43 protein-coding genes and 1 pseudogene (1 of these 44 only partly in view) are annotated in these 42,914 nt (G+C 73.2%); 24 read left to right on the forward strand and 20 right to left on the reverse strand.

Annotation, left to right across the window (positions count from 1 at the left end; all coding sequences use genetic code 11):
- From ACZ6Y7_RS19910 to ACZ6Y7_RS19950, 9 genes are all read left to right on the forward strand, one after another.
- Positions 1 to 361, forward strand: the 3' end of a protein-coding gene (locus ACZ6Y7_RS19910) for an ABC transporter permease (protein ID WP_465759391.1). It extends 449 nt beyond the left edge of the window; the window shows 361 of its 810 coding nt (coding positions 450-810); its start codon lies off the left edge, out of view; its stop codon occupies positions 359 to 361.
- A 31-nt stretch (positions 362 to 392) separates the two neighbouring features.
- Positions 393 to 1,481, forward strand: a complete 1,089-nt coding sequence (locus tag ACZ6Y7_RS19915; RefSeq protein ID WP_465759217.1) for an ABC transporter ATP-binding protein — start codon at positions 393 to 395, stop codon at positions 1,479 to 1,481.
- Positions 1,482 to 1,542: 61 nt separating this feature from the next.
- The gene (locus ACZ6Y7_RS19920) at positions 1,543 to 2,301 is read left to right on the forward strand and encodes an HAD family hydrolase (RefSeq protein WP_465759218.1); all 759 of its coding nucleotides are present in this window, start codon (positions 1,543 to 1,545) and stop codon (positions 2,299 to 2,301) included.
- Positions 2,302 to 2,308: 7 nt separating this feature from the next.
- Positions 2,309 to 2,629 (forward strand): DMT family transporter, encoded by a 321-nt coding sequence (locus tag ACZ6Y7_RS19925; protein ID WP_402218686.1) that lies wholly within the window; start codon positions 2,309 to 2,311, stop codon positions 2,627 to 2,629.
- Between the two features lie 113 nt (positions 2,630 to 2,742).
- Positions 2,743 to 3,234, forward strand: a complete 492-nt coding sequence (locus ACZ6Y7_RS19930; RefSeq protein ID WP_465759219.1) for a hypothetical protein — start codon at positions 2,743 to 2,745, stop codon at positions 3,232 to 3,234.
- Between the two features lie 222 nt (positions 3,235 to 3,456).
- The gene (locus tag ACZ6Y7_RS19935; RefSeq protein ID WP_465759220.1) at positions 3,457 to 3,756 is read left to right on the forward strand and encodes a hypothetical protein; all 300 of its coding nucleotides are present in this window, start codon (positions 3,457 to 3,459) and stop codon (positions 3,754 to 3,756) included.
- Positions 3,753 to 5,075, forward strand: coding sequence for a putative T7SS-secreted protein (locus ACZ6Y7_RS19940; RefSeq protein ID WP_465759221.1), 1,323 nt, complete (start codon positions 3,753 to 3,755; stop codon positions 5,073 to 5,075). Before ACZ6Y7_RS19935 ends, ACZ6Y7_RS19940 begins: the two co-directional genes overlap by 4 nt.
- Positions 5,065 to 5,739 carry a hypothetical protein gene (locus ACZ6Y7_RS19945; protein WP_465759222.1) on the forward strand — a complete coding sequence of 225 codons (675 nt, stop codon included), beginning with the start codon at positions 5,065 to 5,067 and terminating at the stop codon, positions 5,737 to 5,739. The genes ACZ6Y7_RS19940 and ACZ6Y7_RS19945 overlap by 11 nt, the downstream gene beginning before the upstream one ends.
- On the forward strand, positions 5,736 to 6,635 hold the full coding sequence (locus ACZ6Y7_RS19950; RefSeq protein WP_465759223.1) for a hypothetical protein: 900 nt from the start codon (positions 5,736 to 5,738) through the stop codon (positions 6,633 to 6,635). Before ACZ6Y7_RS19945 ends, ACZ6Y7_RS19950 begins: the two co-directional genes overlap by 4 nt.
- Positions 6,636 to 6,698: 63 nt before the next feature.
- Here the strand turns inward: ACZ6Y7_RS19950 and ACZ6Y7_RS19955 are convergent, their stop codons facing one another.
- On the reverse strand, positions 6,699 to 7,214 hold the full coding sequence (locus tag ACZ6Y7_RS19955; RefSeq protein WP_465759224.1) for a pyridoxamine 5'-phosphate oxidase family protein: 516 nt from the start codon (positions 7,212 to 7,214) through the stop codon (positions 6,699 to 6,701).
- Between the two features lie 160 nt (positions 7,215 to 7,374).
- Positions 7,375 to 8,043 (reverse strand): phosphatase PAP2 family protein, encoded by a 669-nt coding sequence (locus ACZ6Y7_RS19960; RefSeq protein ID WP_465759225.1) that lies wholly within the window; start codon positions 8,041 to 8,043, stop codon positions 7,375 to 7,377.
- 318 nt (positions 8,044 to 8,361) lie between these two features.
- Here ACZ6Y7_RS19960 and ACZ6Y7_RS19965 point away from each other — a divergent pair, with 318 nt between their 5' ends.
- From ACZ6Y7_RS19965 to ACZ6Y7_RS19975, 3 genes are all read left to right on the forward strand, one after another.
- Positions 8,362 to 8,823, forward strand: coding sequence for a BlaI/MecI/CopY family transcriptional regulator (locus tag ACZ6Y7_RS19965; protein ID WP_465759226.1), 462 nt, complete (start codon positions 8,362 to 8,364; stop codon positions 8,821 to 8,823).
- Positions 8,820 to 10,025, forward strand: coding sequence for a M56 family metallopeptidase (locus ACZ6Y7_RS19970; RefSeq protein WP_465759227.1), 1,206 nt, complete (start codon positions 8,820 to 8,822; stop codon positions 10,023 to 10,025). Before ACZ6Y7_RS19965 ends, ACZ6Y7_RS19970 begins: the two co-directional genes overlap by 4 nt.
- A 150-nt stretch (positions 10,026 to 10,175) precedes the next feature.
- Positions 10,176 to 11,612, forward strand: a complete 1,437-nt coding sequence (locus tag ACZ6Y7_RS19975) for a GAF domain-containing protein (protein ID WP_465759228.1) — start codon at positions 10,176 to 10,178, stop codon at positions 11,610 to 11,612.
- A gap of 79 nt (positions 11,613 to 11,691) precedes the next feature.
- Here ACZ6Y7_RS19975 and ACZ6Y7_RS19980 read toward each other — a convergent pair whose 3' ends face one another.
- Positions 11,692 to 12,189, reverse strand: a complete 498-nt coding sequence (locus tag ACZ6Y7_RS19980) for an SsgA family sporulation/cell division regulator (RefSeq protein WP_465759229.1) — start codon at positions 12,187 to 12,189, stop codon at positions 11,692 to 11,694.
- A 329-nt stretch (positions 12,190 to 12,518) separates the two neighbouring features.
- Between ACZ6Y7_RS19980 and ACZ6Y7_RS19985 the strand changes: the two genes are divergently transcribed.
- From ACZ6Y7_RS19985 to ACZ6Y7_RS20000, 4 genes are all read left to right on the forward strand, one after another.
- A complete protein-coding gene (locus ACZ6Y7_RS19985) occupies positions 12,519 to 13,709 on the forward strand; it encodes a hypothetical protein (RefSeq protein ID WP_465759230.1) in 1,191 nt (396 codons plus the stop codon).
- Positions 13,710 to 14,056: 347 nt separating this feature from the next.
- Positions 14,057 to 15,376: a TerD family protein gene (locus tag ACZ6Y7_RS19990; RefSeq protein WP_465759392.1), complete on the forward strand. Its 1,320-nt coding sequence runs from the start codon at positions 14,057 to 14,059 to the stop codon at positions 15,374 to 15,376.
- Positions 15,377 to 15,503: 127 nt separating this feature from the next.
- On the forward strand, positions 15,504 to 16,466 hold the full coding sequence (locus ACZ6Y7_RS19995; protein ID WP_465759231.1) for an SGNH/GDSL hydrolase family protein: 963 nt from the start codon (positions 15,504 to 15,506) through the stop codon (positions 16,464 to 16,466).
- Positions 16,467 to 16,512: 46 nt separating this feature from the next.
- Positions 16,513 to 17,001, forward strand: coding sequence for a GNAT family N-acetyltransferase (locus ACZ6Y7_RS20000; protein WP_465759232.1), 489 nt, complete (start codon positions 16,513 to 16,515; stop codon positions 16,999 to 17,001).
- Positions 17,002 to 17,014: 13 nt separating this feature from the next.
- Here the strand turns inward: ACZ6Y7_RS20000 and ACZ6Y7_RS20005 are convergent, their stop codons facing one another.
- The gene (locus ACZ6Y7_RS20005; RefSeq protein ID WP_465759233.1) at positions 17,015 to 17,707 is read right to left on the reverse strand and encodes an RraA family protein; all 693 of its coding nucleotides are present in this window, start codon (positions 17,705 to 17,707) and stop codon (positions 17,015 to 17,017) included.
- Positions 17,708 to 17,856: 149 nt separating this feature from the next.
- Between ACZ6Y7_RS20005 and ACZ6Y7_RS20010 the strand changes: the two genes are divergently transcribed.
- Positions 17,857 to 18,450, forward strand: a complete 594-nt coding sequence (locus tag ACZ6Y7_RS20010) for a Uma2 family endonuclease (protein WP_465759234.1) — start codon at positions 17,857 to 17,859, stop codon at positions 18,448 to 18,450.
- A 66-nt stretch (positions 18,451 to 18,516) separates the two neighbouring features.
- Here ACZ6Y7_RS20010 and ACZ6Y7_RS20015 read toward each other — a convergent pair whose 3' ends face one another.
- From ACZ6Y7_RS20015 to ACZ6Y7_RS20030, 4 genes are all read right to left on the reverse strand, one after another.
- On the reverse strand, positions 18,517 to 19,446 hold the full coding sequence (locus tag ACZ6Y7_RS20015; RefSeq protein WP_465759235.1) for a proline dehydrogenase family protein: 930 nt from the start codon (positions 19,444 to 19,446) through the stop codon (positions 18,517 to 18,519).
- Positions 19,447 to 19,606: 160 nt separating this feature from the next.
- The gene (gene pruA / locus ACZ6Y7_RS20020; RefSeq protein ID WP_465759236.1) at positions 19,607 to 21,235 is read right to left on the reverse strand and encodes an L-glutamate gamma-semialdehyde dehydrogenase; all 1,629 of its coding nucleotides are present in this window, start codon (positions 21,233 to 21,235) and stop codon (positions 19,607 to 19,609) included.
- Between the two features lie 314 nt (positions 21,236 to 21,549).
- Positions 21,550 to 22,815 carry an FAD-dependent oxidoreductase gene (locus ACZ6Y7_RS20025; protein ID WP_465759237.1) on the reverse strand — a complete coding sequence of 422 codons (1,266 nt, stop codon included), beginning with the start codon at positions 22,813 to 22,815 and terminating at the stop codon, positions 21,550 to 21,552.
- Positions 22,812 to 23,408 carry a PadR family transcriptional regulator gene (locus tag ACZ6Y7_RS20030; RefSeq protein WP_465759238.1) on the reverse strand — a complete coding sequence of 199 codons (597 nt, stop codon included), beginning with the start codon at positions 23,406 to 23,408 and terminating at the stop codon, positions 22,812 to 22,814. The genes ACZ6Y7_RS20025 and ACZ6Y7_RS20030 overlap by 4 nt, the downstream gene beginning before the upstream one ends.
- 154 nt (positions 23,409 to 23,562) lie before the next feature.
- Here ACZ6Y7_RS20030 and ACZ6Y7_RS20035 point away from each other — a divergent pair, with 154 nt between their 5' ends.
- Entirely contained in the window at positions 23,563 to 25,209 is a 1,647-nt protein-coding gene (locus tag ACZ6Y7_RS20035) for a PucR family transcriptional regulator (RefSeq protein ID WP_465759239.1), read from the forward strand.
- A 76-nt stretch (positions 25,210 to 25,285) separates the two neighbouring features.
- Here the strand turns inward: ACZ6Y7_RS20035 and ACZ6Y7_RS20040 are convergent, their stop codons facing one another.
- Positions 25,286 to 26,776: an alkaline phosphatase PhoX gene (locus ACZ6Y7_RS20040; protein ID WP_465759240.1), complete on the reverse strand. Its 1,491-nt coding sequence runs from the start codon at positions 26,774 to 26,776 to the stop codon at positions 25,286 to 25,288.
- Between the two features lie 212 nt (positions 26,777 to 26,988).
- Entirely contained in the window at positions 26,989 to 28,104 is a 1,116-nt protein-coding gene (locus tag ACZ6Y7_RS20045; protein ID WP_465759241.1) for a hypothetical protein, read from the reverse strand.
- Between the two features lie 376 nt (positions 28,105 to 28,480).
- Here ACZ6Y7_RS20045 and ACZ6Y7_RS20050 point away from each other — a divergent pair, with 376 nt between their 5' ends.
- A complete protein-coding gene (locus ACZ6Y7_RS20050; protein WP_465759242.1) occupies positions 28,481 to 28,954 on the forward strand; it encodes a VOC family protein in 474 nt (157 codons plus the stop codon).
- A gap of 27 nt (positions 28,955 to 28,981) precedes the next feature.
- Here the strand turns inward: ACZ6Y7_RS20050 and ACZ6Y7_RS20055 are convergent, their stop codons facing one another.
- The gene (locus ACZ6Y7_RS20055) at positions 28,982 to 30,595 is read right to left on the reverse strand and encodes a hypothetical protein (RefSeq protein WP_465759243.1); all 1,614 of its coding nucleotides are present in this window, start codon (positions 30,593 to 30,595) and stop codon (positions 28,982 to 28,984) included.
- A 330-nt stretch (positions 30,596 to 30,925) separates the two neighbouring features.
- Here ACZ6Y7_RS20055 and ACZ6Y7_RS20060 point away from each other — a divergent pair, with 330 nt between their 5' ends.
- Positions 30,926 to 32,260, forward strand: coding sequence for an MFS transporter (locus tag ACZ6Y7_RS20060; protein WP_465759244.1), 1,335 nt, complete (start codon positions 30,926 to 30,928; stop codon positions 32,258 to 32,260).
- 246 nt (positions 32,261 to 32,506) lie between these two features.
- Here the strand turns inward: ACZ6Y7_RS20060 and ACZ6Y7_RS20065 are convergent.
- The 9 genes and pseudogenes from ACZ6Y7_RS20065 to ACZ6Y7_RS20105 form a co-directional block, all read right to left on the reverse strand.
- Positions 32,507 to 32,914 (reverse strand): annotated as a pseudogene (locus ACZ6Y7_RS20065) (NUDIX hydrolase); the annotation flags it as partial.
- A gap of 50 nt (positions 32,915 to 32,964) precedes the next feature.
- On the reverse strand, positions 32,965 to 33,438 hold the full coding sequence (locus tag ACZ6Y7_RS20070; protein WP_465759245.1) for an NUDIX domain-containing protein: 474 nt from the start codon (positions 33,436 to 33,438) through the stop codon (positions 32,965 to 32,967).
- 388 nt (positions 33,439 to 33,826) lie between these two features.
- Positions 33,827 to 34,261 carry an NUDIX hydrolase gene (locus ACZ6Y7_RS20075; protein ID WP_465759246.1) on the reverse strand — a complete coding sequence of 145 codons (435 nt, stop codon included), beginning with the start codon at positions 34,259 to 34,261 and terminating at the stop codon, positions 33,827 to 33,829.
- 139 nt (positions 34,262 to 34,400) lie between these two features.
- A complete protein-coding gene (locus ACZ6Y7_RS20080; RefSeq protein WP_465759393.1) occupies positions 34,401 to 35,051 on the reverse strand; it encodes a GNAT family N-acetyltransferase in 651 nt (216 codons plus the stop codon).
- Positions 34,960 to 35,694 (reverse strand): lasso peptide biosynthesis B2 protein, encoded by a 735-nt coding sequence (locus ACZ6Y7_RS20085; protein WP_465759247.1) that lies wholly within the window; start codon positions 35,692 to 35,694, stop codon positions 34,960 to 34,962. Before ACZ6Y7_RS20085 ends, ACZ6Y7_RS20080 begins: the two co-directional genes overlap by 92 nt.
- Entirely contained in the window at positions 35,687 to 37,507 is a 1,821-nt protein-coding gene (locus ACZ6Y7_RS20090; RefSeq protein WP_465759248.1) for an albusnodin/ikarugamycin family macrolactam cyclase, read from the reverse strand. The genes ACZ6Y7_RS20085 and ACZ6Y7_RS20090 overlap by 8 nt, the downstream gene beginning before the upstream one ends.
- Positions 37,508 to 37,574: 67 nt before the next feature.
- Positions 37,575 to 37,712 carry an albusnodin family lasso peptide gene (locus tag ACZ6Y7_RS20095; RefSeq protein WP_465759249.1) on the reverse strand — a complete coding sequence of 46 codons (138 nt, stop codon included), beginning with the start codon at positions 37,710 to 37,712 and terminating at the stop codon, positions 37,575 to 37,577.
- A gap of 288 nt (positions 37,713 to 38,000) precedes the next feature.
- Positions 38,001 to 38,411: an ATP-binding protein gene (locus ACZ6Y7_RS20100; protein WP_465759250.1), complete on the reverse strand. Its 411-nt coding sequence runs from the start codon at positions 38,409 to 38,411 to the stop codon at positions 38,001 to 38,003.
- 154 nt (positions 38,412 to 38,565) lie between these two features.
- Entirely contained in the window at positions 38,566 to 38,982 is a 417-nt protein-coding gene (locus ACZ6Y7_RS20105; protein ID WP_465759251.1) for a hypothetical protein, read from the reverse strand.
- A gap of 189 nt (positions 38,983 to 39,171) precedes the next feature.
- Here ACZ6Y7_RS20105 and ACZ6Y7_RS20110 point away from each other — a divergent pair, with 189 nt between their 5' ends.
- From ACZ6Y7_RS20110 to ACZ6Y7_RS20125, 4 genes are all read left to right on the forward strand, one after another.
- Positions 39,172 to 40,266, forward strand: coding sequence for a helix-turn-helix domain-containing protein (locus ACZ6Y7_RS20110; protein WP_465759252.1), 1,095 nt, complete (start codon positions 39,172 to 39,174; stop codon positions 40,264 to 40,266).
- A gap of 9 nt (positions 40,267 to 40,275) precedes the next feature.
- The gene (locus ACZ6Y7_RS20115) at positions 40,276 to 40,950 is read left to right on the forward strand and encodes a YdcF family protein (RefSeq protein ID WP_465759253.1); all 675 of its coding nucleotides are present in this window, start codon (positions 40,276 to 40,278) and stop codon (positions 40,948 to 40,950) included.
- Positions 40,892 to 41,842 (forward strand): WbqC family protein, encoded by a 951-nt coding sequence (locus tag ACZ6Y7_RS20120; protein ID WP_465759254.1) that lies wholly within the window; start codon positions 40,892 to 40,894, stop codon positions 41,840 to 41,842. Before ACZ6Y7_RS20115 ends, ACZ6Y7_RS20120 begins: the two co-directional genes overlap by 59 nt.
- Positions 41,843 to 42,042: 200 nt before the next feature.
- A complete protein-coding gene (locus tag ACZ6Y7_RS20125) occupies positions 42,043 to 42,783 on the forward strand; it encodes a hypothetical protein (protein WP_465759255.1) in 741 nt (246 codons plus the stop codon).
- Positions 42,784 to 42,914 lie beyond the last annotated feature (131 nt).

Raw genomic sequence — 42,914 nt, forward strand, 5'->3', positions numbered from 1 at the left:
GGCGCTGCCCTTCGCCTACCGGGCGATCGACGCCGGCCTGCGCGGCGTGGACGTCGCCACCCTGGTCGAGGCCGCCCGCAACTGCGGCGCGGGCTGGCTGCGCGCGGTGTTCACCGTCGTCCTGCCCAACCTGCGCAGCGCGCTGCTGAACGCGGCCGTGCTCACCGTCGCCCTGGTGCTCGGCGAGTTCACCACCGCCTCCATCCTCGGCTTCGCCCCCTTCTCGGTGTGGATCAACTCCAACGGCAAGAGCGACGGCCAGATGTCCGTCGCGGTCTCCATGCTCAGCCTGTTGATCGTCTGGCTCGTCCTGCTGCTGATGTCCTCCGTCGGCCGCGGCCGCAAGGCCACCCGGTCCTGAACCACACCCCCGCTTCCAGGAGTCACCTGCCATGACCACGGTCCCCGCCCCCGTCACGGGAGTCGCGCTCGCCCCCGGCAGCGCCACCGTCGAGTTCCGCTCGCTGCGCCGCTCGTTCGGCGCCACCACCGCCCTCGACGGCCTGGACCTCACCGTCCACCCCGGCGAACTGCTCGCCCTGCTCGGCCCGTCCGGCTGCGGCAAGACCACCGCCCTGCGCATCCTGGCCGGCTTCGAGCAGCACGACTCCGGCGAGGTCCTGGTCGACGGCCGGGACATCACCGCGATCCCGGCGCACAAGCGCGACGCGGGCATGGTGTTCCAGTCGTACAGCCTCTTCCCGCACCTGACGGCGCTGGACAACGTCGCCTTCGGGCTGCGGATGCGCGGCACCGGCAAGGCCGACCGCCGCAAGCGCGCCCAGGAGCTGCTGGAGCTGGTCGGCCTGCCGCACCGCGCCGAGCACTACCCGCACCAGATGTCCGGCGGCCAGCAGCAGCGCATCGCGCTCGCCCGCGCGCTGGCCCTGCAGCCCCGCGTGCTGCTGCTGGACGAGCCGCTGTCCGCGCTGGACGCCAAGGTCCGCCTGCAGCTGCGCGAGGAGATCCGGCGCCTGCAGCAGGAGCTGGGCATCACCACTCTGTTCGTCACCCACGACCAGGAGGAGGCGCTGTCCATGGCCGACCGGGTCGCGGTGCTGCGCGCGGGCAGGCTGGAGCAGTGCGCCACCCCGTCCGAGCTGTACGGCCGGCCGGCCACCGCGTTCGTCGCCGAGTTCGTCGGCACCATGAGCCGCATCCCGTGCACCCGCACCGCGGAGGGCGTCGAGGTGCTCGGCCGCCGCCACGCGGTGGACGGTGCGGTCCCGGCCGACGGCGAGCTGCAGGTGCTGGTCCGCCCGGAGAACGTCACGCTCACGCCCGCCGAGGACGGCCCCGCGCTGGTGGTCAACGCGTCCTTCCTGGGCGCCGTCACCCGGCTCACCGTCCGTCTCGACGACGGCACCGAGGTCAAGGCCGACCTGCCCACCGAGGCCACCGCGGCGCTGCCGGCCGGTTCGCGCGCCGTGCTCACGCTGCCGCAGCGCCCGGTCCTGGTGGACCGCCGCCCGGCGGCCTGAGAGCCTCGTACCTCCCTGCACGTCCTGATGAAGCACCGAAGGTACCGCCATGCCTGAATCCATGCCTGAATCCGTCCTGCCCGAATCCCCCCTGCCCGGCGCGCTGCCGGACCCCTTGCCGGGCGACCCGCCCGGGGCCGTGGCACCGTCCGGGGCCGCCCTGCCCGCCGCCGTCCTCTTCGACATGGACGGCACCCTGGTCGACACCGAGCAGCTGTGGTGGCGGACCGCCGTCGAGATCGCCGAGGAGCTCGGGTACCCGCTCACCGAGCGGGACGCCCCCGAGGTGCTCGGCCAGGCCGTCGAGCACACCGCCGCCCACCTGCACCGGGCCGGCGGCGCCACCCTCGGCGAGGCCGAGCTCGCCGCCCGGCTGGGCGACTCCTTCGCCGCCAAGGTCGCCGCCGAGACGGTGCCGCGGCCCGGCGCGCTGGCCCTGCTGGCCTCGCTGCGGGACTCCCGGGTGCCCACCGCGCTGGTGTCCGCCTCCCCGCGCAAGGTGGTGGACCTGGTGCTGGCCGCCATCGGACGGGACTGGTTCGCCGTCACCCTGGCCGCCGAGGACACCGCGCGCACCAAGCCCGCCCCGGACCCGTACCTCGCCGCCGCCGAGCGGCTCGGCCTCGACCCGGCGGTCTGCCTCGCCGTCGAGGACACCCCGACCGGGGTCGCCTCCGCCACCGCGGCCGGCTGCGCCGTGCTCGCCGTGCCGTCGACCCCGACGCCGATGCCGGAGGGCGACCGGATCACCCTGCTCGCCAGCCTGGAGCAGGCCGATCTCGCGCTGCTCGGGAAGCTCGCCGCCGCCCCGGCGGTGTGACCCCGCCATGCCCTACGTCCTGCTCACCCTCGCCATCCTGAGCGAGGTCTGTGCCACCAGCTGCCTCAAACTCACCGAGGGGTTCACCCGCCTCTGGCCGAGCCTCGGGGTCGGCATCGGCTACGCGCTGTCCTTCTTCCTGCTCGGCAAGGCGCTCAAGCACATCCCGGTCTCCGTCGCCTACGCGGTCTGGTCCGGGGCCGGTACGGCGGCGGTCGCCGGGATCGGCGTGGTCGCCTTCGGCGAGTCGCTCGGGCGGCTGCAGTGGCTGGGACTCGCGCTGGTGATCGTCGGGGTCGTCGTGCTCAACCTCAAGGGCAGCCACTGACACCCGCGTCCTGACGGTACGCCACCCCACGCAACCGCTGCTCAACTCACCTACCGGAGCGGGAAGTCGGACGGGCCGACTTCCCGCTCCCGGGCGTTCGCTACGGTGTTCCCATGACGGACCCCCGGCCCCACCACTACCGCTTCGTCCACCGCGAGCTCGCCCGCCAGGTCCTGGAGTTCGGACCGCGGGTGGCCTCCCCGGCCCCGGACGGCGGCAGCCTGCTGCCCGTCGTCACGCAGATCTGGGACGACCTCGGCCGGACCCTCCCGCCCGAGGAGCGCCTGCCCGCCCACGGCCTCGACTGCCGCCACCTGTCGGTCGACGGCCACCACCTGCTGCTGGTCACCCTGCCCACCCCGGTCGGCGCCACCGAGGCCCACTTCGTCGCCGCCGTCCACCCCCGCGGCGGCAAGGACGTGCGCTACGTGACCCTGGAGCACGCGTTCAGCCCCTTCGACGGCAGCCCGGGCACCGTCCTCGGCGAGTGGACCGCCGAGAGCCACCTCAACCACGGGCCCGGCCCCTCCCCCGTCGCCGAGCTCTTCGTCGCGTCGGTCGTCGGGCTCGTCACCCCGAAGAAGCGCGGCTTCTGGCGTCGTTGACCCCTTCTCGCTCCGCCGGCGGGTGTCGGCGGCCCCGATCGGGCGGGTGTGCAAGGCGACGCCAAGGCGACGTCAAGACGATGCCAAGGCGGCGTCAGGGCGGCGTCGACGGTCCGTCAAGGTCTCGTGATGAAGGCCCCCGCCGTGACGGAACGGATCACCGCCGGCCGTACGGGGGCTATGCTCGCCCGGTCCGACGAATCAGCGCATCGGGGGGCAAAAGTGGCCGACTTCACGGTCAGCACCGAATTCCTCGCCAAGTTGGCCCAGGACCTCAAAGGCTGCGGCGACGAACTCGACCAGGGGCTCAAGGCCTTGCAGGAGGCCAGCCGCACCGGAACGGGCTTCGACTTCCTGGACGAGGCCTGCGAGCACTTCCACAGCAGGTGGGAGTACGGCCTGAAGAAGGTCCGCGAGTGCGTCAAGGTCCTCGACGAGGGCCTGAGCAAGGTGCAGCAGAGCTACGACGGCACCGAGCAGAGCATCACCAAGGCCCTCACCCCGGCGGGAGGCCAGTCGTGACCGCCCCCGCCCCGCCGGACTGGTCCGGCCTCGGCTTCAACCCCGCCCCCGGGGACTCCGGCGCCGTCTCCGGCCTCAGCGGGAGCCTGCGCCGGGTGGGCCAGCACCTGACCGACGTCCACACCACCCTCGCCCAGATCGCCGCCGACCAGGGCCAGTGGACCGGCGACGCGGCCAAGGCCTTCGCCGCCCAGTTCGGCAAGCTCCCCGGCTACCTCCAGGACGCCGCCGACTCCATCACCGCCGCGTACCAGGCCCTGGACGTCTGGTACCGGGCACTGACCGAACACCAGCCCAAGGCCGCCGAGTTGGCGCGTGCCGCGGTCACCGCCCAGCGGAACAAGGAGAAGGCCGAGCAGGCCCACGCGGCCGCCGCCGCGGCACCCGACCTCGAACTGGCCGGCCGGACCTTCCCCGACGACGCCTCCCTCGCCGCCGCCGAACAGCGCTACACCAAGGCGAAGGCCCACCTGGACGCGGCCGCCGCGCTGGTCACCAGCGCCTCCACCGAACTCGCCGGCCTGCGGAGCCGGGCCCACGAACTCGCCGGGACCCACACGTCGGACGCCCGCAAGACCGCCGACGCCATCCGCAAGGCCGCCGACAGCAAGGCCCCGCCCGAGCCCGGCTGGCTCAGCAAGGTCGGCGACTGGCTGAAGAACCACGGCGCGGACCTGCTGACGGTGGCCTCGGCTGCTTTCGGGATCGCGGCCGTCTTCTTCCCCGCCTTCGCCCTGCCCGCCATCCTGCTGAGTGTCGCGGCCGCCGGTACGCACGCGGCCAAGTACGGCATCAGCGGCCTGATCCCGACCAGCATGGCGAACTTGGGCAACGACCTGACAGTGGCCGGCGACCTCCTGGGGGCCCTGCCGGGCGGGGCCGTCCTCAAGGGCGGGTTCACCGCGATCAAGGGTGCCCGGGCCACCGGCGTCGGTGTCAGGGCCTCGGTAGGCGTCGGCGCCACCGAGATCCGTACCGCGGCGAGGGCCATCGACCCGGCCAATCCACTCTTCGTGGCAGCCGTGGAGAAGCCCGCCATCAAGCTCGGGCTCTCGAAGGCCACCGCCATGAACGTCTCCGACGGTGTACAGGCTGCGAGCGGCGTGGCGCTGACCGCGCCCACGGCCGCCAGCCTCTTCACCGACAACCCGAGTCCGGGCTTGACCGCGGCGGTGAACTACACCACCGGTGGCGGGAACGTGATCAACGGTGCCGGAGCAACGGTCGGCGGCACCGGAAAGACCCGGATCGTCGCCGGCCTGCTCGGCGCCGGAAGCGCGATCACCACTGGCATCTGGGGAGCAGGACATGATCGCTGAGCCGACCGTCCCACCCCTGTGGATCTCCCTGCCCGACGGCTTCACCGGCATCGACCTGGACGAGGACCCGGGTGAACGGATGACCCGGATCGTGGACGGCCTCGCCGAACTCGACGTTCTCGGTCCGGAAAGGAAGCTCGGCATCGCCGTCGCCGCCGAGGTCAACCTCCAGGCACAGCTGCGTGAGGGCGCGGTGCACGTCGCCAACTGTCTGGTGCAGACCGGGGAGGAGACGGTCGTCCAGGGCATGCTCAGCATCTTCGTCAGGGAACAGGAGTCCGGCCCGCCCGGAACCTACCCCGAGCGCGTAGCCCAACAACTCGCCGATGCCTGGCCGGACGCCGACGTCGAGGTCCTCGACTTCCCGCTCGGCCGCGCCGCCGTCGTCGCCCGTGACCTGAGGGTACCCGTCGCCGGAGTGGTCTACGGTCTCGCCGGTTCGGGCGTCGCCACGGTTCGCCAGCTCGAGGCTCTTTTCCTGCACCCGTGGAGCCCACACGTGGTGGCGATCGTCTTCACGACCCAGCACCTCGACCACTGGGACGGGTGGCTGACGCTGATCGGCGACGCGATCAGCGGCATCTCCTTCTACCCGCCGCGCGACGAGTCCTCGGACGCCCTGCCGCCGGAGCAGTGGGACAAGGTCCGGAAGGCCTTCGGGTGACGCTCGCCCGCTCCGGAGGGGCCACGGGCACCAACCGCCTGTGGCCCCTGCGGGCCGCCGTCCTCATCGCCGTCCTGACCGGCCTGTTCGTCGGCATCGTCCTGGCATACGTGTACGTCGGCACCCTGTTCGCGCTCGGGCTCGGCTGCCTGTACGTCGCCACGGCGGGCGCCGGACTCGCCAAGTCCGCCCGCCCCGGGAGCGATCTCGACCTCAAGGACGTCAGCGCCGCGCTGCTCCTGATCCTTTTCGTGCTCCTCATGGCGTGCGGCGCGGGCGTCGATGCCTGGCACAACCACGTTCTGGCCTCGGGGCGGACCGTCGACGCCGTGGTGGTGAGCGAGCACGTGGAGACCTCACTCCGTGGCGCCACCAAACGGACCTACGCGCTGGTGTCCACGGGGGAAGGCGCCGTCCCCGGCGGACCGCTGGAACCGGATTCCCGCCGGTTCCAGCCCGGCGACGCCGTGACCGTTCGCATGGACCCGGCGGGCCGGATCGCCCCCAAGCTTCCCGGGGAGGCCGACTCGCCGGCGTCCCTGTCGGCCGCGATCGGGCTCAACGCCGCCATCGCGCTGGTGGTCCTGTGGTGCGCCTACGACGGCAGCCGACCGGCCCGGACCCCGCGTCCGCCCGGTCCCTGGCGGGAGGGGCTGCGCCGGCTCGACGGCCTGCCGCTCGCCGCAGCGGCCACCGCCGCGTCCGTGCCGTGGCTGCTCCTCTTCCGGCTCGTCCGGGGCAACCTCGCCCTGAGCGTTATGGTCTCCGCCCCGTACCCGTTCGCCGCGCTGGCCGCCTTCGGCGCGCTGATCCGCGACGAGAACCGCAAGCGTCCCCAGGGGACGGTCCTCCTGGCGGTCGCCGCGGTCTTCGCCCTCCTCGCCGCCCTCTCCTGAGGCCGGTCGGTGACCCGGGCGACGCGAGAGGTCCTCGCCCCGCGCACCGCGCCGCGGACACGCCTACGACCGCGCCACCCGGGCCCGCAGGTAGTTGCGCCGGCCGAAGTTGGGTTCGTCCACCGCCGTCAGCTCCTCCACCTGGAACCGGTACAGTGCCGCCGCCCCGCCCCCGGCGAGGAACTGCCGGCGGACCTCCTCGTCCTGCGCGAAGGACGGGTACCGCCCCTGGTAGGCGGCCAGCGCCGCCTCCGCCTGGCGCCCCCAGGCCTCGCTCGCGAGGCCGGTCAGCTGCAGCCCGCGCAGCTGCTCGCCGAAGGCGGGCGGCGGCAGGAACACGGTGGCGGCGGCCCGGGCCTCCTCGGCGAGGTGGTGGCTGTGCCGGGTGGAACGTTCGCTGACGAAGTACAGCACGAGGTCGTCGTCGTACGCGAAGAACGCCAGGTTGGCGTGCGGTCCGTGCTCGTGCCCGGCGGTGGCGAGGGTGAGCACCATGGCCTCCGCGAGCAGGCCCTCGACGCCCTTGTGCAGCAGGTCGCCCGGCCAGTCCCCCTGCGTGATGTCGAGTCTGTACGGCATACGGCACTCCCTCCGCTGGCACGCCCGGCGCCCTCGTGCCCCGAGCACGACTGAGCCGGGCGGGCGCCCCCGTAGGGGCCCCACGCCCGGCTCAACATGCTCTACCCGCCACCCCGGCCGGGCAAGGGCCGCGGAACGGGTGGAGTGGGCTGGAGCGGAGTCAGTGCCGCTGCGCCTCGTAGGGCGAGTAGCCGCGGCTGACCAACGGCGGCTCCCCCGGCCCGAGCAGGGGGCGCAGCGCGCCGGACCGCATCCGGTCCACCAGCGGCCCGCAGCGCCCGGCGACCGGGGCCAGCACCACCGCGACCAGCAGGCCGACCAGGGCGCCCACGGCCACGTCGTGCGGGTAGTGCACGCCGACCCAGACCCGAGAGGCGGCCATCAGCACCGCGAAGAGGCCGGCGACCCAGCCGAGCCGCCGGTGGACGAACCAGAGCGCGGCGGCCGCCGCGAGGGCGATCACCGAGTGGTTGCTGGGGAAGGACCAGTCACCGGTGCCGGGGCAGGTCTCCAGGGAGACGCTGCCGGGGATCTGCGCGCAGGGCCGGACCTCCTCGACGATCCCCTTGAACACCGAGTTGACGCCGTAGGCGACGACCACGATCACCGGCGCGGCCAGCACCTTCGCCATCACCGCGGAGTCCTCGCCGCGTGCCCGCCACCACGCCCAGAGCATGAAGAGCGCGAACAGTCCGAGGCCGAAGGCCGACCAGGTCTTGATCAGCTCGTCCAGCCAGTGCGGGGCGGACTGCGCCCACCCGTTGACCCGGGTGTAGAGGTCGCCGTCGATGCCGCTGCCGTCGTAGACGGCCAGGGCCCGTGAGGACATCACGCGTCACCTCCGTGACGTGGCGCCTTACGGGCGCGGAACAGTTCGAGAACATCGGGGAGCACGGAGACAACTTCTACCAGACCGGTGGTGGGCGGCCGATATCGGCCGATCCCGGGTGTCGGTGCCCTGACCGGCAGCACGGCCCCGCACCCGAGGAGCGGCGCGGGGCGAACGGCATGATCGCCGGGGAACTGGAGCAAGGCTGGCGGACCTCCCGTACGTTGGGGGGCGGTTCACGGCAGGAGCCGACCCGACCGTCTACAGTCCCGTAGACGGTCTACAAGACTGTAGACGAAACGTGGAGGAACCGCCGCCATGTCCGACGTAGCGCCCGCCCGCCGGCCCGCCGGGGAGCTGGAGGCCGAGGTGCTGGCCGCCCTCTGGTCGGCCCGGCAGCCGATGACGCCGCAGGACGTCCAGGCGGCGCTCGGCGGGGACCTCGCCCGCACCACGATCGCGACGATCCTGGCCCGGCTGCACGACAAGGGGACGGTCGAGCGCACCCGGGCCGGCCGCGCGTACGCCTACACGCCGACCGTCCAGGACCCCGCCGGCCTGGCCGCCCGCCGGATGCACACGGAGCTCGGACGCGAGGCCGACCGCTCCACCGTGCTGGCCCGCTTCGTCTCCGACCTCTCCGCCGAGGACGAGCAACTGCTGCGCGACCTGCTCGGCGAGGCCCCCGGGGCCGCCGACGCCCCCACCGCCCCCGGTACCGGCACCGGCACCGGAGCCGACGGCGAACCCGACGGCCACCGGAGGGTGTCCGGCCGATGATGATCGCCGTCTGGGCCCCGCTGCTGCTGCCCTTCCTGGCCGCCCCGCTGGCCCGCCGCCTCGCCGAGGCGCTGTCGCCGCGGGCCGCCGCCTGGATGCTGGCCGGCAGCGCCGCCGTCCTGGCCGGCGGCACGCTCTGCTCGCTCGGTCTGCTGGCCGCCGCCGGCCTGCTCCAGCTGCCGCCGGTCGCCGCCTACGGCCACCTCTCGCTGCCGTGGCTCACCGCGGCCGCGCCGGACGCCCCGCTCGCCGCCGCCGCGGCCGCCCTGGCGCTCCTCGCGCTCACGGCGCTGGCGGTGCGCGCCGCCCGCCGCCGACGGCTGGAACTGCGCACCGCCCGCGCCGCCGTCCCGCCCGACGGCCGGCATCCGGACACGCGCCCCCGGCGCGCCACCGTGCGCCCGGAGCACACCCCGGGGCACCGCACCGCCGCGCACCGGCCCACCGGAACCGCGCCCATCGCCACCGCGCCCATCGCCACCGCGTCCGCAGCCGCGTCCGCGCCCATCGCAGCCGCCCCGGACCGCCCCGCAGGATCCGCGCTCGCCGCCCTCCTGCGGCCCGTCCGGTCCGCGCTCACCGCCCTGCTCCGCCCCGCCGAGCCCCCGCTCACCGTCCTGGACGACGAGCGCGCCGACGCCTTCGCCCTCCCCGGCCGCCTGCGCCGCCCCGGCCGGCCGGGCGAGCCCGGCCGGATCGTGGTCACCTCCGGCATGCTGCGCGCCCTCAGCGGCCCCGAACGCTCCGCCCTGCTCGCCCACGAGCGCGCCCACCTGGCCGCCCGCCACCACGTCTTCCTGGCGCTGGCCGAGCACTCCGCCGGCATCCACCCGGCGCTCCGCCCGCTGCGCACGCCCCTCGGGTACCACCTGGAGCGCTGGGCCGACGAGGTGGCGGCGGCCCGGGTCGGCGACCGCGCCGTGACCGCCCGGGCGGTCGGACGGGCCGCCCTCGCCGCGAGCCGCTCCCCCTGGCCGGACCGGCCCCGACTGGTGCCCGCGGCCCACGCCGGGCCGGTCCCGCGCCGGGTCGCCGCCCTGCTCCAGCCCCGCCCGGCCACCGCCCCCGGCACCCGGCTGCGGGCCGTCGCCCTGGCCCTGGTCGCCTGCCTGGCGCTGAGCACCGGCGCCACCCTGGAGGCCACCGCGGACCTGCACCGCACCGTCGAGGCGGCCCAGCAGGGGGTGGGCGCACAGCACTAGCGGCGGGCCGTCCGCGCCCGGCGCCGCCGTTGCGTACCGTCCGGTATGCCGAGTTGGCAGACCCCGTCCCCGCGGGCGCGGCTCACCCGTACGCTTTCGTCAGCGCGTCGACCCCGGCGCGACCTCGAACGGCGGCGAGGAGCGGACCGAGTGCGGCAGACCGGACGGCAGTCCCGACGACCCGAGCGCCGCACCCCGCCGACCTCGGCGGAACTGGCCAAGGTCCACGAGCGCACCCTCGCCGAGGCCGCCGCCCGGGAACTGGCCGGCCCCGCCTTCCCCGAGGAGGGCGGCGCGCCGGGGCTGCTCGAACCCCGCCCCGAGATCGGCGACTCCTGGGCCCGGCTGCGCCGGCTCGGCCTCGACCCCGACGCGGGGGCCGCCGCCGCCCTGCTGAGTCCGGCCGAAATCGAACAGCGCCGCCGCTCCAGTGGGCTTGACACAGTCATGCCAGTATTGCGGCAGACCCTGCTGGAGCCCATCGAGGCCGCCCCGCTGATCCTCGCCATCGCCGACGCCGAGGGCCACGTGCTCTGGCAGGAGGGCGAGCGCGGCCTGCGCCGCAGCGCCGACCGGATCGGCTTCATCACCGGCGCCCGCTGGATCGAGGAGAACGTCGGCACCAACGGCATCGCCGTCGCACTGCGCGCCCGGCGCCCGATGCACGTCCACTCCGCCGAGCACTACCTGCGCAGCCACCACTCCTGGACCTGCGTGGCCGCCCCCGTGCACGACCCCGGCACCGGACAGCTGGTCGGCGCCGTCAACCTCAGCGGCCCCGCGCACACCATCCGCCCCTACCTGCTCCAGCTCACCGCCACCGCCGCCCGGCTCGCCGAGACCGAGCTGCGCGCCCACCGGCTGGAGGCGCTGCACCACCTGCGCACCCTGGCCGCCCCGCTGCTCGCCCGGGTCGGCGGCCCGGCCCTGGTGGTGGACTCGGCCGGCTGGACCGCCGCCGCGGCCGGGCTGCCGCCGCCCAACCGGCTGCGGGTGCCCAGCGAGGGCTGGGCCCCGGCCGCCGTGCACTGGGTCCCCGGCCTCGGCGAGTGCGTCCTGGAACCGCTCGCCGACGGCTGGCTGGTCCGCCCGGTCCGCCCGCCCGAGGACGGCTCCGGCCCGGTGGACGCCGAACAGGTCCAGGGCGCCCGCCTCCGGCTCGACCTGCGCCGGGCGGACCGCCCCGAGCTCTGCGTCCGGGGCGCGGCCGGCAGCTGGTCCCACCCGCTCAGCCCCCGTCACGCCGAACTGCTGCTCCTGCTCGCCACCGGACGCGAGGGCAGCACCGCCGCCCAGCTCGCCGAGGCGCTGTTCGGCGACCCGCGCCGGACGGTGACCGTCCGCGCCGAACTGTCCCGGCTGCGCCGCTACCTGGGCGGGCTGCTGGCCCACCGGCCCTACCGGATCGCCGAGTCGGTGCTGGTCACCGTGGACGGACCGGACGACCCGTACGACCTGCTGCCGGCGTCCTCGGCCCCGGCCGTCCGAAGGCTGCGGGCCGCGCTGGCGGCCGGGGCGGTGCGCCTGCCCGGTCCGCCGCCCGTGCCGCCGCCGCGCGCTCCCGGGGACACCCCGCTCGCCCACTGAGGCCGCCCCGCCCGGGCGTTGACACCCGTCGGCACCCGTCGGCACCCGTCGGCCCCGCCGCACCCGCCGGCCCGCCCGGTCAGCCGGCGAGCAGCGCGGCCAGGTCGGCGTCGGTGGGGCCGCAGTCGCGCTCCTGCTCCTCGGAGACGAGCGCGTACGTCCGGTCCAGCCAGGCCCGCACCCGGGGCTTGGAGGCCTCCAACAGGGCGCTGCCGTGCGGCGATTCGAGCGCCAGGTGCAAGGTCGAGCCGTGGCACGGGCAGTAGGCCGGCCACAGCTTGACGTCGCCCTGGCCGCTCAGGGCGCCCAGGCCGTCGCGCAGCAGCTCGCGCGAGAACACCCAGTCCGCTTCGTCCGGACGCCCCAGGTGGAACGTCAGCAGCACCTCGTAGGGGCGGGCGGCGTCGAAGCGGAACCGGGTGCGCACCTCGCCGACCACCTCCTCGCCCAGCGAGATCCGCAGCATCAGCACCTCCTCCACCGCCGCCGGAGCGGCGGTGGAGCCGTCCCCATCGCCGCCCGTGGGGGTGGCGGCGAGGGGTGCACTGGAGGCTGCGGACAGCGGGTCGGGCGGCATGACGGTCTCTCCGGGACGGCGGGGGATGCCCTCAGCCTGCGCCCACCCGGGCCGGGCGGGCAAGAGTTGCAAGGGGGTTGCAACCGCCCCCTCGCGGGGCGCGCCCCCGCCCGTCTCCGCCATCGGACTGACCGTCAATTGCCGTGCCTCGAAAGGATGTCCACGAAATGGATGGAACCCGTCCACGGTGCGACCGCCCGCTGGTACGCTCTCCCCCTCCCCGGCGCGGGCCCGCGGCGGACCGGCCCGTCGCGGCCGGAGCCGGGCCCGGCGCGGACGCGTGGGAGAATACGGCGACGCGACGGCGGCTTCGGGGAGGGAGGGGTCCGGTGGCTGTGCGCGAGGACACCGCGCGGGACGTGCGGCACGAGCCCGAGCGGCACGGCCGGCACGGTCGGCCGCGCCCGTTCGGCGGCCGGCTCCGCCTGCCCACCCTCCGCTTCTCCGGCGCCGCGATGGCGATGTCCACCGTCGTCGGCATCAGCATCGCCACCACCCTGCTGCTCAACGAGCAGCAGGGGATCGGCCGTCGGGCCGGCGTGGCCCGCGTCGGCGACACCCCGCCGCCCACCCCGGGCGCCACCGACCGCACCGAAGCGGTCTCCGCGCAGAGCCCGTCCGCCACCCCGGCCCCGGGCGGACCCTCCGCCGCCCGCCGCCCCGCGCACCCCTCGGGCCACCCCTCCGGCGCCGCGCCGCTCGCGGCCACCCCGCCGGCCGGCGGCCGGACCGCCACCGACCAGGACGCGCAGTCCTCCGGCACCCGGCTCGCGGGCGCCGAACCCGGCGTACCTGCCCCAGCCGGCCCCTCACCCAGCGCGCCGACCCCGCCGGACGGACGGCCGGACGGACAGCCCGGCACCGGCCAGTCCCCGCACTCCCCCGGCCTCCAGCCGCCCACCTGCCCGGTGCCGCCGCCCACCGCGACCTCCCCGGGCGGCGACACCGGCGACACCGGCGCCCCCGCGGGCCACCCCGGTCCGGTCGCGCCCGCCCCGACCGCGCCCGGCCCCACGGCACCCGACCCCACCGCGCCCGACCCGGCCACCGACCACGCGCTGACCGGCGTCCCGCTGGTCGCCCCGCTGGGCCGCGACGGCCTGCGGCACGAGCTCGCCCTCACCGTGACCGAGCCGGTGACGGCGCTGCAGACCGAATTCCGGCTCGTCCCGGGCGAGTCGGCCGCCGCCCCCGGCAACGCCTGGACCGATCTGCCCGGCGCCCTGGTCACCGTCCTGCAGGAGCGCGGCACCCTGGTCTACCGCTTCACCACGCCGCCCGGAACCGACGTCCGGCCCGGCCACTACACCTTCGGCGTGCGCGGCACCCGCCCGGCCGCCGCCGCCCCGTCCGCGGCCCGCAAGTCGGCTCCGGCCGAGAGCTGGAGCGCCTCCGCCTTCGCCCTGCGCCACCCGCGCGCGGTCGCCGCGCTGGGTGCCTTCGGCCCCGTCCTGCCGCTGCCGCCCGCCGCACCGCCGCCGCCGGCGGCGCCCCGGGCCCCCGCCGCCCCGCCCCGCTGACCGCCCGGGCCGACCGTCCGCGCCGCCGGGGCTGACCGTCCCCGCCGCCGGGGCCGACCGCGCCGTCCGAGCCGTCCGGATCCGTCCCGGGCCCTCCATCCCCGGCCGTCCGTCCCCGACCGTTCGGACCAGCCGAGCGACCGACCGAGCGACCGGCGCCGCCGGCCGTCCGTACGGCCCGCTGTGACAAGGTTCCGATCGTCCGACGATCCGACAGCTGACCTGCTCCGACGGGCGCATCCCCGCACCCTCGTTCGTTACTGTGGGCAGCACCCGGCCGGGCGCACCCCACGGCCCCAGACCGGGGCCGTCGTTCCGCACCCGAGGAGGAGTCCGTGTCCACCGTCCTGACCCAAGGCGGCAACGCACCGCTGACCGCCGCGCGAGTGACCGTCGAGGTCACCGCGCCCAAGGCGCTGGACGTCTCCGGCCTGTTGCTGACCGACGCCGGAAAGGTCCGCTCGGACGACGACTTCGTCTTCTTCAACGCCCCGAACGGCCCCGGCGTCAGCCACCGCCCGGCGGCCGCCGGCACCCCCGACGCGATCACCGTGGACACCCGGGCCGTCCCGGCCGGCATCACCAAGATCGTGGTCACCGCCAGCCCCGCCGACCAGGTCTCCACCTTCGCCGGCACGGAGCCCACCGCCACCGTCCGCGACGCCGACACCGGCGAGGTCCTGGTCACCTTCACCCCGCCCCGGCTGGGGCTGGAGACCGCGCTCGTCGTGGTCGAGGTCTACCTGCGCAACGGCGCCTGGAAGGTGCGCGCGGTCGGCCAGGGCTACGCCAACGGTCTCGCGGGCATCGCCACCGACTTCGGCGTCAGTGTCGACGACGGCCCGGCCCAGGCCCCCCAGGCCGCCCTGGCCCCCGTCCCGAGCGCCCCGCCCGCACCGCCGGCACCGGCCGCCACCCCGGCCGACCCGACCCTCCAGCTCCCCACCCCGCCCGCCAACCCGTTCGACACCCCGCCCCCGCCGCCGACCGCCCCGGTCGACCCGCGGATCGCCCTCGCCACCGGCTCCCACCCGCTGCCCCCGGCCCCGCCCGCGCCGCCCGCCGCGGCTCCGGCCCCGGCCGCCCCCGCGAAGGTCACCCTGGACAAGGGCAAGGTCAGCCTGGTCAAGGGCAGTTCCGTCTCCCTGGTCAAGAACGGCCGCCCCTTCCTCTCCTCCGTCACGATGGCCCTCGGCTGGGAGCCCGCCGCCCGCGGCCGCAGCGTCGACCTGGACGCCTCCTGCCTCGCCTTCGACGCCCGCCACAAGCGGCTGGAGACGGCCTGGTTCATGAAGCTGAACATCTTCAACGGCGCGATCGCCCACTCCGGCGACAACCTCACCGGCGGCGGCGACGGGGACGACGAGCTGATCACCGTCCACCTGGACGGCCTGCCGGCCGAGGTCCACGGGCTGGTCTTCGTCGTCAACTCCTTCTCCGGCCAGAAGTTCACGGACGTGAAGAACGCCTACTGCCGGCTCCTGGACGCCAGGACGAACGAGGAACTGGTCCGCTTCGACCTCACCCACTCCGAGCCGCGCACCGGCGTGGTGATGTGCAAGCTGGTCCGCCGGCCGGGCGGCGAATGGGAGATGACGGCCCTCGGCGAGTACGTCGACGGCAAGACCGCCCGGGCGATGATCGAGCCCGCCGCCGCGCTGCTCTGACCCGTCGCCGCGTCACGCCGGCGCCCCCGGATTCACCCCTCTGAGGGATCAAGTCGTCCACGGACCGGCTCGATTGACTCTCAGGGGGGTGAACCGCACTCTCCCTCGCACCCGCTGAGGAGAGACCGTGCCACGCTTCCTGTCCCGCCTCGCCGTCGCCGGCACCGCCGTCGTCCTCGCCGCCGGGCTGACCACCCCCACCTCCGCCGAAGCCGCCAGGCCGTCCGCCCACGTCCGGTCACTGCGGTGGGCCGCCCTCGGCGACTCCTTCACCGCCGGCGTCATCGAGGCCACCGGCGAGCCGACCGAGCCCCGGGACGGCTGCGCGCGCACCGCCGACTCCTACCCCGAGCTCATCCGCCGCGACCTCGGCTCCCTGACCGACCTGCGCAACGTCAGTTGCAGCGGCGCCACCACCGCGAACGTGTCAGCGACCAAGCTCTCCCCGCTCGGCCGCCCGCTCCCGCCGCTCGGCACCGACCCGAACGCCCCCTACCCGCCCGTCCCGGTCCAGCTCGACGCCGTCGGCCCGGACACCGACCTGATCACCTTGGGAATCGGCGGCAACGACCTCGGCTTCGCCGGGATCCTCAAGGACTGCATCGAACTCGGCGCCACCCACCTCGGCCGGGGCACCCCCTGCAAGGAGAAGTACGCCGCCCTCCTGCCCGGCCGATTCGCCGCGCTGAGCGCCGACTACGGCACCGTGCTCACCGCACTGCACGCCAAGGCCCCGGCCGCCAGGGTCCTCGCCGTCGGCTACCCGCACCTCGTCCCCGAGGACGTCGACCGGTGCAGGTACGGCGACCTGCTGCAGTTCGCCACCATCACCACCGGCGACCTCGCCTGGGCCCGGACGGCGGTCCTGGAGCCGCTCAACGCGGTCATCGCCCAGGACACCGCCGCCCACGGCGACACCTTCGTGGACCTCTACCCCTCCACCGCGGGCCACAGCGTCTGCGACGCCGACCACTGGGTCGACGGCGTGCTGACCAGCCTCCTCCCGCTGAAGTACGCCGTGGTGCACCCCAACGCGCGGGGGCAGGCCCATGCCGCCGCCGTGGTCGAGCACGCCGCCGTCGGCGGCTGACCGGAAACCGGTGGCCCGCCGGCCACTCCCCGGGCATCCTGACCGGATGATCATTCGTGAAGCGACCCCCGAGGACTGGCCGGCCATCTGGCCGTTCTTCCGGCGCATCGTCGCCGCCGGCGAGACCTTCCCCTACCCCCTCGACATGCCGTCCGAGCTCGGCCGGGAGTGGTGGATGAAGACCGCCCCCGACCGCACGGTCGTGGCCGTGGACGACGACGGACGGATCATCGGCACCGCCGCCATGAATACCAACCGGCCGGGAAACGGCTCGCACGTCGCCAGCGCCAGCTACATGGTCGACCCGGACGACCACGGCAGGGGCACCGGGCGGGCCCTGGTCGAGTACAGCCTCGACTGGGCCCGCCGGGCGGGCTTCCGCGCCATGCAGTTCAACGCGGTGGTCGCCACCAACCACCACGCCGTGAAGCTCTACCGGTCACTCGGCTTCGAGATCGTCGGCACCGTCCCCGAGGCCTTCCACCACCCGGTGGACGGCTACGTCGGCCTGCACGTCATGCACCGGCCGCTCTAGCGTCCGGCGTCGGTCACTCCTCGATCGCCCCGCCGACCCTCCGCAGGTGCTGCCGGAAGCTGTACGACGGGTCGGCGGCGCGGCGCTCCAGGAACTCCTCGAACCCGGTCTGCTTCCGCAGCGTGTTCCCGGCGGCGATCCGCACGGCCTGCGCCCGTTCGGTGGCGGCGATCCCGGAGGCCGTCTCCAGCACCTCCCCGAGCCGGCCGGCCGGCACGAACAGCACCCCGTCCGCGTCCGCGAACACCACGTCGTCGGCGGTCACCGTGTGCGGCCCGACCCGCGCCGACCGCAGCGCCTCCGGCTCCCGGTCGTCCAGCCGCAGGGGCCCGAGCGGCAGCGCGCCGTAGCTGAACACCGGCAGCCCGATCTCCAGCAGTTCGGGGGTGTCCCGGTGCAGCCCCCACACCACGATCCCGGCCACCCCGGCGGCCCGCGCCTCCAGTACCGCGAGGTCCCCGATGCAGGCCTCGTCCGTCCGCCCGCCGTTGTCGATCACCAGCACGTCCCCGTCCCGGGCGCCCCCGTACGCCTCCAGGAAGACGTCCACGCTCCCGTAGTGCCGCACCGGCAGCACCCGCCCCGCCACCCGGCTCCCCGGCACCAGCCCGGAGACCCCCACCGGTGCCGGCCGCACCGCCACCCCGACCCGCACGCACGCGTCCGCCACCAAGGGCGTGGACAGCCCCGCGAACTCCTTCAGCATCCCCAACTCCTCTCACCGAAAGCCCAGTTCACCAGCACCGGGATCCTATGCCCGGCCCCAAACTCACACCATCGAGTGAAACTCCGCCGTATACCGCAGAACCCGGCCCCGCCGTGGATAGCGTGACGCCCATCTGAAGGAGGGGCATCATGAGTGCTGTGGCGCATGAGCAACCGATCACGGACTCCCCATCACAGGCCGACATCCTGCTGGAGAGCTTCCTGAGCCTGCACTCCCCCGAAGGCTTCCGAGCCGAGCTCATCGAGGGAGAGATCATCGTGTCACCACCGCCGGACGGCGATCACGAGGACTACATCGACCTGCTCATCGATCAAGTGAAAGCCAAGTCCAAGGTCCACATGCAGGTGTCCGGCGGCAAGGGTCTTCGCCTGATCAGAGGCGGCCTCTGCCCGAAGAACCACGTCATCCCGGACGCGACGTTCGCACCGCGCGAACTCCGCCTCTTCCGCGGTGCCCCGCCATGGATGGAGCCGGACGGCGTGGCCATGGTCGCCGAGGTCACGTCGAGCAAGCCCGATCAGGACCGCATCACCAAACGGCACTGCTACGCCCGCGCCGGCATCCCGCTCTATCTCCTCATCGACCGGGAGAAGTCACAGGTCAGCCTGTTCGGCAAGCCGCACCGCGAGGAGTACACCGAGGTCCACCTCGCCGCCTTCGGCGAGCCCCTCGCTCTGCCCGTCCCCTTCGCGTTCGAGCTGGACACGAAGGACTTCCTCTAGGAAACGCGGAACGGCCCGCACCCCCTCCCACACAGGGGGTACGAGCCGTTCGGCCGGTGGAGCGCGTCAGCTACGGGTGGCCATGGCGCGCAGGAAGAAGGTCAGGTTGGCCGGGCGCTCGGCGAGGCGGCGCATGAAGTAGCCGTACCACTCCTGACCGTACGGGAGGTACACGCGCATGGTGTTGCCCTCGCCGGCGAGGCGCAGCTGCTCCTCGGGGCGGATGCCGTACAGCATCTGGTACTCGAAGGAGTCCCGCTTACGGCCGTTCCACTGGGCCAGCTGGCCGGCGATCTTGATCATGTTGGGGTCGTGCGAGGCGATCATCGGGTAGCCCTCGCCCGCCATCAGGATCTTCAGCGCGCGGACGTACGCGAGGTCGACCTCGTGCTTGCCCTGGAAGGCGACCGACTCGGGCTCCTTGTAGGCGCCCTTGCACAGGCGCACCCGGGAGCCGGCACCGGAGAACTCGCGGCAGTCGGCCTCGGTGCGGCGCAGGTAGGCCTGCAGCACGACGCCGAGCCAGGGGAAGTCCGCCCGCAGCTCGCGCGCGATGGCGAGGGTGGAGTCGGTGGTGGTGTGGTCCTCCATGTCGAGGGTCACCGTGGTGCCCGCGTCGGCGGCGGCCTCGCAGATGCGGCGGGCGTTCTCCAGCGCGATCTTCTCGCCGTCCACCGGGAGGAACTGGCCGACGGCCGACAGCTTGACCGACACCTCGGCGCCGGCCGCCAGGCCGGTCTCCTTGAGGGCCTTGAGCAGGTGCTCGTAGGCCTCGGCGGTGTCGGCGGCCTGGGACGCGTCCTGGGTGTCCTCGCCGAGGTGGTCCAGGGTGACCTTGCGGCCGGTGGCGACCAGGTCGTCGCAGGCGGTGACGGCGTCGTCGAGGGCCTCGCCCGCGACGAAGCGCTCGACTATCGCGTGGGTCGGGGGGAACTTCTCGACCACGGTGCGGACCTGCGGGGACCGGGAGGCCGCGAGAAGGGCGGAACGGAGCATCGTGACTCCTGGAGCTGGTGTTTCCAAGGGTGGCAGAAAGAGGCCGGGGCGGCGCGGACGGGGGTGGGCCGCCGCCGCCCCGGCGGGGCGACGCCCGGCTGCGGGGCCGGGCGTCGCGGGTGACCGGTGGCTACGGGAGCGCTCCGGCCGCAGGGGCGGGTCAGCCCATGTGCGGGTAGCGGTAGTCCGTCGGCGGGACGAAGGTCTCCTTGACCGAGCGGGTCGAGGTCCAGCGCGCCAGGTTCTGCTTGGCACCGGCCTTGTCGTTGGTGCCGGAGGCCCGGCCGCCGCCGAAGGGCTGCTGGCCGACGACGGCGCCGGTCGGCTTGTCGTTGATGTAGAAGTTGCCGGCCGCGAAGCGCAGCTTCTCCATCGCGTGCTCGACGGCCGCGCGGTCCTGGGAGATGATCGAGCCGGTCAGGCCGTACGCCGACACCGACTCCATCTGCGCCAGCATCTCGTCGTACTTCTCGTCCTCGTAGACGTACACGGCGAGGATCGGGCCGAAGTACTCGTCACGGAAGTACTCGGCGGCCGGGTCCTGGCAGACCAGCACGGTCGGGCGGACGAAGTAGCCGACCGAGTCGTCGTAGGTGCCGCCGGCGATGACCTCGACCTGCGGGTCGGCCTGGGCGCGGTCGATGGCGGCCTTGTTCTTGGCGAACGCGCGCTCGTCGATGACGGCCGACATGAAGTTGGACAGGTCGGTGACGTCGCCCATGGTGAGGCCGTCGACCTCGGCGGCGAACTCGTCCTTGAGGCCGGCCCACAGCGAGGCGGGGACGTAGGCGCGGGAGAGCGCCGAGCACTTCTGGCCCTGGAACTCGAAGGCGCCGCGGGTCATCGCGGTCTTCAGGACCTTCGGGTCGGCGGACGGGTGGGCGACCAGGAAGTCCTTGCCGCCGGTCTCGCCGACGATCCGCGGGTAGGTGCGGTACAGCGAGATGTTGTTGCCGACCTCGCGCCACAGGTGCTGGAAGGTGGCGGTGGAGCCGGTGAAGTGGATGCCGGCCAGCGCCGGGTGCTTCAGCGCGACCTCGGAGACGGCCAGGCCGTCACCGGTCACCATGTTGATGACGCCCTTGGGGAGGCCGGCCTCCTCCAGCAGCTGCATGAGCAGGTGCGCGGAGAACTGCTGGGTCGGGGACGGCTTCCACAGCACCACGTTGCCCATCAGCGCGGGCGCGGTCGGCAGGTTGCCGGCGATCGCGGTGAAGTTGAACGGGGTGATCGCGTAGACGAAGCCCTCCAGCGGGCGGTGGTCGCTGCGGTTCCAGACGCCGTCCGAGGAGATCGGCTGCTCCGCCATGATCTGGCGGGCGAAGTGCACGTTGAAGCGCAGGAAGTCGACCAGCTCGCAGGGGGTGTCGATCTCGGCCTGCTGGGCGGTCTTGGACTGGCCGAGCATGGTGGCGGCGGCCAGGGTCTCGCGCCAGGGGCCGGCCAGCAGGTCGGCGGCCTTGAGGAAGATCGCGGCGCGGGAGTCGAAGGAGAGCGCCTGCCAGGCCGGGGCGGCGGCCAGGGCAGCGTCGATGGCGTCCTGCGCGTCGGCCTGGGTGGCGTTGCGCAGGGTGCCGAGCCGAGCCGCGTGGTTGTGCGGCTGGACGACGTGGATCTCGGTGCCGCCGCCCATCCGGCGCTCACCGTTGATCGTCATGGTCAGCTGGACCGGCTCCTGGCCGCCCAGCTCCTTCAGCTTGGCCTCCAGACGGGCCCGTTCCGGGCTCCCGGGGGCGTAGCTGTGGACCGGCTCGTTCACCGGCGCGGGGACCTGGGTCACAGCGTCCATAGAGCGCACGCTCTCCTTCGTTCAATGCGGGGGGATTGCCGGCGCGGGTCGCACGCCGGCCACAGCACGAACGCTATTCCTGGGCACCGGGCCACTTGATTGGCCGGGCGGCTAAATTCCCCCGTACGGCGTTGTCCGCCCCGACGAAGGGGGTCACGCCGTGGTCACGACCTCCCCGCACGGCCTCCTCGTACGGCCTCCCCGGACGACCGCGTGCACGGCCTCCCCGCCCGGACTCCGCGCACGACCTCCACGCGCACGACCTCCAGGCGCACGACCTGCACGCGCACGCCCCCTCCGCGCCCGCCGCGGCGTCAGGCCGCCCGCCCGCGACGGCCCGTCGTCCCGACCGCCCCCGGGCCGGCCGGAGCCACCGGGCGGTCCCAGTCGATCCGGTAGCCGTGCACCGGCCGCAGCATCTTCTCCGGACTCATGACGGTCCGCATCATGATCGGCGCGACCAGCCGGAACACCATCCGCCCGACCGCCCCGGAGGACTTCTGGCTGTTGGTGCGCGCCGCGTCGGCGGCGATCTTCTCGACCCGGGGGCGGCGCATCGCCTCGTACGCGGCGAAGGCGGCGGTGTGGTCGGGCAGGTCGCGCAGGCAGCGGGCGAGTTCGACGGCGCTCTCGACGGCCAGCGAGGCGCCCTGGCCCGAGCTGTTGGAGGGGGCGTGCACGGAGTCGCCGACGAGGACCATCCGGCCGCGGTACCAGCGCGGGACGGAGGGCATGATCTCCAGTCGGGGGAAGACCTCCATCGTCCCGGCGTCGGCCACCCGCAGCACCTCGCGAGCGGGCAGGTCGTCGGCGTGCAGTTCGCGGCACCGGCGCAGCCAGTGCGCCGTGCCGAGGGCCCGGACCTCCTCCGGGGTCAGCGGCTCCGGCTGCGGGATGTTGCTGAACCAGGCCGTGCCGCTGCCGTCGGCCAGGCCCCAGTAGCCGAAGAAGGCGCGGGCGCCGTTGGCGAAGTGCACGGACTCGCCGCGTCCGGCCCGGCCGGGCAGCCGGTACGGGCTGTAGCCGCCGACGCCGAGCAGTCCGGTGTACTGGGCGGCCGGGGCGGCCGGGTCGATCAGGGTGCGGACGGTGGAGCCGGTGCCGTCGGCGCCGATCAGCAGGTCCCCAGTGGCGCTGCTGCCGTCGGCGAACCGGGCGGTGATCCCGTCGGCGCCCTCCTCGGCGCCGACCAGCCGCTTGCCCCAGTGCACCTCGACGCCGGTCTCCCGCAGCCGCCGCTGCAGCACTTCGTACAGCTCGGCGCGGCGCATCAGCCGGCCCCGCGGCAGGTCGGCGAGGCCGCTGAACTCGGCCAGCACGCCGCCCTTGCCGTCCTCGATCACCATCGGCCCGACCGGTTGCCCGATCCGGTCGACCTCCGCCTCCAGTCCGACGACGGCCAGGGCGCCGAGCCCGTTGGGAGCGATCATGAACGTTCCGCCGACGCCCTCGGCGGAGGTCCGGTAGGCCTCGAACACGACCGGCTCGATGCCGGCCTTGCGCAGCGCCAGCGCCATCACCGGCCCGGCGATGCCGCCGCCGATGACCAGGGCCTTCTTGGACGTACCAGGTGCACTCATTGCAGACTCCCGAACTGTTCCTGCCAGGCCCGGACGAAGTCCGGCTCCCGGAGCTGGGCGATGAGGCGCTCGACGAAGGCGACCTCGGCCTCCAGCCCGCCGACCCGGTACTCCTCCTCGATCAGGAAGATCCAGTCGACGCCGTCAGCCGTGGCCTTGCGCATCTCCTCCCGGATGGCCGCCACCTCGGCGGCCAGGGCGGTCCGCCGCCGCTCCAGCAGCTCCGCGGCCTCGGCCGGCGGGAGCACCATGAGCAGCGACAGCGAGACCCCGAACGCGGGGTACTCGTGCTGCGGTTCGGCGACGAGTTCGCGCATCCAGTCGTAGAGCTCGGTCCGGCCCTCGGGCGTGAGGGCGTAGACGGTGCGCTCCGGCCGCTGGGTGTCGCGGACGGTCTCCTGCTCGGCGACGAACCCGGCCTTCCGCAGCTGCTCCACCACCATGTACAGCGAGCTGCGGTTGTACTTGATGTTGCGGTCCTTGGCGTGCTCCTTGAGCCGCCGCCCCATTTCGTAGGGGTGCATCGGCTCGGCCAGGAGTTCGGCCAGGACCGCCAACGCCAGCGGGTTCGACACCTTGCGTCGCTTCGCCACGAGACATCCTCATCTCTTGGTCAGTACTGACTATCCAGCCTCAGATAGTCAGAGTCAACTATTCAGGATCGACGGACTCGAACTCTGTCCGCCCGGCTAAAATCAACCACACGCCGTTGTCCGAACGGATGAGGGACGGAGGAAGGAGGTCCGGATGACCGGCCTGCCGCTCCGTCACCTGCTGATGTCCCTGGGCGAACCGCTGGTCGAACTGCAGGCGGCCCCGCTGGGCCTGGACGTCCCGGTCCGCGACGTCGCGATCCTCGACCCGGAGGACCCGCCGACCGCCGCCCCCGGCGAGCTCGTCCTCGCGATCGGCGCCCGCGGCCGGGCCGCGCTCCCCGCCCTGCGCGCGGCCGGCCGGGCCGGCGCGGCCGCCGTGGCGGTCAAACTGGACGGCCCCGGCCAGGCCGACGCGCTGCGCGAGGCGGCCACCGACGCGGGCGTCGCCCTGCTCTCGGTGCGCCGGGAGACCCGCTGGGAGCACCTCGACTCGCTGGCGAGGGCGATCATCGCCGGACCGGACGCCCCGGACGCGCCCGGCGCCCCCGAGCCCAACGCGGGCGACCTCTTCTCCCTCGCCCAGACCGTCGCCGTGCTCACCAACGGCATCGTCTCGATCGAGGACACCTCCAGCCGGGTGCTGGCCTACTCCCGCTCCTCCGACTCCGACGAGGTCGACGACCTGCGCCGGCTCTCCATCCTCGGGTGGCAGGGCCCGGAGCCGTACCTGTCCAAGCTCCGCGAGTGGGGCATCTTCCAGCACCTGCGCAGTTCGGACGCCCCGATCGCGGTCGAGCCGCACCCCGAGCTCGGCCTGCGCCGCCGCCTGGCCGTCGGCATCCGGGCCGGGTCGCAGCCGCTCGGCACCATCTGGGTGCAGGAGGGCGCGCAGCCGCTGGCCCCGCTGGCCGAGCAGGCCCTGGTCGGCGCCGCCCGGGTCGCGGCCGCCCAGCTGGTGCGCCGCCGCCGGGAGCTGTCCGCCGACGTCCGGCTCACCCGGACGCTGCTCACCGGACTGCTGGAGGGCTCCACCGGCCCCCAGTCGCTCGCCACCCACATCGGCCTGGACCTGCGCCGCCCGGCCACCGTGCTGGCCTACGGCGCGCACACCACCGAGGCGCTGCACCGCTCCGACGTCACCGGCCTGATCTCGGTGCACACCGCCGCCCGACACCGCGCCGCGCTGCTCGCCCCGATCGAGTCCCGGGTGTACGTGCTGCTGCCCGACCTGCCGCCCGGCCTGCCGATGGCCACCGTGCGCGGCTGGGCCACCGAGGTGGTGACGGCCGCCCGGGAGCACCTCGGCGTCCCGCTGCGCGCCGCGATCGGCTCGACCGTCGACGGTCTGGCCCAGGTGCCCGACTCCCGCGCGCAGGCGGACCGCATCCTGGACGCGATGGGCCGCGGCGGCGTGGACCTCGACGTCGCGGCGTTGATCGACGTGCAGGCGGAGGTGCTGGTGAGCGAGGTGGTCGCGCTGCTGCAGGAGCGCACCGGCCTGCGCGACCCGCGGCTCACCGCGCTCACCGCGTACGACCGCCGGCACGGCACCCGGCTCGCCGAGTCGGTGCTGGCCTGGCTGGACGCGCTCGGCGAGGTCCGGGTGGCCGCGGACGCCCTGCACATCCACCCCAACACCCTGCGCTACCGGGTGCGCCGCGCCGAGCAGTTGACCGGCATCGACCTCGCCCAGCCGCAGCAGCGACTGCTGGCGATGCTGCAACTGCGGCTGCCCGCGGACGAGTGGTCCGCGGGCAGCCGGTCACGCTCCGAGCGCGCCGGGGATCACGCGCCGTAGGGGCACGCCCCGCGGGGTCACATCCCGCAGGGGGTCACGCCCCGCCCGGCACGCCCCCGAGGGGCACACCGTAGGGTCACGCGCCGTAGCCCTGGCCGCGCTTGTGCTCGTTCAGCCGGTGCCACGGGCCGGTGACAGCCACCTGGATGCCCGGGGTCTGGATGTTGGCGAACAGGGTCCTGCCGTCGTCCGAGAAGGTCACCCCGGTGAACTCGCTGAACTCGGGCTTCTCGGCGGTGCCGATGTTCAGCTCGTTGCGGGCGATCGGGTAGACCAGCCCGTCCTCGGTGGCGCCGAACAGGTGCGAGACGCCCTCGCCGTCCTCGCAGATCACGATGCCGCCGTACGGCGAGACGGTGATGTTGTCCGGTCCGTCGAAGTTGTCGTGGTCGCCCCAGACGTCGGTGTTGACGCCCAGCAGGACCTTCAGGGTGATGGTGCGGCGGGCCGGGTTGTAGAACCACACCTGGCCGTCGTGCTGCAGCGGGCTCTCCGAACGGGCGTAGCTGGAGACGAAGTAGAAGCCGCCGTCACCCCACCACATGCCCTCCAGCTTGCGGGCGCGGCTGACCTCGCCGTCCTTGAACTGCTTGCGCACCGAGACGGTCCTGGCGTCGCGGTCCTGGACCTTGACCCAGTCCACCCCGTAGGTGGTGCCGACCTTGGTGGCGCGGGAGAGGTCGTCGACGAACTTGCCCTGCGCGTCGAAGACCTTGAAGGCCTCCAGCACGCCGGCGTCGGCGGCCAGCTTGCGCAGCTGGTAGCGGCCGTGCGTGAAGCCGGCCGGCGGGGTCCAGCGGAACAGCAGGCCGTTGGGGTTCGAGGCGTCCTCGGTCAGGTAGACCTGGCCGCGCTTGGGGTCGACGACCACGGCCTCGTGCGCGTAGCGGCCGAACGCCTTGATCGGCTGCGGGTCGCGGTTGTAGTCGTCGTCGAACGGGTCGACCTCGAAGACGTACCCGTGGTCCTTGGTGAACCCGTTCTTGCCGGCCTTGTCCTCGGTCTCCTCGCCGGACAGCCAGGTGCCCCACGGGGTGATGCCGCCGGCGCAGTTGGTGGCGGTGCCGGCGATGCCGACCCACTGCTCGACCGAGCCGTCCCGCTTGGCGTGCACGATGGTGCAGCCGCCGGCCGCGCCCGGGTCGTAGACGTGGCCCTCGGTCAGCGGCACGGGGTGCGGCCAGTTGGCGCGGGCGCCGGACAGCTCGTGGTTGACGACCAGGTAGTTGCCGCCGCGCTCGTCCTCGAAGGCGGAGGTGCCGTCGTGATTGCTCGGGGTGAACTCGCCGGTGCGCAGCCGGGTGACGCCGGCCCGGTTCAGGACCTTGTACGAGAAGCCCTTGGGCAGGGACAGCAGCCCGGCCGGGTCCTGCACCAGCGCGCCGTAGCCAACGGCGGTGCCACCGGCCGCGTTGGTCCCGGCGGCCGGAGCGACCGGCGCCTCGCCGCCGGCCGGGGCGGCGATCGCACCGGGGGCGCTGGCCAGGGCCTCGGCACTGCCGGCGATCAGCACACCGGCCCCGACGACGGTGGAACGGTTGACGAAGTCCCGGCGGGACAGCGACATGGCAGCAACTCCTGAAGGGTTGGGCGCGGGCGTCGGGGCGGGATGCCGACGCCCAGCAGGCTCCGCCGGGCGGGTGAACCCGGGATGACGCGCACCTCACGTCCGGGCGGCCATTTGCCGACCGATGACCGACGCATGACCTCCGCTTTGCCAAGTCGCCGTCAGCCTCGCCGCGCATTCCCGCACCGCGCGGGCGCCCCGCCGGCGACGCGTCAGCGCCGCGCCGACCGCCACTGCTCCCAGGCCGCCAGCCACAACTGCTCGGCCAGCCGGTGCTCCTCCCACACCTCGGCCCCGCCGCCGCCCGGCCGCTCCCGCCACAGCTGCGCCCAGGCCCGCTGGGCCGGCAGGCTCGCCACCTCGCTCGCGAACACCGTGTACCGGACGACCTCCTCGACGGCCGCCTCGCCCTCCGCCGTCCCGACCAGCCAATGCGTCTGCTGGGACAGCCGGTTGAGGTGGTTGACCATCGCGGTCACGGCCGCCGCGGCCTCCTCCCGGGTCTCGGTGGCCAACCGCATCTGCTGGCGCACCGCCGCCTCCCAGCGCACCGCGCAGGCGTCCCCGCGCAGCCCGCGCGGCAGCCGCGGCGTGCGCCCGGCCCGGACCTGCGCCTCTATCGCGGCGGTCTCGGCGATGCTCTGCGCGATCAGCGACCGGTGCGCCTCCAGCCCGACGACGGGCGGCAGCTCGCGCTCCTCCACCGGGACGTACCGGGCCTGCCGGGAGGCGAGGTCGCGCAGCAGGTCGGTGCGCCCGCGCAGGTACCGCTCGAAGTCGCCGATCCCGCCGAGCTCCACGGCGCCGGGGGCCACCCCGCGGCCGCAGACCGTCACGGTCAGCCCGCCGACCCGCAGCCGCCCGGCCCACACCGGCTCGGGCCCGTCGGCCGCAGCCCCCGGCCGCAGCTCCGGCCGGTCCTCGTGCACCTCCACCGCGCACGGCTCGCCGTCCACCGTGATCCACGCGCGCAGCGCCCGCACCCGGCCCGGGCCGTCGCCCTCGTCCAGGCCCAACTGCTCGTAGACCCGGTCCCGTTCGTCCTCGACCACGTCCTCCAGCTCGGGCAGCGGCTCGCACTGCTCGGCCCCCGGCCGGTAGGTGCGCACGGTCACGTACGGGCCCGCGGCGGAGCGCCAGTCGCCGCACTGCACCTCGACCCAGCGCAGCGCGCCGCCGGCGGTCTCGAAGGCCGCCAGCGCCTCACCGGTGCGGGCCGGCCCGTCGACCACGCCGTACACCGGGAAGTCGACCGCGGCCAGGGCCCGGCGGGAGAAGTCCTCCTGGACGGCGAACTGGTCGGCGAGCTGGTCCGCGACCGTGTCCATGGCCTGCCCCGCGACCTCACTCGCGGCCTGGTCCGCGGCCTGGTCCGCGACCTGACCCGCGACCTCTCTCGCGGCCTGCCCCGCGACGTCACCCGGGACCTGACCCGTGACCTGGTCCGCGAGACGACCGGCGAAACGATCCTCCTGGCCCGGCCGGCCGGGCACCGGCGCTGGGCCCCCGGGCCCGGTGTTCCACTCCTGGTGCCTGCCGCCGCTCTCGCGCATCATCCTGTGCCGCACCCCCGACTCCTCGCGCCCGCACCGCTGACGCCACCTTACGTGGCCGCCGCTGCCGGGTCATCAGCTCGACTGCCGGTCGGAGGCGGTGGCCGTGTCAGGACGCCCGGTTGTCAGCCGCCCTCCCTAACCTGGCGGCATGACAGCACAGAACAGCACCGCCACGGACGGCACGGCCCCGAACGGCCTCCCCGCCAGGATCAGCATCGTCACGCTCGGCGTCACCGACCTCGACCGCAGCGCCCGCTTCTACGAGGGCCTCGGCTGGCGGCGCTCCGCCGCCTCCAGCCCGGAGATCGTCTGGTTCCGCACCGCCGACTCGGCGCTCGGCCTCTTCCCCACCGACGAGCTGGCCGCCGACGCGGGCGTGCCGGCCACCGGCGAGCCGTCGTTCCGCGGCGTCACCCTCGCGGTGAACCTGGAGTCCCCCGCGCTGGTGGACGCCGCGATGACGACGGCCGTCGGGGCCGGCGCCGTGGTGGTCAAGCCGCCGGCCGCGACGAGCTGGGGCGGTTACTCCGGCTACTTCGAGGACCCGGACGGCCACCTCTGGGAGCTGGCCCACAACCCCTTCGTCCCCTTCACCGAGGACGGCTCCCTGGACCTCCCCTGACCCGCGCCCGCGCCCTTCGTCCTCCCCCTAGTTCTTCGAACGCGCCTTGAAGGCCGCCTTGCGCGCCTCCTTGGCCACCGCGCGGTCCAGGTGCAGTTCCCCGATCGCCTCCAGGACGTCCGCCGTGTACGGGTGGTCGACCCGCCACAGCTCGCCGAACCAGGTCGCCGGGTCGCCCTTCACCGGCAGGTCGGTGACCAGGTCGCGCAGCAGCTCGGCGTCCCCGCCGTTGTCCAGCAGCTGGGCGGCGAAGGTGTCGACCACCGTCCACAGCATCATCGCCCGCTCCGGCGCCGGCACGTCCTGCGCGCCCCGCGCGGTCAGCCAGGCCCGCGCCGCACCGCCCAGCTCCGGATCGTCCAGCACCTCCCGGACGGCGGGCTCGGCGTCCGGGCCCAGCATGTCGAGCCCCGAGACGCAGAGCATCCGCCGCAGCGGGCCGTACGCGTCGCTGCCCCGCGCCGCCGCGAGCAGCTCGCGCGCCGCCGGCACCGGCTCCCGGTCGGCCGTCCACACCCGCAGCTCCTCCTCCGGCAGCACGTTGGCCGACTCGCACAGCCCGCGCAGCAGCTCGACCGCGTCGCCCTGGGCCAGTTCGCCGACCAGCGGCGCGTCGTAGCCGTCCTCCAGCAGCCACTGCCGGATGCCGTACTGGCCGAGCGGGGTGAGCCGGACCAGGCCGAAGCGGGCCGACTCCTCCTCGTCCAGCGGCTCCTCGCCCACGACGACGGGCTCGTCGCCCTCCTCCTCGTCGAACAGCTCGGGGTCGATCGGGCGGTAGTCCAGCAGGCCCAGTTCGGCGAGGTCGCCCAGCATCGGGTCCAGCGCGACCATCACGTCGGTGATGTCGCCGAGCAGCTCCTCGCTCGGCTCCTCGCCCTCCGGCACGACCAGCAGCGCGGCGAGCACGCCCAGCGGGACGGTCTCGTTGCCCGGCTCGGCGAAGGCGGTGGTCTCGTAGAGCACCTGCAGCGCCTCGTCCAGCAGCTCGGCGGCCTCGTCCCGGGCCTCCTCGACCTCGTTCAGGCCGTCCTCGTCCTCCTCGTCCGCTCCGCCCGCCGCCTCGCCGTCCTCCTCGGGCAGTGAGTCGGCCTCCACGGCCAGCTCCCGGACGATCCCGGCGGCGGTCAGCCACAGCTCCAGGACGGTCTCCGGGTCGCCCTGCTCGGCGGGCTCCAGGTCCGGGCCCGGGACGGCGATGTGCTCGCCCTCCGCGGTCGTGCCGAGCTCCACCAGGTCCAGGTCGCAGGCCAGTGACCAGGCCCGCAGCGCCTCGACCTCGGTCTCCTCGGGCACCTCGCCCTCGGCCGGCGCCAGGCCCAGCAGGCGCGCCGCGGGGGCCCGGTCCTCCTCCACCAGGTCGCCGAACTCGTCCACCGCCCGGTGCGGGGCGGCCCAGCGGGCCAGCGCCAGCGCGTACCCGAACATCGGGACGGCCTTCGCCTGCTCGGCCAGCTCCTCCTCGGAGGGCAGCTTGACCGGCGGGACCAGCACGGCCGCGTCGTCCAGGTCCTCGTCGTCCAGACCGTGCGCGGCGAACGCCCCGTAGAGGTCCTGCAGCTCCAGGTCGGCGGGCAGGACCGCCTCGGCCGCACCCTCTCCCCCCGCAGCCCCGGCGTTCTTCCGACGTCGTCCGGCCATCGTTTGCGCTCTCCCTCAGCCAGCGGTCAGCCCAAACAGCTCCGCGTACCGATCTACCACCTCAGCGTATAGGTCGGGCACCCGCGATGCCCGGCCTCCGGGGGCGCTCACAGGGGCGCGCGCCGCATCCGTGCGCCCACCGTTTATCCTTCGCTCTGGTACCCGCGCACACCCCGCGCGGACCGCCGGGCAACGAAGCCCACCTCTCGTCACAGCTCATCCGCTCCACCAGGGAGCCCCGCACCGCGGCCACCACCACAGCGCCTCAGGACGGGTGCGCCGGCACACCCCGCCGACCCCGGTGGTGCCCTGCCACAGGAGACCCCTCACATGGCGGACCTCTCCCCCGCCGGCTCCGGCCTGCGCACCGCGCAGCTCGACGGACGCCGACTGTCGGAGGCCCTGCTCCCCCTGGAGCTCGCGCCGCGCGCCCAGCTCCAGCTCTCCGCGATCAGCCGCTGGAACGCCCTGCGCGGAGTCCGCGTCGGCCTGGTGGCCGCCGCCCTGCTGCTGATGCTGATCGGCGCCAACCTGGCGACGCCGATCTACCCGCTCCTCCAGCAGCGCCTCGGGCTCGGCCCGCTCGACACCACGATCCTGTTCACGGTCTACGTCTTCGCCCTGGTCCCGGTGCTGGCCATCGTCGGCCACTGGTCCGACCACCTCGGCCGCCGCGCCCTGATCCTGCCCGCCGTCGCCCTGGCCGCCGCCGGCGACGTCGTCTTCGCCACCTCCGGCAGCTTCTGGCAGCTCGCCCTCGGACGCGCCGTCCAGGGCGTCGCCGTCGGCCTGTCCACCGGCGCCGCCGGAGCCGCCCTCGGCGACCTGCTGCCCGACCACCCGACGCTGGCCGCCAAGCTGACCCTGGCCTGCTCGGCCGGTGGCGTCGCCCTCGGCCCGATCGTCGGCGCCCTGCTCTCCGGCGGCTCCGAGCCGCTGCTGACGCCGTTCCTCCTGCACGCCATCGCGCTCCTCGCGCTCTGCGTGCCGCTCGCCCTGGTCCACCCCCGGATGCCCGGCCGCAACCGCCCGCCGGCCTCCCCGCCGCGCATCACCACCCCGGCCCACCTGCGCCCCCAGCGCCTGCGGCTGCCCCGGGCCGGACGCCGCGAGTTCCTGCTCGCCGCCTCGGCCGGCTTCATCTCCTACGCGGTCTTCGGCGTCTACCTCAGCCTGGCGCCGGCCTTCTCCGCCACGCTGCTGAACACCCCCTCGCACCTGACCGGCGCCGTGGTCGCGGCCCTGCTGCTCGGCTCCTCGGCCGCCGCCCAGCTGATCGTCCCGCCGACCGCCGACCGCAAGGTCATCGCCCTCGGCATGACCGGACTGGCCGCCGGCCTGGGCCTCGTCGTCGCCGCCGGCTACACCGGCACCCCGGCACTGCTCTTTATCGGCAGCGTCCTCGGCGGCATTTGCCAGGGCGTGGCCTTCCGCTCCCTCTTCACCACCGCCGTCGCCGCACTGAACCCCGAACGCCGGGGCTCCGAGCTCTCCGCCCTCTGGGTCATCGTCTACCTCGGCAGCTCCCTGCCCATCGTCGCCGTCGGCGCCCTGGTCAGGAGCTACGGCCTGCTCCCCGCCGTCAGCGGCTTCGCCACCGTCGCCGCCCTCCTCTGCACCGCCCTGGCCGTCACCGTCGCCCGCAAGCCCAAGCGCACGGCCTGACCCCGCCCGGCGTGCGGCGCTGCCCGGCACTTCCCTTCGGAAGTCCCGGGCAGCGCCGTCTCCGCCACGGGGTGGACACCCGCGCATCATCCGCTCCGTCGAGCAGCTCCACCGCCGTTCACCACCATCCACCCCCCACCCGCCCTCCCGGCGGGTGCCCGCCCCGGGCCTGGCGGCGTGGCGCTGTGACGGCTGGCTCTGTGGACGGCCCTCAGGGTGCCGCCCGTAGAGCCAGCCGGTCAAGAAACTCAGCACGATATCCAAGTACGCCTGCACCGGCCCGAAGAGCCCGTACGGCACGTACTCGGGGATCTCGCAGAGAGCCACCCACGCCAGAGCATCCAGCTCGTCCGTGTCCACCACCTCGGCGGCACCGCTGACGACCTCGCAGGCCGTGTATGACATCAACCGACCAGTCTTCGGATGCACTCGCTCGCCCAACAGCTTGACCGCGGCCACGACCAGCCCGGTCTCCTCCGCCGTCTCGCGGACGGCCGCTTCCTCGGGGGATTCGCCCGCCTCGATCTCGCCCGCCGGAAACTGCCAGGAGAGCTGGCCCTCACTGACCCGTCGCCGCACCATCAGAACGCGTTGCTCCTGGACCACGATCGCGGCGGCAACACCCGGGCGTTCCTCCGCAGTCTGCTGTGTCACTGTGCTCCTCCAGGGGGCAAGACAGCTGGCATGCACCGTGTGGCATGGCCCTACATACGGGTCGCTCCGTGCTCCAGGTAGACGGTCTCGGACTGAGTCCTGGCCGCGCAGGCGGCGTGGACGCGGCGCGCGAGGCGCGGGATGAGCAGCTCGTCAAGCTGGTCCGTGGTGTGGAAGGCGTACTCGCCGATCTCCACCTGGTCGACGGTGATACTGCCCAGCTCGTCGGCCGGGAGAACGCCGCCGTCGAAGACGAAGAGGAGCTTGTCGCCCTCGGTGGGGTGGGGCGCCCAGTCGGCGACGAGAAGGCGGCCGACCGGCGGCGTGATGCCGAGCTCCTCCTTGACCTCACGGGCCGCGCCCTCGCTCGGGGTCTCGCCGGCGTGCAGGTAACCGCCGGGGATCTCCCAGCCGGGCTTGTACGTCGGCTTCACGAGAAGGACGCGGTCGTCCTCGTCGAAGAAGAGCACGCCAGCGGCGGTACGGGGCTGCGCCACGACTTCGTGGACTTGGGAGTCGCTCACGGCGACGACTGTAGCCACCCATCCGCATCACGCGACGATCCGGAGCGCGCGCCGATGCCCACGAAGGCTCCACCCATACCTCCCCGTAGTCGCACCGACGGGCGGACCGACGTCGGCCGCGCGCCCCACGGCGCGCGGCCGACGCCCAATACCCGGCCGCTCCGGCACCGTTGCACGGATGGACACCCTCGCTCGTGCCAGGAACACCGGAGGAAAACCCGGCATGACGGGCACAACCCACCTGCCGATCCCCGTCCAGGTGCTGCAGGTCACCAAGCTCCCCGCTCGATGTCGCCCGAGCGGATCATCCTTGTGGCCTGCTTGAAGCGGCCCGCTCCTCGATGGATTCGAGGAGCGGGCCGCTCAGCGGAGCCGTGACAGCTCCGACTCAGGCAGTGATCAGCTTGCGGACCGCGTCGCTGACTTCGGGCAGAGCGTCGGGCTGGGCCCACTGGTAGGCGTCGTGCTCGGTCAGGACGACTGGCTCGGTCTTCTCCACGGTGACGGCGAAGTTGAACTGGCGGGTCGTGCCGCCGCGGCTGTTCTCGTAGTCGAAGTGCCCGAGGTAGCCGGTGACCCGATCGATGGTCAGTCCGGTCTCCTCGGTGGTCTCGCGGTGCAGGGCGTCCAGGATGGTCTCCCCGGCGTCGACCTTCCCGGAGGGGATCTCCCACAAGCCGCCCAGGTAGTCGTCCGGGTTCCGGCGCAGCAGCAGGACCCGCCCATCATGGTTGATCACTGCTGCGGCGACGAAGCCGGTGATGCCGGCGGCTTCGGCGCCGGCCGCCAGGCCAGCCGCAAACTCGGGGGAGGTGACGATCACAGCAGCTCCTCGTGATGGTCGCTAATCTTCATGGCCGCACGGACGTACTGCTCAGCCGGCTGCAGATCCTGCTCACGATGCCATACCGGGAGCTTGATCCTTCGCCCGAGCGCCGCATCACCGAGCGGATCGGCGTGGCCTACTGCACAAGGGGGGTAATCACCGAGGGGCCGGGGAAGTCGGCAGCAAGGGCGTCCATGATCAGTTCGTCGCAGACCTGGCCGAGCCAGTACCCGGCTTGGCGGAGACGGCCGACAGCACAGAAGCCGGCCTTCTCGTAGGCGCGGACGGCTGCCGCGTTAGGGGCAAGGACCTTGAGCCAGATCATCCGCAGGTTGGTGATGTGGAAGCCGTAGTCGAGGACGAGCCGGGTCGCGGCGGCACCCAGGCCCCTTCCGCGAGACTCGGGGGCGAGCATGATCACGTACTCGGCGGTGCGGACGGACATGTCGGGCAGCAGGGTGACAACGCCGACCGGGACGGGCGCCTGTCCGGCGAGGTCGTAGACGGTGAACCGGATGTTGTCGCCGCGCAGTTGGGCGGTCATGCCTTCGGTGCGAGCCTCCAACGATTCGGGCTGCTGGCGGCCGTAGCCGACGAGGAGAGCCGGGTCCTGTTCCCAACCCCAGTACGTCTCGACCAGGTCGGCGCGGTAGGGGCCGAGGCCGCAGGTGCTGTCGCGGACCCAGATGATCGGGTCAGGGCTGTCGGCGATGGTGGGCTCCGAGGGTGAGGACGGGCGTGTAGGCGTGGGTGGACGGCGGCTCGGCGACGGGGCTGCCGTCCTCAGTCTGCACCCAGGCGTGCAGGCGGACCGGGTCTGCGGCGACTCCGTGGCACCAGGTGATGCTGAGGCGGCGGGAAGCCAACAGCAGTACGGCGGCGGCGGACTCCTCCAGGCAGGCGGTTCGGGCCGGAGAGTGCCAGGCCGCGCGGCGGACGGCGCGGATGGCGGCGGCCGCCTGGCTCGGGGTGGCCGGGTGGAGGCAGGTTGACGCGGCTCGGTGGACGGACCGGATGAGGCGGTGCATCGCGGCCCCGGGGCTGCCGGTGCGCTTGACCGCGAGGATCGCGACGAGCGCACTGGCAGCAGCCAGAGTGGCGCTCACCGGAGCGCAGGCGGGACGGTCAACGCCGGCCGGGTGCTCGGCGCTCCCCCAGCTTGCGTCCGGGGCTGCCGCCAGGGCAGGCGACCGCCACGGTGCTGGGACGGCCGCGGGGGACAGGAGCCCAGCGTCCATCAGCTGCTCGGCGAGGACCGTGGGCAGGTCTGCGGTGCGTCCCGTTCGGGCAGCCTTCCTCCAGTGTTCGGCGGCGGCCGGGAGGAGGCCTTCGACGCGGCCGGTGCGGTAGTCGACGAGGACCAGGACGTGACCGAAGTCGACGGCCCTGATGTGGGAGGGCGCGGTGGCGAAGGCGGGGACATCAGCCATGGGGGTTGCTCCTGGCCTGGTCGAAGGTCCAGTCGGGGGCCGGGGCGCGGTGGTGGGCGGTCAGCCACGCCTCGGCGGCCAGGGCCTGCTCGATCGTGGCGAGCGGCATCGGCAGCCCGGCTGCGGCCTGGCGCAGGTGCAGGCGGAACCGGGCGGGGTGCAGGAGGCCGAGGGCGGCGAGGTGCCCGTCGGCCAGTTTCGTCAGATCCGGAAGGTTGGCGCGCATCCCGGCGTAGTGGTCGGCGTCGAAACTTCCCTTGGTGGTGCGAGCCGCGAGTTCCGGTGGCAGTAAGCGGACCATAGCGCCGACGAGGTGCGGTTTGTAGCGGTGGAGGGCGGGGCGCTGGTCCAGCGGGGTCCGGAGCACAGTGTCCATCACGGCAGGATCGAGGAACGGGTTATGCAGGCAGATTCCGTAGGCCGCAGCGAAGGTGGCGTCGGCGGTCGCGGTGCGGGCGACCTCGCGGATCTCGTCCACCAGTACCCGGACGGAGGCGTCAAGGCCGGTCAGTGAGTCCTCCGCCGCAGCGGCTTCGCGTGCGGCCTGGACCAGAAGGCGGCGGGCGGGCGGCTCCGCCCATGCGGGGAACGGCAAGAGTGGGCACCAGGTCACTGTGCCGTGGCCGTTGCGGTCCGGGGTCCCTACGGTCTCGGCGAGGCGATGCAGAGCATAGGTGCGGCTGGTCCAGGCCACGCGGGTGGCGTCGCGGAGCAGGAGCGGCACACCGGTGTGCCGAAGGCGGGCCCAGCCGCTCGCCTCGCTCATCGCTCGGCGGAGGCGGCGGTGGCGGATGAGGTCGGCCAAGTGGATCGGTGGTTGGAACAGCACGCTGTCGCCACCGTCCCCGGTCAGGTGGGTACGGGTGCCGAACTCGTCACGCATCGAGACGAACTGGGCAGTCAAGCGGGCCCGAGTGAGGGTCGAGGGCGGCGGCTCGTCCGTAGCTGGGATTTCGGTGATGGCGGTATAGGGCAGGTGGTGGCCGGTCAGCGGCAGCAGGTGGTGGTCGATCCGGCCGCTGCGGGCGGCCACGAGCCGTGCGTAGTGGAGGTCGGCGCCGGCCTCGTTACCGTCGGGATGGACGGTGACCACGTTCAGCCGGTGTCCGGCCGGGAGGGAATCGGCGGCGAGGACAGCAACGCTGCTGGAGTCCAGACCGCCGGAGAGGTCACTGGAGAGGTCCGGGTCGGCTGCCGTTCGCAAGGCGACCGCCGCTGTGAGCGCGTCGTGAAGTTGCTGGTCGGGACGGCGACCAGGCAACGGCTCCGGGCGCCATACCGGGTGGCGGCGGACCGATCCGCCGTCGGCGGGCTGCTCGATCCGGTGGCCGGGGTTCAGCAGCTCGATGCCGTCGAAGAACGACCTGGTCCCGGCCAGGGCCGGGACGGAGGGCAGGAAGACCGCGCACGCCAGCCGCTGGGTATCGATCGCGGCACCAGTGAGCGAGGCCAGCATGCGGGCAGAGGTGGACCAGGCCCAGCCGCCCGCGTACCACGTCGCGTAGACCGGGTGGGTGGCAGCCGGATCGGTGTGCACCACCACGGAGTCGGCCGTTTCCTCTACGACCGCGTAGGCGCCGGGCCATCGCCAGGCCACGTCGGGAGGCAGCGGGGTGTCGGCCAGGCAGGACAGCTCGAAGTCGCCGGCTCCGCACAGGCCCAGCACCAGGACTCGCCGCCTTCCGCTCTGTGCGGTGACTACCGTGGCCGGGCCGTCGCCGAGCCGCCAGCTGCGAGAGCCCTCGGCGAGCGGCCGGGAACCGTATGGACGAGGGGTGACACGGGTGGTGCTGAAGCCTCCGAAGATCACCACGGGACTCCTTCCGGGTCCTGACTGGGTGCTGTCGCCCCCGCCGTGGCGGGGGCGACAGCATGTCGGGTCAGCTGTTGTAGGCGCGCCGCTTGTCCTCGCTACTGCCGCCGCCCTGGCCCTCGGTCAGAGCGGCGGCGTCGCCGACCTGGACCAGCGTCAGCTCGTCCTCGTCGGCGGTGTCGACGGCGTGGATCAGCTCGTTCATCCGTTCCTCCTCGAATACGAAGGGTCTCTCCCTGCCGACCCCGTCGGTCGGCAGGGCTCGGCACCACGTGGTGCCGCATCCCGACCCGGCAGAGGCCGGGCGGGAAATCTCTAAAAGGGGGTGGCTGTTCGGTCGTTCCGGTGTCCGGCAGATTGGCCGCGATCGCGGGCAGAGGTTCGCCGGTGAGCTGGTGCTGGGCCACCCTGCCGAGCAGACCGATCACCGCGAGGTGCTCAAGCACCACGAAAGCCTTCAGGGCGTCGTGGACCAGATCGCGGTACTGGCCGGTCACCACGTACCCCGCACACGCAGGTCTGCATGAACAGTCTTGCCGAACGGCTCCAAGGTCGCGCCCCACTGGCCTCTGGTGAGCTCGTGCACGAGTGCGAGGCCTCGCCCGCCCTCGGCCTTCAGGCCGGCGTTGACCAGCACTTGCATGACTCGGCTGCCGTCGGTCACCGAGATCCGCACCGCTGTGGCGGTGATCCGGGTGATCTCGACCGTCATCCTGAGGAGACAACCGGTCTTGCTGGCGTTGCCCGCGAGCTCGGAGACGATCAGCTGGGCATCGCCGATCAGCTCGTCGAGCTCCCACTCGACCAGCTTGTCGCGGACCAGGCGGCGGGCCGCCGAGGCCGACTCGGGCTGGTAGAGCAGGTGGACAACGGACGGTTTCTCGACGGCGGTCGCCGTAGTCACGAGGCCCGGCGGATACGAGGGCTGGCGGCCGGGCAGAATTCGGTCCAGCCGGCCGCCGCGGCGGCCAGGGCACTCCGCCGAGAGCGGTCCCCGGCAGGGCTGCGCAGCCCGGACAGCGTCGGGGCCGGGTAGGACGTGGGGAGGGTAGCGGCCATCACGGGCTCCAGGGAGATCGGTGGTGTGATGTGGGGGCCGGTCCGGACCACTTGCGGTCCGGACCGAGCCCGGCCGCAGAGCGAATGATGAGAAGTCGCCGTCCAAGGACGGTGATCTGCCGGCGACGCTCGGCCGCGACGGAACCCGTGCCCAGATGGGCCCTGGCTGGTAGGACAGCGCCATAGGTGTCTGGCAGTGCCAGTGCGTCCAGGAGTCCGGTGAACGCGGCGCTCTCACGACTGCCGAGGTTCTCGCGTTCAGTGAAAACGCCCGACAGGTGTAGCTCGTGTCGGCGGCAGTACTCAAGCAGCGATGCCTGGAGCGCGGACTGCCGCTCGTACCCGCTGCCGATCAGCCGCAGGTAGCCGTAAACCAGCGGGCCGGAGATGTTGCGGTGCTCGGTCAGGGAGTCCATGGTCGCGACCTTCCGCAGCGTCGGGGAACCAGGTGGCCGGCGCAACTGTCCGCCACTGGCTGAGGACCTCATGGTGACGGTTCGTCACCATCCGCTGGAATGACGCCGTGTCGCACTTCCGCTGCACTTTCGCCGCACCGCGTCAGTGGAGCGTGCTTCGATGGCTGCCCCAGAAGGGAGGGCCGCAGCATGACGAGCGTGCACGAGTGGACCGGGCTGGAGGCCACCGCCTTACGCAAGGCCCTCCGGTTAAGCGTGCGCGGCTTCGCCCAGCGCCTTGGTGTGGCAGAGCGAACGATCTCCAAGTGGGAAGCGCTGGGGGCTGGGACGCGCCCACGCCCCGATACGCAGGCGATCCTCGACACCGCACTCGCCCGGGCCGACACCGCCGTGCACCTGCGGTTCGAAACCGAGCTGTCCGGCCAACCACGCCCCGGCACGGTCACCCGCATCCTACGGACCGGGCCCCGCCTGTGGGACTACGAGTCCTGGGCAGAGGACATCGAGCGGGCGGTCGTGGCCCTGAGCAGGCAGAACTTCGGCGTAGCGGAACAGTTGCTGTCCAGGTGGTTGACCCGGTGGCCGGCACAGGACCTGGACGACAAGGGCCTGTACCTGTTCGCACGCTCGACGGCGCTGGTGGGAGACCTGCGGCGAGACCAGGGCGTCCTACTCGGATCGGCCTCGGCCCACCAGTCGTACTCCACCGCGCGGACGGTGTTCGCCCAGCTCGACATTCCCCGCCGCATCGCCCAGATCGAACTGTCGCTCGCGGTGGTCACGGAGATGTCGGGGCAGCACAACAGCGCAGCCTGCCAATACGAGCAGCTGGCCGCCGATGACCGGCTCAGCCGCCGGGACCGCGCCAGGGCGCGCTTGTGGGTCGGGACCGCTCTCAGCAAGAACGGGAACCACGACTACGCCACCTCCATCATGCAGGCTGCCAGCCGGGACTTCGAGAACCTGTCCGAGGTCGAGGACTGGTCGGTTGCCCAGCAGAAGCTCGCGCTAGCCCACCGCGGGGCCGGCAACCTACCCGCAGCACTGCACTTCATCTGCATCGCCCGCTCAACGAGCGCGCTCGACTCACCGATGCAGCAGGTCCGTCTCGACACCGCGCACGGGCACATCCTCCTGTCCGATCCGGCCACCGCCGCTGACGGGCTCGCCGTTCTCGCGACGGCCGCTGAACTCGCCGCCAAGTACGGTATGTGTCACCAACTGCAGAGCATCGAGGGCATCCGGCAGGACTACAGCCGCCAAGCCGCTCTGGGACCCCGATGATCAAGGAGTATGCGGGTGACGGACATTCAGCTTGTGATCACGGATGAGCAGTGGCGGGACGCCCAGGCGATCTGGGACTACCACCAGATGCACCATGAGGTGCGGCCGTGCGATGTGGCAATCGGTCTCGGCAGCCACGATCTCGGCGTGCCGGTCTACGCGGCCGAGCTGTACCACGAGGGCCTCTTCCCAACCCTGGTCTTCACCGGCGGCCCCAATCCCACCCATCCGGAGCGGCTCCCCAGGGGCGAGGCCGTGCACTTCCGCGAGCACGCTCTTGAACTCGGTGTCCCGGAGTCCGCGATCCTGATGGAGCCGAACGCCACGAACACCGGGCAGAACATCAGCCTCTCGCGAGAGGTGCTGGCCTCTGCCGGCCGCGAGGTCCGGTCCGTGATGCTGATCGCGATGCCGTACATGGAGCGGCGCGCGTTCGCCACCTGCCGCAAGCTGTGGCCGGACGTCGAGGTGGTCTGCTCCTCGGCACCCTTGGAGTTCAACGACTACGTGAAGATCATCGGGAACGAGAAACACGTCATCGACATGCTCGTCGGGGACATGCAGCGGGTGATCGAGTACCCGAAGCTCGGGTTCGCCGTCGAGCAGGAGGTCCCGGAGGAAGTCAATGCCGCTTACGACCGGCTCTGCCGCGCCGGCTTCGACACACGGCTCATCAAGTCCTGACATCCTGCCACCTGGCCGGACGTGCGCAGTCCATCAGCCCAACCTGTTTCCCCGCTTGAGCACCCTGGCCAAGGTGTTCGCGGCGGATGTCTGGGTGGTGCTGGACGATGTCCAGTTCGCCCGCCGCGACTATCAGCACCGCACGCGCATCGCCGACCTCGGCGACGCGCAATGCTGGTGGTGGCTCTCCCTGCCGACCCGCCTGCCGGCAGGGAGAGCCAGCCTCATCCGCGAGGCCCGTCTCGCTGACCCCGAGCTGAGCGTCCGCCGCATGGCAGGGATGGTCCATCACGCCTACCGTCGCAGCCCGCACTGGCCCATTGTCGAAGCCGTGCTCGCGCCGGTCCTCGCGATCCTCAAAGAGACGGACCGGACGGCCGTAGTTGCCGAGGAGTCCACCCGGGCTCTGCTGTCCGTCCTCAATTGGCCCGGGCAGATCCTCCACAGTTCCGGGCTACCAGGCCGCCGCGGGCGCTCCGAGCGCCTTGCCGACCTCGTCTCGGCAGCCAGCTCGATCAACTACCTGTGCGGGCCTGGCGGCATGCAATACATCGACTACGCGCCCTTCAACTCGCGTGGAATCGTGGTGCTCCCGTTCAGCACGCCACCGGACGGCGTGTGGCACGCGGGAAGACGCGTAACGGCATTGCAAGCGCTCGCAGAGCTCGGCCCGAGAGGTCTGGCGGCCAAGCTGTGGTCCGTCGCCAAGCTATATCGGCAAGGCGAGCGAAGGTTGACTCCGCCACTGATCGACTCTCCCGCCGGACAGGAAGCAGACCACCATTCAGTTCGGCACCTACGTCAGCGCACCGGTCGCTCACTGGATATCGAGAACAACTCACGCACCGTCAAGCGCCGTGGTACGTTCCGTAATCCAATCGAAAACAGGTGACCCCGGCAGCGCGCCAACGCTCCGGGGTCCGGCAACAGGAGCCAACACTCCCAATGCGAGTCCATCGTAGCGCCCACGCGCGCAACTTCACCGTGCTACCCAACGCGCTCCTCCAGTACCGGCGACTGTCCTACACCGCCCGGGGACTGCTCGCGGATCTCCTCTCCCGCCCCGACGGCCGGCGCGAGGACGGCCGGCACATGGCCGACAGCAGCCCGCAGGGGCGCGGCGCGATCCGCAAGGCGTTGAAGGAACTGACCGACGCCGGGTACTACCGGGTCGAGAAGATCCGCATGCCCGACGGCACGATCATCACCGAGACCCACGTCTACGACACCCCACACCTCGCGGCGCCACCGGGTGCCACCCGCCCGGCGCCCGGCGAAGCGGCAACCGGCCCGGCAGACAGCCATGTTGTAAAGAACCGGCAGCAAGAACCCTCCCTCCCCACGCACCCGGAAAGCGAAAGCGACCAGGGAGGAGGGGAGGAACCACCCGAGATCCGCGAGGCGGTGGCCACCCTGTTCCGGGTGATCCGCTCCGAGCCCCGGCTGCGCCTGGGCGAGGCCGAAGCCACCGAACTCGCGCCCCTCGTCGCAGAGTGGCTGCAGCGCGGCGCGACTCACGCCGACCTCGCCCACGCTCTGCTGCCGGGCCTGCCCACCCCGATGCACTCGGCGGCCGCCGTGCTCCGCCACCGCCTGGAGCACAAGATGCCTCCCGTCCAACCGGCCGCACGGCCGCCGGCCCGGTACGCCGAGTGCGCAAAGTGCCACGACCCCGTGCCCCGACCGGGCATCTGCCGCCCGTGCGCCGGCCTCGCCACCCGAACTCCCCCGGCACACAAGGGCGCAGACGTGGCCATCGCAGGTGCCGCCCGAGCCCGAGCCGCCCTGCGCTCCGCAATGACCGGCAGGCGGCCCGCACACATCGCCGCCTGACACTCATTCCATCAGCGCCGTGGGGGGGGGGGGGGGGGGGGGGGGGAGGGAGAGGGGGGAAGAAAAAAAACAAACGGAAGAGGGGGGGGGGGGGGGGGGGGGAGGTAGGGAAACCCCCAAACCAAAAAACG

The sequence above is a fragment of the Kitasatospora sp. NPDC053308 genome (assembly GCF_055585785.1).

Coding starts and splice junctions, on each gene's coding strand:
- ACZ6Y7_RS19915 (WP_465759217.1), top strand. CDS start 393: ATGACCACGGTCCCCGCCCCCGTCACGGGAGTCGCGCTCGCCCCCGGC.
- ACZ6Y7_RS19920 (WP_465759218.1), top strand. CDS start 1,543: ATGCCTGAATCCGTCCTGCCCGAATCCCCCCTGCCCGGCGCGCTGCCG.
- ACZ6Y7_RS19925 (WP_402218686.1), top strand. CDS start 2,309: ATGCCCTACGTCCTGCTCACCCTCGCCATCCTGAGCGAGGTCTGTGCC.
- ACZ6Y7_RS19930 (WP_465759219.1), top strand. CDS start 2,743: ATGACGGACCCCCGGCCCCACCACTACCGCTTCGTCCACCGCGAGCTC.
- ACZ6Y7_RS19945 (WP_465759222.1), top strand. CDS start 5,065: ATGATCGCTGAGCCGACCGTCCCACCCCTGTGGATCTCCCTGCCCGAC.
- ACZ6Y7_RS19955 (WP_465759224.1), bottom strand. CDS start 7,214: ATGCCGTACAGACTCGACATCACGCAGGGGGACTGGCCGGGCGACCTG.
- ACZ6Y7_RS19960 (WP_465759225.1), bottom strand. CDS start 8,043: ATGTCCTCACGGGCCCTGGCCGTCTACGACGGCAGCGGCATCGACGGC.
- ACZ6Y7_RS19965 (WP_465759226.1), top strand. CDS start 8,362: ATGTCCGACGTAGCGCCCGCCCGCCGGCCCGCCGGGGAGCTGGAGGCC.
- ACZ6Y7_RS19970 (WP_465759227.1), top strand. CDS start 8,820: ATGATGATCGCCGTCTGGGCCCCGCTGCTGCTGCCCTTCCTGGCCGCC.
- ACZ6Y7_RS19980 (WP_465759229.1), bottom strand. CDS start 12,189: ATGCCGCCCGACCCGCTGTCCGCAGCCTCCAGTGCACCCCTCGCCGCC.
- ACZ6Y7_RS20000 (WP_465759232.1), top strand. CDS start 16,513: ATGATCATTCGTGAAGCGACCCCCGAGGACTGGCCGGCCATCTGGCCG.
- ACZ6Y7_RS20005 (WP_465759233.1), bottom strand. CDS start 17,707: ATGCTGAAGGAGTTCGCGGGGCTGTCCACGCCCTTGGTGGCGGACGCG.
- ACZ6Y7_RS20010 (WP_465759234.1), top strand. CDS start 17,857: ATGAGTGCTGTGGCGCATGAGCAACCGATCACGGACTCCCCATCACAG.
- ACZ6Y7_RS20015 (WP_465759235.1), bottom strand. CDS start 19,446: ATGCTCCGTTCCGCCCTTCTCGCGGCCTCCCGGTCCCCGCAGGTCCGC.
- pruA (WP_465759236.1), bottom strand. CDS start 21,235: ATGGACGCTGTGACCCAGGTCCCCGCGCCGGTGAACGAGCCGGTCCAC.
- ACZ6Y7_RS20025 (WP_465759237.1), bottom strand. CDS start 22,815: ATGAGTGCACCTGGTACGTCCAAGAAGGCCCTGGTCATCGGCGGCGGC.
- ACZ6Y7_RS20035 (WP_465759239.1), top strand. CDS start 23,563: ATGACCGGCCTGCCGCTCCGTCACCTGCTGATGTCCCTGGGCGAACCG.
- ACZ6Y7_RS20040 (WP_465759240.1), bottom strand. CDS start 26,776: ATGTCGCTGTCCCGCCGGGACTTCGTCAACCGTTCCACCGTCGTCGGG.
- ACZ6Y7_RS20045 (WP_465759241.1), bottom strand. CDS start 28,104: ATGGACACGGTCGCGGACCAGCTCGCCGACCAGTTCGCCGTCCAGGAG.
- ACZ6Y7_RS20050 (WP_465759242.1), top strand. CDS start 28,481: ATGACAGCACAGAACAGCACCGCCACGGACGGCACGGCCCCGAACGGC.
- ACZ6Y7_RS20055 (WP_465759243.1), bottom strand. CDS start 30,595: ATGGCCGGACGACGTCGGAAGAACGCCGGGGCTGCGGGGGGAGAGGGT.
- ACZ6Y7_RS20060 (WP_465759244.1), top strand. CDS start 30,926: ATGGCGGACCTCTCCCCCGCCGGCTCCGGCCTGCGCACCGCGCAGCTC.
- ACZ6Y7_RS20085 (WP_465759247.1), bottom strand. CDS start 35,694: ATGGCTGATGTCCCCGCCTTCGCCACCGCGCCCTCCCACATCAGGGCC.
- ACZ6Y7_RS20095 (WP_465759249.1), bottom strand. CDS start 37,712: ATGAACGAGCTGATCCACGCCGTCGACACCGCCGACGAGGACGAGCTG.
- ACZ6Y7_RS20105 (WP_465759251.1), bottom strand. CDS start 38,982: ATGGACTCCCTGACCGAGCACCGCAACATCTCCGGCCCGCTGGTTTAC.
- ACZ6Y7_RS20110 (WP_465759252.1), top strand. CDS start 39,172: ATGACGAGCGTGCACGAGTGGACCGGGCTGGAGGCCACCGCCTTACGC.
- ACZ6Y7_RS20115 (WP_465759253.1), top strand. CDS start 40,276: ATGCGGGTGACGGACATTCAGCTTGTGATCACGGATGAGCAGTGGCGG.
- ACZ6Y7_RS20120 (WP_465759254.1), top strand. CDS start 40,892: ATGCCGCTTACGACCGGCTCTGCCGCGCCGGCTTCGACACACGGCTCA.
- ACZ6Y7_RS20125 (WP_465759255.1), top strand. CDS start 42,043: ATGGCCGACAGCAGCCCGCAGGGGCGCGGCGCGATCCGCAAGGCGTTG.